The sequence below is a fragment of the Wolbachia endosymbiont (group A) of Paraperithous gnathaulax genome (assembly GCF_964028485.1).
Lineage (GTDB): Bacteria > Pseudomonadota > Alphaproteobacteria > Rickettsiales > Anaplasmataceae > Wolbachia > Wolbachia pipientis.
Window position 1 is genome coordinate 171,625 of record NZ_OZ034784.1, and the last position, 57,671, is coordinate 229,295.

Annotated in this window: 56 protein-coding genes and 6 pseudogenes (1 of these 62 running past the window's edge); 34 read left to right on the forward strand and 28 right to left on the reverse strand. The window is 34.4% G+C overall.

From position 1 onward, the window contains the following. Positions 1–632 carry the 5' portion of a hypothetical protein gene (locus ABWU74_RS00990; protein WP_353289236.1) on the reverse strand. The gene continues 451 nt to the left of window position 1, outside the view, so only the first 632 of its 1,083 coding nucleotides appear in the window; it begins with the start codon at positions 630–632; the stop codon falls past the left edge of the window. A gap of 177 nt (positions 633–809) precedes the next feature. On the opposite strand from ABWU74_RS00990, the gene ABWU74_RS00995 reads away from it, so the two are divergent. Genes ABWU74_RS00995 through ABWU74_RS01005 form a run of 3 tightly spaced genes read left to right on the forward strand, consistent with a single transcriptional unit; the run spans position 810 to position 2,532 of the window. Further along, positions 810–1,754, forward strand: a complete 945-nt coding sequence (locus ABWU74_RS00995; RefSeq protein ID WP_353289237.1) for a hypothetical protein — start codon at positions 810–812, stop codon at positions 1,752–1,754. A gap of 51 nt (positions 1,755–1,805) precedes the next feature. Continuing rightward, the gene (locus ABWU74_RS01000) at positions 1,806–2,135 is read left to right on the forward strand and encodes a helix-turn-helix domain-containing protein (RefSeq protein WP_007549995.1); all 330 of its coding nucleotides are present in this window, start codon (positions 1,806–1,808) and stop codon (positions 2,133–2,135) included. Between the two features lie 22 nt (positions 2,136–2,157). After that, positions 2,158–2,532 (forward strand): helix-turn-helix domain-containing protein, encoded by a 375-nt coding sequence (locus ABWU74_RS01005; protein WP_264375450.1) that lies wholly within the window; start codon positions 2,158–2,160, stop codon positions 2,530–2,532. 94 nt (positions 2,533–2,626) lie between these two features. On the opposite strand, the gene ABWU74_RS01010 is transcribed toward ABWU74_RS01005, so the two are convergent. Further along, positions 2,627–3,638, reverse strand: a protein-coding gene (locus ABWU74_RS01010) for an IS630 family transposase (RefSeq protein ID WP_094745768.1) whose coding sequence is annotated in 2 segments (ribosomal slippage) — positions 2,627–3,175 and positions 3,177–3,638 — 1,011 coding nt in all. Because the reading frame shifts where the segments join, the coding sequence is not laid out codon by codon here. A gap of 145 nt (positions 3,639–3,783) precedes the next feature. On the opposite strand from ABWU74_RS01010, the pseudogene ABWU74_RS01015 reads away from it, so the two are divergent. Further along, positions 3,784–4,616, forward strand: a pseudogene (locus tag ABWU74_RS01015) (IS5 family transposase). Positions 4,617–4,669: 53 nt separating this feature from the next. On the opposite strand, the gene ABWU74_RS01020 reads toward ABWU74_RS01015, so the two are convergent. Further along, entirely contained in the window at positions 4,670–4,951 is a 282-nt protein-coding gene (locus tag ABWU74_RS01020; protein ID WP_039964338.1) for a hypothetical protein, read from the reverse strand. Between ABWU74_RS01020 and secD the strand changes: the two genes are divergently transcribed. Next, positions 4,938–6,293: a protein translocase subunit SecD gene (gene secD / locus ABWU74_RS01025; protein ID WP_246165649.1), complete on the forward strand. Its 1,356-nt coding sequence runs from the start codon at positions 4,938–4,940 to the stop codon at positions 6,291–6,293. The two genes, ABWU74_RS01020 and secD, sit on opposite strands and share 14 nt — an antisense overlap. A gap of 16 nt (positions 6,294–6,309) precedes the next feature. Here secD and ABWU74_RS01030 read toward each other — a convergent pair whose 3' ends face one another. Then, a complete protein-coding gene (locus ABWU74_RS01030; RefSeq protein WP_006280349.1) occupies positions 6,310–7,095 on the reverse strand; it encodes an enoyl-ACP reductase in 786 nt (261 codons plus the stop codon). 233 nt (positions 7,096–7,328) lie between these two features. Between ABWU74_RS01030 and ABWU74_RS01035 the strand changes: the two genes are divergently transcribed. The 6 genes from ABWU74_RS01035 (at position 7,329) to ABWU74_RS01065 (ending at position 10,593) form a co-directional block, all read left to right on the forward strand. After that, entirely contained in the window at positions 7,329–8,144 is an 816-nt protein-coding gene (locus ABWU74_RS01035) for a PAS domain-containing protein (RefSeq protein ID WP_010962355.1), read from the forward strand. A gap of 62 nt (positions 8,145–8,206) precedes the next feature. Beyond that, positions 8,207–9,379, forward strand: a complete 1,173-nt coding sequence (locus tag ABWU74_RS01040) for a porin (protein ID WP_264705760.1) — start codon at positions 8,207–8,209, stop codon at positions 9,377–9,379. A gap of 170 nt (positions 9,380–9,549) precedes the next feature. After that, positions 9,550–9,852, forward strand: coding sequence for a transposase (locus tag ABWU74_RS01045; protein ID WP_209472831.1), 303 nt, complete (start codon positions 9,550–9,552; stop codon positions 9,850–9,852). A 122-nt stretch (positions 9,853–9,974) separates the two neighbouring features. Beyond that, a complete protein-coding gene (locus ABWU74_RS01055) occupies positions 9,975–10,271 on the forward strand; it encodes an IS3 family transposase (protein WP_094189604.1) in 297 nt (98 codons plus the stop codon). 3 nt (positions 10,272–10,274) lie between these two features. Further along, positions 10,275–10,436: a DDE-type integrase/transposase/recombinase gene (locus ABWU74_RS01060; RefSeq protein ID WP_010082071.1), complete on the forward strand. Its 162-nt coding sequence runs from the start codon at positions 10,275–10,277 to the stop codon at positions 10,434–10,436. Continuing rightward, positions 10,429–10,593, forward strand: a complete 165-nt coding sequence (locus ABWU74_RS01065; RefSeq protein WP_084741697.1) for an IS3 family transposase — start codon at positions 10,429–10,431, stop codon at positions 10,591–10,593. The genes ABWU74_RS01060 and ABWU74_RS01065 overlap by 8 nt, the downstream gene beginning before the upstream one ends. Positions 10,594–11,099: 506 nt before the next feature. Here ABWU74_RS01065 and ABWU74_RS01070 read toward each other — a convergent pair. The 10 genes from ABWU74_RS01070 to ABWU74_RS01115 form a co-directional block, all read right to left on the reverse strand. Further along, positions 11,100–11,504, reverse strand: a complete 405-nt coding sequence (locus ABWU74_RS01070; protein WP_274979027.1) for a hypothetical protein — start codon at positions 11,502–11,504, stop codon at positions 11,100–11,102. Beyond that, positions 11,482–11,880, reverse strand: a complete 399-nt coding sequence (locus tag ABWU74_RS01075) for a hypothetical protein (protein WP_274979026.1) — start codon at positions 11,878–11,880, stop codon at positions 11,482–11,484. The genes ABWU74_RS01070 and ABWU74_RS01075 overlap by 23 nt, the downstream gene beginning before the upstream one ends. Positions 11,881–11,945: 65 nt before the next feature. After that, positions 11,946–12,335, reverse strand: a complete 390-nt coding sequence (locus ABWU74_RS01080) for a phage tail tube protein (RefSeq protein ID WP_353289336.1) — start codon at positions 12,333–12,335, stop codon at positions 11,946–11,948. Further along, positions 12,310–12,720: a DUF3168 domain-containing protein gene (locus ABWU74_RS01085; protein WP_209473187.1), complete on the reverse strand. Its 411-nt coding sequence runs from the start codon at positions 12,718–12,720 to the stop codon at positions 12,310–12,312. Before ABWU74_RS01085 ends, ABWU74_RS01080 begins: the two co-directional genes overlap by 26 nt. Positions 12,721–12,826: 106 nt before the next feature. Beyond that, positions 12,827–13,375, reverse strand: coding sequence for a head-tail connector protein (locus ABWU74_RS01090; RefSeq protein ID WP_095742630.1), 549 nt, complete (start codon positions 13,373–13,375; stop codon positions 12,827–12,829). 136 nt (positions 13,376–13,511) lie between these two features. Continuing rightward, positions 13,512–13,823, reverse strand: coding sequence for a hypothetical protein (locus tag ABWU74_RS01095; RefSeq protein WP_015588824.1), 312 nt, complete (start codon positions 13,821–13,823; stop codon positions 13,512–13,514). A gap of 148 nt (positions 13,824–13,971) precedes the next feature. Beyond that, a complete protein-coding gene (locus tag ABWU74_RS01100; protein WP_138265074.1) occupies positions 13,972–16,374 on the reverse strand; it encodes an ankyrin repeat domain-containing protein in 2,403 nt (800 codons plus the stop codon). Between the two features lie 1,085 nt (positions 16,375–17,459). Next, positions 17,460–18,038, reverse strand: a complete 579-nt coding sequence (locus tag ABWU74_RS01105) for an RlmE family RNA methyltransferase (RefSeq protein WP_010962344.1) — start codon at positions 18,036–18,038, stop codon at positions 17,460–17,462. A gap of 76 nt (positions 18,039–18,114) precedes the next feature. Beyond that, positions 18,115–18,690 carry a PopZ family protein gene (locus ABWU74_RS01110; protein WP_010082598.1) on the reverse strand — a complete coding sequence of 192 codons (576 nt, stop codon included), beginning with the start codon at positions 18,688–18,690 and terminating at the stop codon, positions 18,115–18,117. Positions 18,691–18,709: 19 nt separating this feature from the next. Then, complete coding sequence (locus tag ABWU74_RS01115) at positions 18,710–19,933, reverse strand: TolC family protein (protein WP_010082597.1); 1,224 nt, start codon at positions 19,931–19,933, stop codon at positions 18,710–18,712. Positions 19,934–20,062: 129 nt separating this feature from the next. On the opposite strand from ABWU74_RS01115, the gene rplM reads away from it, so the two are divergent. The 3 genes from rplM to ABWU74_RS01130 all read left to right on the forward strand — a co-directional run bounded on the left by rplM (position 20,063) and on the right by ABWU74_RS01130 (position 21,445). Further along, a complete protein-coding gene (gene rplM, locus ABWU74_RS01120; protein ID WP_010082596.1) occupies positions 20,063–20,521 on the forward strand; it encodes a 50S ribosomal protein L13 in 459 nt (152 codons plus the stop codon). A 10-nt stretch (positions 20,522–20,531) separates the two neighbouring features. Further along, positions 20,532–20,987, forward strand: coding sequence for a 30S ribosomal protein S9 (gene rpsI / locus ABWU74_RS01125; protein ID WP_006279875.1), 456 nt, complete (start codon positions 20,532–20,534; stop codon positions 20,985–20,987). Positions 20,988–21,133: 146 nt separating this feature from the next. Further along, complete coding sequence (locus ABWU74_RS01130; RefSeq protein WP_010082594.1) at positions 21,134–21,445, forward strand: HU family DNA-binding protein; 312 nt, start codon at positions 21,134–21,136, stop codon at positions 21,443–21,445. Here the strand turns inward: ABWU74_RS01130 and ABWU74_RS01135 are convergent. Further along, positions 21,438–22,145: a pyridoxine 5'-phosphate synthase gene (locus ABWU74_RS01135; RefSeq protein ID WP_006279877.1), complete on the reverse strand. Its 708-nt coding sequence runs from the start codon at positions 22,143–22,145 to the stop codon at positions 21,438–21,440. The two genes, ABWU74_RS01130 and ABWU74_RS01135, sit on opposite strands and share 8 nt — an antisense overlap. A 136-nt stretch (positions 22,146–22,281) precedes the next feature. Between ABWU74_RS01135 and ABWU74_RS01140 the strand changes: the two genes are divergently transcribed. From ABWU74_RS01140 to ABWU74_RS01150, 3 genes and pseudogenes are all read left to right on the forward strand, one after another. Further along, a complete protein-coding gene (locus ABWU74_RS01140; protein ID WP_209472831.1) occupies positions 22,282–22,584 on the forward strand; it encodes a transposase in 303 nt (100 codons plus the stop codon). A gap of 122 nt (positions 22,585–22,706) precedes the next feature. Beyond that, positions 22,707–22,787, forward strand: a pseudogene (locus ABWU74_RS01145) (hypothetical protein); the annotation flags it as partial. 18 nt (positions 22,788–22,805) lie between these two features. Further along, entirely contained in the window at positions 22,806–22,991 is a 186-nt protein-coding gene (locus ABWU74_RS01150) for a hypothetical protein (RefSeq protein WP_353289337.1), read from the forward strand. Here the strand turns inward: ABWU74_RS01150 and ABWU74_RS01155 are convergent. The 3 genes and pseudogenes from ABWU74_RS01155 to ABWU74_RS01165 all read right to left on the reverse strand — a co-directional run bounded on the left by ABWU74_RS01155 (position 22,971) and on the right by ABWU74_RS01165 (position 25,649). Further along, positions 22,971–23,803, reverse strand: a protein-coding gene (locus ABWU74_RS01155; protein ID WP_209472412.1) for an IS5-like element ISWpi1 family transposase whose coding sequence is annotated in 2 segments (ribosomal slippage) — positions 22,971–23,434 and positions 23,434–23,803 — 834 coding nt in all. Because the reading frame shifts where the segments join, the coding sequence is not laid out codon by codon here. The two genes, ABWU74_RS01150 and ABWU74_RS01155, sit on opposite strands and share 21 nt — an antisense overlap. 195 nt (positions 23,804–23,998) lie before the next feature. Next, positions 23,999–24,960, reverse strand: a pseudogene (locus ABWU74_RS01160) (transposase); the annotation flags it as partial. Positions 24,961–25,256: 296 nt separating this feature from the next. After that, positions 25,257–25,649: a TraR/DksA family transcriptional regulator gene (locus ABWU74_RS01165; RefSeq protein WP_010963040.1), complete on the reverse strand. Its 393-nt coding sequence runs from the start codon at positions 25,647–25,649 to the stop codon at positions 25,257–25,259. Between the two features lie 107 nt (positions 25,650–25,756). Here ABWU74_RS01165 and ABWU74_RS01170 point away from each other — a divergent pair, with 107 nt between their 5' ends. Then, positions 25,757–26,404 carry a heme exporter protein CcmB gene (locus ABWU74_RS01170; RefSeq protein ID WP_353289338.1) on the forward strand — a complete coding sequence of 216 codons (648 nt, stop codon included), beginning with the start codon at positions 25,757–25,759 and terminating at the stop codon, positions 26,402–26,404. Between the two features lie 476 nt (positions 26,405–26,880). Here the strand turns inward: ABWU74_RS01170 and trmB are convergent. Beyond that, positions 26,881–27,547, reverse strand: a pseudogene (trmB, locus tag ABWU74_RS01175) (tRNA (guanosine(46)-N7)-methyltransferase TrmB). Positions 27,548–27,686: 139 nt separating this feature from the next. On the opposite strand from trmB, the gene ABWU74_RS01180 reads away from it, so the two are divergent. From ABWU74_RS01180 to ABWU74_RS01190, 3 genes are all read left to right on the forward strand, one after another. Next, entirely contained in the window at positions 27,687–29,339 is a 1,653-nt protein-coding gene (locus ABWU74_RS01180; RefSeq protein ID WP_209472496.1) for a 30S ribosomal protein S1, read from the forward strand. A 29-nt stretch (positions 29,340–29,368) separates the two neighbouring features. Further along, on the forward strand, positions 29,369–29,647 hold the full coding sequence (locus ABWU74_RS01185; protein ID WP_010963035.1) for an HU family DNA-binding protein: 279 nt from the start codon (positions 29,369–29,371) through the stop codon (positions 29,645–29,647). A gap of 72 nt (positions 29,648–29,719) precedes the next feature. Beyond that, positions 29,720–30,046, forward strand: coding sequence for a cell division protein ZapA (locus ABWU74_RS01190; protein ID WP_353289339.1), 327 nt, complete (start codon positions 29,720–29,722; stop codon positions 30,044–30,046). Here ABWU74_RS01190 and ABWU74_RS01195 read toward each other — a convergent pair. Beyond that, a complete protein-coding gene (locus tag ABWU74_RS01195; RefSeq protein ID WP_353289340.1) occupies positions 30,021–30,299 on the reverse strand; it encodes a succinate dehydrogenase assembly factor 2 in 279 nt (92 codons plus the stop codon). The two genes, ABWU74_RS01190 and ABWU74_RS01195, sit on opposite strands and share 26 nt — an antisense overlap. Before the next feature lie 99 nt (positions 30,300–30,398). On the opposite strand from ABWU74_RS01195, the gene rseP reads away from it, so the two are divergent. From rseP to ABWU74_RS01235, 8 genes and pseudogenes are all read left to right on the forward strand, one after another. Next, positions 30,399–31,517, forward strand: coding sequence for an RIP metalloprotease RseP (gene rseP, locus ABWU74_RS01200; RefSeq protein WP_010082085.1), 1,119 nt, complete (start codon positions 30,399–30,401; stop codon positions 31,515–31,517). A gap of 8 nt (positions 31,518–31,525) precedes the next feature. Further along, the gene (bamA, locus tag ABWU74_RS01205; protein ID WP_353289341.1) at positions 31,526–33,862 is read left to right on the forward strand and encodes an outer membrane protein assembly factor BamA; all 2,337 of its coding nucleotides are present in this window, start codon (positions 31,526–31,528) and stop codon (positions 33,860–33,862) included. Next, a complete protein-coding gene (locus ABWU74_RS01210; RefSeq protein ID WP_209472492.1) occupies positions 33,863–34,414 on the forward strand; it encodes an OmpH family outer membrane protein in 552 nt (183 codons plus the stop codon). A 4-nt stretch (positions 34,415–34,418) separates the two neighbouring features. Next, on the forward strand, positions 34,419–34,850 hold the full coding sequence (gene fabZ, locus ABWU74_RS01215) for a 3-hydroxyacyl-ACP dehydratase FabZ (RefSeq protein WP_010082082.1): 432 nt from the start codon (positions 34,419–34,421) through the stop codon (positions 34,848–34,850). Between the two features lie 45 nt (positions 34,851–34,895). Beyond that, positions 34,896–37,778: an FAD-dependent oxidoreductase gene (locus ABWU74_RS01220; protein ID WP_353289342.1), complete on the forward strand. Its 2,883-nt coding sequence runs from the start codon at positions 34,896–34,898 to the stop codon at positions 37,776–37,778. Between the two features lie 303 nt (positions 37,779–38,081). Then, complete coding sequence (locus tag ABWU74_RS01225; RefSeq protein ID WP_038228212.1) at positions 38,082–39,641, forward strand: proton-conducting transporter membrane subunit; 1,560 nt, start codon at positions 38,082–38,084, stop codon at positions 39,639–39,641. Next, positions 39,626–40,969, forward strand: coding sequence for a signal recognition particle protein (ffh, locus tag ABWU74_RS01230; protein WP_095742798.1), 1,344 nt, complete (start codon positions 39,626–39,628; stop codon positions 40,967–40,969). The genes ABWU74_RS01225 and ffh overlap by 16 nt, the downstream gene beginning before the upstream one ends. A 427-nt stretch (positions 40,970–41,396) precedes the next feature. Continuing rightward, positions 41,397–42,229: pseudogene (locus ABWU74_RS01235) on the forward strand (IS5 family transposase). A 26-nt stretch (positions 42,230–42,255) separates the two neighbouring features. Here ABWU74_RS01235 and ABWU74_RS01240 read toward each other — a convergent pair. From ABWU74_RS01240 to ABWU74_RS01255, 4 genes and pseudogenes are all read right to left on the reverse strand, one after another. Beyond that, positions 42,256–42,884 (reverse strand): annotated as a pseudogene (locus ABWU74_RS01240) (hypothetical protein); the annotation flags it as partial. A 73-nt stretch (positions 42,885–42,957) separates the two neighbouring features. Then, positions 42,958–43,779 carry an AAA family ATPase gene (locus tag ABWU74_RS01245; protein WP_038199127.1) on the reverse strand — a complete coding sequence of 274 codons (822 nt, stop codon included), beginning with the start codon at positions 43,777–43,779 and terminating at the stop codon, positions 42,958–42,960. Positions 43,780–43,796: 17 nt separating this feature from the next. Next, a complete protein-coding gene (locus tag ABWU74_RS01250) occupies positions 43,797–44,384 on the reverse strand; it encodes an L-threonylcarbamoyladenylate synthase (RefSeq protein ID WP_353289343.1) in 588 nt (195 codons plus the stop codon). A gap of 118 nt (positions 44,385–44,502) precedes the next feature. Then, entirely contained in the window at positions 44,503–44,973 is a 471-nt protein-coding gene (locus ABWU74_RS01255; protein WP_010082479.1) for a hypothetical protein, read from the reverse strand. A 75-nt stretch (positions 44,974–45,048) separates the two neighbouring features. On the opposite strand from ABWU74_RS01255, the gene miaA reads away from it, so the two are divergent. Further along, on the forward strand, positions 45,049–45,942 hold the full coding sequence (gene miaA, locus ABWU74_RS01260) for a tRNA (adenosine(37)-N6)-dimethylallyltransferase MiaA (protein WP_264329657.1): 894 nt from the start codon (positions 45,049–45,051) through the stop codon (positions 45,940–45,942). A 12-nt stretch (positions 45,943–45,954) separates the two neighbouring features. Here the strand turns inward: miaA and ABWU74_RS01265 are convergent, their stop codons facing one another. Further along, positions 45,955–46,752 (reverse strand): hypothetical protein, encoded by a 798-nt coding sequence (locus ABWU74_RS01265; RefSeq protein ID WP_353289438.1) that lies wholly within the window; start codon positions 46,750–46,752, stop codon positions 45,955–45,957. A gap of 296 nt (positions 46,753–47,048) precedes the next feature. On the opposite strand from ABWU74_RS01265, the gene recG reads away from it, so the two are divergent. Further along, positions 47,049–49,070 carry an ATP-dependent DNA helicase RecG gene (gene recG, locus ABWU74_RS01270; protein ID WP_209472617.1) on the forward strand — a complete coding sequence of 674 codons (2,022 nt, stop codon included), beginning with the start codon at positions 47,049–47,051 and terminating at the stop codon, positions 49,068–49,070. Positions 49,071–49,361: 291 nt separating this feature from the next. Here recG and ABWU74_RS01275 read toward each other — a convergent pair whose 3' ends face one another. Then, positions 49,362–49,538, reverse strand: a complete 177-nt coding sequence (locus ABWU74_RS01275; protein WP_179945715.1) for a hypothetical protein — start codon at positions 49,536–49,538, stop codon at positions 49,362–49,364. Between the two features lie 168 nt (positions 49,539–49,706). On the opposite strand from ABWU74_RS01275, the gene terL reads away from it, so the two are divergent. Together terL and topA are read left to right on the forward strand one after the other, a co-directional pair. Next, positions 49,707–51,149 (forward strand): phage terminase large subunit, encoded by a 1,443-nt coding sequence (gene terL, locus ABWU74_RS01280; protein WP_353289439.1) that lies wholly within the window; start codon positions 49,707–49,709, stop codon positions 51,147–51,149. Positions 51,150–51,572: 423 nt separating this feature from the next. Next, the gene (topA, locus tag ABWU74_RS01285; RefSeq protein WP_353289344.1) at positions 51,573–54,023 is read left to right on the forward strand and encodes a type I DNA topoisomerase; all 2,451 of its coding nucleotides are present in this window, start codon (positions 51,573–51,575) and stop codon (positions 54,021–54,023) included. A gap of 178 nt (positions 54,024–54,201) precedes the next feature. On the opposite strand, the gene ABWU74_RS01290 is transcribed toward topA, so the two are convergent. Then, on the reverse strand, positions 54,202–55,029 hold the full coding sequence (locus tag ABWU74_RS01290) for a rhodanese-related sulfurtransferase (protein ID WP_264705861.1): 828 nt from the start codon (positions 55,027–55,029) through the stop codon (positions 54,202–54,204). 129 nt (positions 55,030–55,158) lie between these two features. On the opposite strand from ABWU74_RS01290, the gene ABWU74_RS01295 reads away from it, so the two are divergent. Then, complete coding sequence (locus ABWU74_RS01295; RefSeq protein ID WP_353288389.1) at positions 55,159–56,757, forward strand: ABC transporter permease; 1,599 nt, start codon at positions 55,159–55,161, stop codon at positions 56,755–56,757. A gap of 10 nt (positions 56,758–56,767) precedes the next feature. Here the strand turns inward: ABWU74_RS01295 and ABWU74_RS01300 are convergent, their stop codons facing one another. Then, on the reverse strand, positions 56,768–57,661 hold the full coding sequence (locus ABWU74_RS01300; protein WP_209472536.1) for an Rpn family recombination-promoting nuclease/putative transposase: 894 nt from the start codon (positions 57,659–57,661) through the stop codon (positions 56,768–56,770). Positions 57,662–57,671: the final 10 nt, after the last annotated feature.

The following is a 57,671-nucleotide window of genomic DNA, read 5'->3' on the forward strand; positions in this document are numbered from 1 at the left end:
TTGGCAACATCAACTATGCAGCTATGTGAAAATTCCATATAGAAGGTCTTATTATCGATTTCTACATTTTCAACAGTTCCTTCTATAGTAGCGTTCTCTCCAACTTCCCTGAGTTTTGTGAGCCTACTATATATTTGTGGCTCAATTTCTTTTTGCACCTTTTGATGAATTTCAGTTATTTTCTTATCAACTTGTACATTAAAATCTGCTCCATTTAATGCTAACTTCCTGATTATATCCTCTTGTTTATTCCCTTTGAATTCATCACGATACATCTTAAACATTGTAACGTTAGCGAAGCCAAAGCCATCTTCATTGGCAGCATTTATTCTTATTCCTAAGTCCAAAGCTTCATCGATAACTTTACTTAACTCGTTTATATTTTTAGCTGCAATAGCTTTTTCCAGGAATTCATTTAGTTTCATATTTTCATACTCACTTAGTCTTGTCCTGCATAAAGCTGATCGAAATGGATTGAGCTCCTCAGGATATGTTAAGACAGGTAATTTACTAATCTTTTTATTCGCTGTTGGAGCAGCTTTTATAAAATTAGGTAATAACCCTTCTTTTGCTATTCGCTCTACCGCTTTTAACATTTTACTAGGCAATTTTTTACCATTTATTTTTTTCATTGTAACCCTCACTTAATTTCATTACTATTCGATCATATCGTGATAAATATTATTTAATTGTTAATATTGCACGACTTATTAATTTACTATATATTATAATAACAAGTTTTACGGGCATTTACACTAGAAAAACACATCTTGTAAAAATTATTTCAATTTCAATCAAAGTTGGGTATTGTGATTGTAAAACTGAAAGAAATGGATCTCTTGTCTTACTCCACTGAAAAGTTGAAGAAGCATTGTCAGCTACTTGATAATGAAGAAAAAATAATTCTATATGAGCAGCTGCTAGACAAGGCTAAAGACATACTTGAAAATTCAAGAGATAATATTTCTGAACTGAAAAAGATCAGTAAAGCTGCTGTAGCAATAGAGGAAACCACCGATAAGCAGTTACTAGAAAAGTTTAATGATGACTACCCGCTAAGAGAAGTGGACATTTTAATCTACTCTCCTCAAGGAAATACTGAATATCTATTCAGCATAGATAACTCGTCAGAGCTTTATGATTTAAAAGAAGATAAGGATAAAGCTCTTTATAATGCAGTAAAATCAAATGATGTTGAGCTTGTAAAAAAGCTGCTAATGATCCTTTTACCTACAGAAGTAGGTAATTTTGATGTAGAATACTTGGAAGAATTGAAAATATTGCTGTCAGGAATTCACAAAGAATTGCAATTATCACAAGATATGAAAAATTATCTTGTGAAGACGATAAAGTTCTATAGTTTTTTATGTAGTAATTTTAGCTTATTAGTTGCAAATCCTACTGATGTAAAAGCTATGATCAATCTATTTGCTACTCAACCAAATATTGATTACCAAATAGATAAGCTTCTGCTTTCTTTTATTGTGAGAGATGTTGAGGAAAAAAAGCTAAATTCTGAAATCAAACACATGATAGAGCTTCTTGAGCAGCATGAAAGATTTGCTGAGCTCGAATATAAGGTTAGAAGATTAAGATCAGAGTTTGCATGTGGCAAAAGCAGATACTCGGCTGAAGTAATACGAAATAGCATTGCAGAACGAGAAAAAGAGATGAGGGAAATTGAGAAAAAATACGTAAGGCCAAACGATTTAATTAGCGAGAGGCAGAAATTATTAAAGCAATTACTTTGCTAGCTTTTTTTCCACTTCATAAAATTTGTTGTAAATTTGAATAAGAGGTGAAAAGTGCAATTAGGTAAAAAAATAAAACAACTTAGGTTAGATCGTGCTTTGACACAGACCGAATTGGGAAAGAGAATAGGTGTTTCGTATAGACAGATACAAAAGTACGAAAATGGTTCAAATTGTGTTTTGGCCAGTAGATTATATGATTTAGCAAAAGCACTATCGATAGATGTTGCTAACTTTTTTACTGATATGCACACTGACTCACATGAAGCTTATGATGAAGAAATACTAAAGTTAGTCAAAGGATATAACGAAATTAAGAGCAAAAGGTTACGTAGTGCAGTTTATATATTGGTAAAATCTTTTTCTCAAAGTGACAATACATAGTTAATATTACCTGATACGTAAAATGACTATACAACATCCTATCGATAAACAAATAGGGGAAAGAATAAGGAAAAGAAGGCTAATGTGTGGTTTTAGTCAAAGAGACTTAGGAAAAAAGCTTGAAATTTCATTTCAGCATGTACAAGGATATGAAAGCGGAGAGATTAGGCTTGTAGTTGATAGGTTATATAAATTAGCAGAAGTACTATCGGTTGATATGTCGTATTTTTTTACCAAAGCCTCTGAAGACTTACATGATAAGGCCTTCCATAGCGATGTAGGCAGCGAAGAAATATCAAAGCTAGTGAGGGAATATAGAAAAATTGAGGATGAAACTCTGCGTGACATTGTTCATTTAGTGATTAAGGCTCTTGCTAATACAGGCTTTAAAGCATAAATTCTCTCCTTGAGTCGTTGAAGAAAACTTAAACTTTCATTTTCTTCATCATTTTGCTTTTCTTTCACTTTGATGCGTGTAGTCATACCAACTCTCATTGTTGGCCAGTCAAATAGGAGACATTGCAGAGTTGTTTAATTGTGGAGCTGGCAAGAGAAGTAATAAATTTGCACAAAGCACCCTCAAGCAGAGCAATTGTATCGTATATTTTATTGCGCAAAATGTTCTGTTTTATATATAACCAAAGCCTCTCAACAGGATTTAGCTCAGGTGAGTACGGAGGTAGGTATATAATATCGATATTTTTAGGTACCTTTAAATTTTTTGACCTATGCCAACTAGCACAATCCATAACAAGAAAAGCCTCTCGTGTTTCTAGATATTGCGACATCTGCTCAAGAAATATGTTCATGCAATCAGTGTTGACATTTGGTGCAAATAAGCTAGAACTCTCTCCATTTCTAGGATTAACCGCACTATAGAGATAGAAATTTTGCCTACCTAATTTTGTTTTAACCTGTGTTCTAATCCCCTTTTTAAACCACCCATGTCCAACCTTTGAATGTGTGCCAAACCGTGATTCATCAAAGAAAAATAGCTCTTTTTCTGGATACTTGCTAATAGCTCCATTGAGATTTTTTTTTGAATTCCTCTTGTTTGCTTTTATCTTGTCCATTATGAACTGGTCTTGGTGTAATATATGAGAATTTCATCTTTTGCATATAGCGGTGTACTGTAGATTTGCTGATATTTAATCTGAACTTTTCCTGGATTCTTATTCTCATTTCTTTAATGGTAATATTAGGATTTTCTTCTATCCACTCTTCAATTTGCTGTAGTTGAACCTGATTTAATTTAGTTTTTCTACGGCGTTGTGGAGGAGCAAACAGTTTTTCTTCTCTGCCAAATTTCAAGAGTTTTACCCACGAAGTTAGTGCGCTTCTTGAAATGCAATATATTTTTGCTACAGCCGTTATACTGTACTTTTTTGCTGCAATTACAGCATTTAGTTTTTTTGAAACATATGCATTATTCCTTACTTTCTTCAGCATTTCTTTTGCTGATTCTACTACTTTTTCATCCAATAATTTTGATCTTAATGCCATTTATACCTCAACTATTTTACTTACTTCATTATGGCTTTTCTTCCATCTTTGTCCATCTGTTTGCCGTGTAATGGGAATTGGTATTAGAGGTTGTCCGGAAACAAGTAAAAGGCTATAATATCTGAAATTTTAGTACGGGGTAAAGATGAGAAAAAAGTATCCAACAGATCTAAGCGAAAGGGAATGGGCAAGAATAGAAAAACACTTCAGAGTATCATACAAGAAAGGAGGAAGGCCGCCAAAGTATAGCAAAAAAGAAATATTAGAAGCAATTTTCTATGTATTGCGTACAGGGTGTCAATGGCGGTATTTACCAAATGATTTTCCGCTATGGAAGACTGTGTATGAGCAGTTCAGGCAATGGAAGAAGCAGGGAATTTTTGAGAAAATGAATTATGAAATTACAAAATATAGTAGAAGAAAAATAGGAAGGAATGAGCAGCCGAGTGCCTGTATAGTAGATAGTCAATCTGTAAAGACTACAGAAAAGGGGGGATCAAAGGCTATGATGGAAGTAAAAAAGTAAAGGGTAGAAAAAGGCATATAATTACAGACACTCAGGGTTTTATACTAGGTTGTTACGTAGGCGCTGCTAACGAAAATGATAGAGATGGTATTAAAATAGCATTAAACAATATGAGAACAAAATATACTAAAGTTAAAAAAATGTGGGCTGACATGGGATACCAAGGAAGAAATTTAAAGAATCACATAAAGGAAGAATATGACATAGATATTGAAATTGTTAAAAGGCCTCCATGTAGATTTTGGGTGCACAAAGATACGCCACCTGAGCTACTACCAACAAGAGAACAAGGGTTTAAAGTACAGCCAAGAAGATGGGTTGTAGAAAGGACTTTTGCTTGGGTTAATAGGAATAGAAGGCTATCGAAGGAGTATGATTTACTCACAACATCCACTGAGAATTTCATATACCTAGCTATGAGTAGGGTTATGTTAAAGAGGGAATATGCTTGAATTTACTAGTTTCCGGACAACCTCTAACTATTGCATTCCTGCACAATTTATTCTCATGATAAAAACGTCTTAACTTTCTCTCTACTTTTTCTGGGTAAGGTCAAATAGAGAATTTTACAAAAATCTATTTTTAACTTACAATCAATTATTACAATTTTAAACCTACAACTTATGTATAACAGACTTATAGTCAAATCTTTTTCAGTATTATGCATCTGTTTATTTGCTTTATACATAACACTGCCAAATTTCTTTGATAATAAGCTTTTTATTTCGAAAAAAAGAATAAACTTAGGCCTTGACCTGAAAGGAGGGGCATCTTTGCTTTTAAACATAGACTTAGACTTCTATTTTAAGGAAAAGCTAAGCATGCTAGCTAACGAAATAAAAGAGACATTGCTAACAAAAAATATTGAATCTAACGTACAAAATAGCGTTATAACTTTAAATAATATTGATGATTATAAAAAAGCATCTGTGTTGATTAATGCGATAAATCCAAATTTAGAGCTAAATAGAAAAGATTCTTCGATTCTCATTTCGTATAAACCCCATTATAAAAATTCTTTGATCAGTGAAGTAGCTGCAGAATCAATAAACAATGTCCAGCGCCGTTTGGACAAACTTGGCACAAAGGAAGTCAGCGTTCAAAAACAAGGGCAGAATAAAATATTAGTGCAGGTGCCTGGAGTAGAAGATACCAAGCAGATAAAATCTCTGCTTGGCAAAACTGCTAAGCTAGCTTTTCATTTGGCAAACACTAACATAGCCAAGGTGCAGGATATAGACCATGAAACCACTGTCATGCTCAAGGATTCTTTAGGTAATTCTTATCCAATATTCCGCAAAACTGAAATAGGTGGTGATTCGCTGGTTAACGCATCAGTTAGATTCGGCAATTTAGGTAAACCGACAGTGCATTTTAAATTTGACAGTATAGCGAGTAAAAGATTCGCGAAAATCACTAAAGAAAATGTAGGAAAGCCTTTTGCAATTGTTCTGGATAACACAGTTTTAACAGTACCTACAATACGTGAGCCAATTTTAAATGGAGAGGGAGAAATTAGCGGTAATTTCACTGAAAAACAAGCAAGCGAACTTGCAATACTTTTAAAATCTGGAGCACTGCCAGCACCACTTAAAATAATTGAAGAAAAAAACATTGGCCCAAGTCTTGGAGAAGAATCAATAAAGGCAGGGGAAATGGCAGCAACAATCTCTATTATAGCCGTGGCTTTATTTATAATCATCACTTACGGCAAATTAGGTGTATTGGCCTCTGTTGCACTTTTTTCTAATGTAGTTCTTATATTATCAATTCTCACTCTGCTTGAAGCAACTCTAACTTTACCTGGAATTGCCGGTATTGCACTTACTGTTGGTATGGCGGTGGATGCAAATGTTTTAATATTTGAGCGAATTCGTGAGGAAATCAAATCTGGCAAGAGAGTGGAACGTGCTATTGAAGAAGGGTTTAAAAACGCTATAAAGACAATACTGGATTCAAATATCACTACATTAATTGCTGCAGGAATAATGTTCATTATTGGCAGTGGAGCAATAAGAGGCTTTTCTGTCACTCTATCAATAGGAATTTTATGTTCGATGTTTTCTGCAATCACAGTCACAAAACTCCTGATAGAGTTGTGTATGAACCCGAAGGAACTAGCGCTTTGAATTAAGGATTTAGATCTCAGTCAACCACCTTCATTCCCACAACGTTATATCCTGAATCAACGTGCAAAATTTCTCCAGTAGTGCCACTACTTAAGTCGCTTAATAAGTATAACGCTGCCTTGCCAACATCCTCTATTGTAACATTGCGTCTGAGCGGAGAGTTATTTCTATTCCATTCTGATATGGAGTGAAAATCGCTTATTCCAGAAGATGCTAAAGTTCTGATTGGACCAGCGGAAATTGCATTTACTCTGATATTTTGTGGCCCGAGATCACATGCTATATATTTTACACTTGCTTCAAGTGCCGCTTTACATAAACCCATAACGTTATAATTTGGCATAACTTTTTCAGCGCCATAATAAGATAAAGTAAGTAAACTACCACCATTTGACATCATTTTTTCAGCCCTTTGCGCTAAAGCAGTAAAAGAATAGCACGATATATGCATTGCATTGAGGAAGTTATCCAGTGAAGTATTGACATATTTACCATCTAACTCATTTTTATCGGAGAATGCTATTGCATGCACCAAAAAGTCAAGAGTACCCCATTTTTTCTCTATTATTTCGAAAGCGTTATCTATGATTTTTTCATTTGAAACGTCGCAGTGTAATATTAGCTCCACATTTAGTTCATCTGCTATTGGTGATAGTTTTTCTTTTATTATTTCATTCTGGTAGGTGATTGCAAGTTCTGCTCCGTGCTCTGAGAGAGTTTTTGCTATACCGTATGCTATTGATCTCTTATTTATTATTCCGGTTATTAATCCCTTTTTGCCTTGTAATAGACTTGTCGTCATAGAACTATCTGTTTTTTTATAATTTGGAATATTAACTAGGTAAAGTCAAGATATCACTATGTTTTAAAATATTTTTTGCAGTAACTTGAAGTCTATAAACAGTAATCTTGATTCTTCTACAACAAAGCCATTCCATATGACATTCTGCCTATACCCAATTAAGCATATTAATAAGTAAGTAAATCTTAATATAATCTTATTATACTTATAAATACGCTGTATAGAATGAAAGTATGGATGATTTCATAACTGCAAGAAGAAAAGATGATGCTGTGGTATCTGTTTGTCAGGATAATAAGAAAAAAAACGTGTTAATTTTAGGGCTCAATCAAGTTGCAAGGGATTTGTTAAAATATGAAGAGAAGAATTTGCTTAATAAGCCATTAATTAATATCTTAAGCACAAGAGCAGCTGACAACGTGAAGAATTATTTAGAGTATACCGAAAATGGACACGATTTACTTGATATACTACCTAAAGTGATAGATTTTTCCTTAATTGATGCTAAGGGAGAAGATATCAGGACAAAAGTAAAAGTTTTCCGCACTGCACAATTTGCCAGTAATAAAATAAATTATGAGCTATTAATACGTGATATCAGTTTGTCCCATAAACTAGGAATCTTTAGAGATAAATATCTAATGGGTAAAAAATATAAAAACCATGACTTATTCGATATACCGGGCAATGAGTCCACTATTCTAGAGTTATACGTTATATTAAATTTTGCCTTTCAACATCAAATTAATGCAGCTATAGGAGTGATTGGCTTAAATAGTAGCTGTAGTGAGACAAATAATGCACTGAAAGTTATCATAGAACATTTTTATAAAAATTGCCGTAGTGATGATTTTCTAGGGTATATTGATGAGAATAAAGTGCTTTTTGTTTTGATTAACTGCGATGTAAAAAGTATATCTAAAATAATTAATCGTATACATTCTGCCATTAATAAGCAGTTATTAAAGCGAAAATTACCAAGTGTATCAATAATTTATGGGAATATAGCTCAAAAACAGGCAGCAAAATCTACCAGCGGTGCCTTCTGAAAAGTTGTTTTTTATTTATATTGAGTTTAAACTTAAATTTTTATAAAGATTTAAGTTTATTTATGAAGTTAAAGTACTACCTGGTAGCACTGCTTTCATCATTGTTTTTGCAGAATAGTGCTAGCTCTAAAACAATTTTGGATAAGGAAATATTTTATGCAGAACTAGACGGAAAAATAGATTTGAGATTCGGCTACGCCTTCAACAGAGATTCTTTCAATGCTAAGCCTAAGGATAAAACTTCAAGTTATTCATACTTGCGCTTTCTTTATTTACAGCAAGTTTATCCAAATACTCAAATGGGGGTTAATGTTAAGGCAGGGGTTTCTGGTATTGCAAACCTAAAAGCGTTAGACATAGAAAAGTTAGACATGGAGGAATGGTATTTTATCATAAAAAACCAGGAACTTGGATCAATTGAATATGGTAAAAGAAGTTTAGTTGGTCAGAGCATGTTAATTAACACTTCAAAAATTTATGCAGCTGCTGGAGGAGTAAATGGTCATTGGACAAACTATGCAAATTTGCGCGGTGATCATAAAAAAGATGGTGACCCTGGATATGATCAAGACAAGGTGTTCTGGGTCAAGCCCAATATTTATAGCGATTATAATGAACTCGAACTAGGGTTAAAACAATCATCAATTAACTACATCTCCCCTGAAATCTATAACTTTCAACTCGGATTCAGTTATGTTCCAGGAAAAAATAACTTACAGTACAGCAATTTAATTGCTGCTGGCCTTTCCTATAAAAACAGCTTGTCAGATGATATAGGTTTTACTACTGCCTTAACTGGTGAATTTGCAAGAGAAAATTTAACTGATTGCTCAGATGGAACTTCTAAAAATTATGAATGCCGTAATCAATTACTGCACTGGAATTTTGGTTTGAAGCTAAAATTGTTCGATCTTGATTGCATTTTTTCGTATGGTAATGGTGGTAAATCTGGTGAGAAGCGTAATCCTGAAATAAATAATACGTATTATATGAATGCAGGTATCGCTTACCATTCTGATTCTTACAAATCAAGCTTAACATATTTTAGTAGTGGTAGGGATATTGCAGGCGAAGGTACAAACGAGTTAACATCATATGCTTTAAGCCTTGAAAATTCTCTTTTTTTAGGTACTTCATACTATTTCGATATTGTAAAGTTTAGTACAAAAGAGCCTAAAATAGAAAATAACAACTCTGGTTATGTGTTCTTGGCTGGACTGAAATTAAGTTTTTAATATTGCCTCCTTCCAACACTCTTTTCTGTTATCCAAGGTAAACGTTCACAGATTTCCACTTAATTTTTCAATCTCACTCATGGAGAGGCCAGTAAACTGACCTTACCCAGAAAAAGTGGAGAGAAAGAAAAGAGTTTTTTCGGGTAAAATAAAATTTTGGAGGATTAGAAATGGTAAGAGAATATACGGCAGAATTCAAATTGGAAGCTGTTAAACTGGCAAATGAACAAAGAAAGGCAGGTCAAACAATTACAAAAATAGCAAGAGATTTAGGAATAAAGGGTGGTTTATTAGGAAAATGGATGAAGAAATATAACGAAAAAAAGTCAGCGGCAAATGCATTTCCAGGTAGAGGTAACATGGCTCCTTACGACAAAGAGAGGTTTGATTTACAAAGCAAGAGTAACAAGGGAAAGAGACATTTAAAAAAAAGCCCTGGCCAGTCAAAAAGAGTAAAATATTTTTTTATATAGTAACTGCTATAAAGTACAGGAATTATGTAGGATTTTCTGCTAGTGGCTACTATAAGTGGACCACAAGAAAAATAAGCAGTAGAGAATCAGCAAATAAAGAGCTACTCGAAGCTATTCAAAAAATATATCAAGTTTCTAAATGTAGATATGGAGCTCCTAAAATTCATGCTGAATTGAAGGCTTTGGGTAAAAGTTGCAATTTGAAAACGGTGCAAAGTATTATGCAGAAAAATGACATCAGGGCTATACTGAGAAGAAAGTTTAAAATTAAAAAACAACAAACAGATAATAGAGCTGTAGCTCCCAATATACTAGATCAAAACTTTATTGTTGATCAACCAAATAAAGTATGGGATTACTTACATCAAAACCAAGGAGGGATGGCTATATTTGGCAGCAATAATTCTCACGTATGGTAGTTAATGAGTAGTGCAATAAATAAACAATTGGTTATGAACTCTTTATTAATGGCCATTAATAGGCGTAAACCTGTTAAAAATCTACTGCTGCACAGTGACCAAGGTTCACAATATACTGCGCAAGGGTATCAATATCTCTTAGCTGTAAAGAATATAGATGAGTAATAAAGGCTGTTGTTACGACAATTCTGTTGCAGAAAGCTTCTTTAGCTCATTGAAAAGAGAAATACTTATTGATACTTCACAACACTCTGCTCAACACACTAGAACTGCAATATTTGAATACATAGAAATTTTTTATAACAAACAACGTCACTATTAACTATTGCATTCCAGAACAATTTGATGCATCATTCTTTTTGTAAAAAACATTCCACACTTTCTCTCCACTTTTTCTGGGTAAGGTCAATTTTCATTGCACCCTATATTGTCCATTCCATTAGCTTTACTACGCTCGTTACCTCACGCAGCATAATGGTCTGTTCTAGGCTGTTGGCTAGACTTTGCCTAAGTTGGATTTTCACCAACTGTATTCTAAACGCTTACTTGGCGCACCCATAACAAAAATGCCTGAAAAACGTTAATAATTATATACTATTATTAATAATTATTCAACCATATTTTAAGCTTACAATTTTGAGCTTAACTGACGCTTATGGATAGGGGCAACTCTATCACCCTGTGTTATGTTTATTTTCTAACGGACGCTGATTTTTGTATCGTAATTTCTTGCTATAAATTGGTTATATAAGAGCTGGCTTCTAAAATTTTATAACCCTAATTTGAATTAACAGACAGTAGAATCGAAAGATTATTACAAGGAGAAATCTACACAGATCGACCCTTTTGTGAATCTGCGTTTCTGCTTTCTTCAACTTGTTTTGCAAAAGATGTTTCCGGTTTCTGAAGTGGCTTAGCAATTTCACGCACAACGGCAATAACTGCTGTTAAAAACGTTTTTAACAATGCACCTAAAGCTCCACCAACTGCTTCCCTGCCATATATATGAGCTTGCTTTTCGTTACCGTCAGCAGTTTCCCCTGCCCTCCTTCTTGGATCCATCCTATGAGCAATCACCGAAAACAACACTCCCCTGATTGAAGACTTCACTTTTTCCTTTGCTTCGTGGACATCCCCATCTTTTGCTGTTTCATGTCCATGACTTAAGTGTTTAGCGTTCATTAGCTCCTTTTGTTGCTGGGCAAACATGCTACTTAATACTTCTTCTATCACTTGCTTTCTTCTCTCTAACTCTTTTCATAGATTCTGATTTATCGCGAGTGTGTTTGGTAGTTTCAAATTCTGCATCAATATCTTCGGACGCAGCCTGACTATATAAAGTCTCTATGAGCCTGTCTATGCTTCGCTTTATTTGCATAGTCCTTTCGTAACTATCCGAATTATCAATTCCTTCGTCGATCTGATTTAGAATATCCTCAAAAACTTTCAAATAGTCTTGAATATACTGTATTATGTATTGCTTATCTTCCTCTTTGTGTTGTTCTTCTTGATTTTGCTGATTTTCATTTTCTAAACTTCTCTCTCTTTTATCATCGTTATTTTCTTCAATATTATCACCGTCTTCCTCGAAAAGGTTTTCGTCATTCATGATTTTTTTTAATTTAGTTAAAATTCTCACCAGTTATTATTGTATATGAAAAAATTAAATTAACATTAATGAAAAGCGTTTACAACTTCAGCACTAGTTAAAACTACAGTAAAGCCGTCAAAAGTAACAGGATCATAATACCTCTCATACAATTCAACTGAACACCTAAGCCTTATCTTTTCCTTAGCATTAAAACTAATTTCATAATCATTATTAGAGTTTAGCATAGCAGAATTACGTAATAATTCATCAGCTAATACAGAGTCTAAAATTCCATTAATTTTTATCGTAATGTGTCTGCTTCCAGCACAATCGAGCACTTTCCTCCAGCCAAAAGAAGAAATATCTTTCACCTCTTCTCTGTTATTACGCAAAGTAAACCTTAGGTTTCTTATATTATTTAACACAATAAAATTATTGTCATGATCTTTAATTTTTAGCTGTAATTTGCTCATTATCACCTCCTTTTATTAAAATATCAAAATTAATTGTTGAATGTAAAATTTCATCGTGCTGATCCATAGCACAATTACTTTCTAAAATGGCCTCATTATTAAAACCTTCAATGCTCTTAAGTATCAAGTGAATATGCCTTATAATGGCAAACATACTGTCTATATGATAAGTATATATGTCGCATGAAAATCTTGCCTTTGTAGCAAAATTGGACAGCATATGCAGGTTATTATAATTCACTACACGCAATCTCAGGTAAGGAATGGTGACCTGTTTAGGTAAGTAGTCATAAATGTTAGTAACATATTTCCTTAAATCAGAGTTTGCTTTTAGTGCTTCATAAATGCTACTGTACAACTCGTTTATAGCTTGAATTTTTTTCATAATTAACCCTCGAAAGATATATAGAAACTCGTCATCCCGCTGCTTGTTAGCGGGATCTATCCGTAACGGTATGACGTAGTAGCCCAGTTTGAATGACCAGAAAGAGCTACAAAACAACCTTTGGTTCGCGAAATGGAGAATATACCTTCTTCACTTCAGATAAATGGCTACTTACCTCCGATTCACGATTTTTGTAAAGAGCAGAAACATGCCGCATAATACCTAGTTTTATCTGCTCAGGAACATTGTCATAACCAGCTTCGTATACAACATCAACTCTTATTGCATTCAAACAATTGAAAAACTCAACGTAGCCCCCTACATCACTAAAATAATACTTAAGTGTACTCTTCTCTTGATTTTTAGACATCATTGCAGTAGCCAATACTATCTTACTCACAGGGCCATAGCTTAAATAGATCCTACGAGGTACATAATCTTCATATGAAACTTGCCATGTTTGTTTCACCAGTGACTTTTCCATATGCCATTCAGCGTAATCAGTTGCCATAAAAATTAGATCTGAAATCAACTTATCATCCTGGTCGTTCTCAATGCGTAAAAAAGATTTAACCTCTTCTAAAGTAACTGGAAAAGATTCAGGCTTAGATTTACGTTGCACAGATATTCTTGGTGAAGTAGATCTTATTGACATAATAACCCTCCTTTTTGATATAGCTAGAATAAGTAAGGTTTACCTCGTGACAGCGTGGGGCAAATCTTACTTACTTTAGCTATGCAGCTTGCATGCAACATTAAGTTAAATTGGCGCAGCAACAACTCTGAGTGCTTTATCGTATGAATATATTAAGAAGAGAACGTATTAAAGCTGTTTCTCCTTTTTTGTTGATAAAATTTGAACTTATAGCATATTCAACTAGGCTGGATTTTAGTAGATTGACATTTTGAGAATGAATATTATTGAAGGTGGAGTTTAACTCTTTAGCAAGCAGACTGCGAAATTTTTGCACACTGTCATATGCGATATTTTCAAGTTCATGTGCAAATTTATCTTGAGCTATAGTTGTTATATCTTCAATTTCCTTATTAAACTCCTCTAGCTTTTTTTCGTTATTTTTAAAATTTTTCGTAAAAGTTTTCATATCAATTAAACTCAACTATTATTATGATTATAATGACAATGAAAAACTACCGAAGTAAAAAATTCACACTACTGTGTAACTTACAAATACTTTTTACTACATTCCAGCGTCACGCGCTGGAATCTATAGCAAGTGTACAAATTAAATTTTACAAACACCGTTGTGCTGAATCTTGAATATTCACTTCTTTCAATTCAGTGGTAGGTTTTGGTTCAGCGATGGGTTTTGATATTGTGTATGTAATGCCACCAGCTATCAGTGCAGATACCACAGAAGCTGCAACTATTAATAGAGCAGACAATCCGGAAGCAATACTAAGAGCAGCACCTACTGCTAACATAGCTGCAAGGCTCGCATAGGCAACTTTTGGGGAAAATTGTCTTTTTCCTACTTTTTCTAGTGACACTTCATTTGTTTTAGTTTTGCCCAGTTCACCATCAAGTGGTGTGTTTTCATTCTCCAGACTTCTTATTTTTTGTGTTAGTGATTCATTCTCTTTATTGAATTCTTTCAACTTAGTCTCATGTCCAACTATGCAACTTTTTGATTCTGCTAGTTCCTTTTGCGCTTTTTCTAACAACACTTTTGTTTTAGAATGCTTATTTTCGTTTTCTTCTAATTCGCTATTAAGTGTTGTATTTTTACTTTCTAGATCTTGTATTTTTTGTTCTAGTGATTCATTCTCTTCATTGAGTTTCTCCAGTACTTCCAATTTAGTCTCATGTTCAGTGACACAATTTCTCAATTCTGTTAGTTCCTTTTGCGCTTTTTCTAATGGTACTTCGTTTTTTTTAGTTTTTGTTTTTTCTAATTCACCCTTAAGTGTTGTGTTTTCATTTTTTAGATTTTTTATTTCTTGTCTTAGTGATTCATTCTCTTCATTGAGTTTCTCCAGTGTGTCCAGCCTAGCTCCATGTCCAGTGATATAACTTTTCAATTCTGTTAGTTCCTTTTGCGCTTTTTCTAATGGTACTTCGTCTGTTTTAGTTTTTGTTTTTTCTAATTCACTATTAAGCGTTGTGTTTTTACTTTCTAGATCTTGTATTTTTTGTTTTAGCAATTCATTCTTTTTCTGCTCATCCTTTAGCTGAGTACGTAATTCTTTTAACTTAGCTTTACGTTTTTCAACCTTTTCTGCTTTTTCTGGAGTTTCCGTTGCGTTGTGTGTTTTGGAATGAGAAAAGGTACTAGGTACAACCTCAGATGGCTGATCACACATACTGTTTAGTCTATCTATTAGGTCTTCATCCTTTATCAATGAGCGATCTGCTCCATGCTTTATCAAAAGCTTTGCTAATTTTTTATTGTCATTTGCAAGAGCATAATATAAGGGAGTATGCTCAACTTTATCTTGTGCATTAACATTTGCTCCACCTTCTACTAGATATTCTGCAATCTCTACACAACCATATGCAGCAGCATAATGTAAAGGGGTCAGTCCATCTTTATCCTGTACATCAACTTTTGCTCCACATTTTACCAAAAGTTCCACTGATTCTTTATTGTTATCTGCAATAGCCCAATGTAAATGGGTCACGCCATCTTTATCTTGTGCATTAATATCTTCTCCATTTTCTAATATAGATTGGCCTAAAGCTTCAGATTCATCTGCATCAAAATATATTCCACTATCGCCACTATTACTTTTATTTAAAAAGGTCTGTTCCCCATTATATGTAGTATACTGCTCTGGATGTTGACTGTGCAAGTCATTATGTTCTATGCGCTTCTGATTATTGGCAAGTCTTTGTTCTGCCTCTTGCAACTTTTGCGCCATAGCATCTCTTTCTCTTATAGCCTGTTCTTTTTCTAATGTATCATCTACTTTGTCTGTATTGTTTTCATTAACGATTGAGTTTGAAGAAGTCTGTTCATCCTCATCTTGTACATAGACTTTTTTGTTGTTTGGTGTAATTCTACTATTCTCTTCCTGATGTTTTGCACCCCATGCTTGTACTGCAGCAGTTACGTTATTTCCGTTCAAAGCTAAATTTCCTGGAGTTTTATTATTAGGCTGCAGTAAAGTGCCTTGTCTATAAGGTTGTCTTCTCGTAGCTCTTGTCTCAGCATAACGTTGTTCTCCTTCCTCTAACATTTTTATTATAGCCTTTTTACCTTCTACATCGCCGACAATATCCCTTGGAGTTCGGCCTTGACTATCTTTTAGTAAAGGATTTGCGTCATTATTCAATAAAAGCTGAACTATCTCTTGATGACCATGCAAAGCAGCAATGTGCAAAGCAGTTAGCTTAGACTTAGCTTCATCAAGTTCATATATTGGTTCATTAACTTTTGCTTCCTTTGCTAGTAGGAGTTTTACTATTGGTACACTGTTACATTCCACAGCAAGATGTACCAACATATAATTTACAATTTTGTCTGAATCTAATATACTGAACATCTTATCTATCTTCAAATTGTTATAAGTGCTATATACTATTGAGTCTGCATCTTTTAGCTTATTCCCTATTCTTTCAAGTAAATTATTCTCATTTAAACCTTCACTCTTGCTTACCTCATTTATTATTTCAAAAAACTTTTTCTTTTCCATTGCCGTAACCTTTCCTCTCAATTTATTTATTATTGCTGAACCATCTCACAAAAAAGTTAAGTTTGTCGAAATTCCATGTTTGATCTAAAAATTAGTCATAAACATTTTCTATGCAAGTAGCTGACACTGGTTCATTCTATAATGGTGTCACAGCAGTCCTACATCATGCCACCGCGAACCGTCATACCACGATTCATTCGCGGTATCTCATCCGCTAACTGTTCTCCCTCATCATACCGTCACGGTATCTCCAGATCCCGCTAACAAGTAGCGGGATGACGATTGTCAGGGTGTCATCCCAGCGCCCCTATGATGTCATCCGAGTAGCCGACACTGGTTCCTTTATGATGGCAGTGCCCCTATGGTGTCATTCCAGTGCTTGACACTGGAATCCAGCCTTTCCATAATCATCAAAACATTGTATTTTAACGTAAAACAGCTATTTTTATGCTCACCAACTTAATAAAATTCCTGGATCCCAGTGTCAAGCACTGGGATGACAAGATATAAACCTTATCGTCATGCCGTCGCGAACCGTCATACCGCCGCGGTATCTCCAGATCCCGCTGGGATGACGATTGTCGTTTAGCTATAAATATTTAAGAAATTTACCAAACGAAAAAAAAAGGCAAAAGAAGCCCTGGGGTTATTATCTGCTTTAAAATATTGGCGTTTTTTATGTTTTAAACGCTTGACAAGCAAGATTTAGCTGCTTTTAATTGCAACTAACCTATGCTGCAAATGTTTAAGAAATTTACTAAGCAGAAAAAAAGACAAAGAATCCCCGAGTTAGCTAGTCCTTTACTATCTCTGTCGAGTATTGGCATTTTTTGATGTCTTGTAACGCTTTATAAGCGCGTTCAGCTTATTTAGATAAAAATCTAGATGTAGATGAAGTTTTGTAAAGACATACAGTATCTATATACTGCAAAAAATTAAACATAAGACGCCGATACATTAAGTAATCCTTACCTTTTAATCTGCAGATTGGCGAAAGCAAATACAATAGCTTCAGTTTCATGATAAGGGGGCTGGCGAGGTTTGTCAAGCAAGTTTTTTGTTTCTGCGGACTACCTAGATTAATATTATATAGAAGGTTTGCTGCCAATAAAGCCTAAACTTACCAAATACATTTCTGTAGATTCAGATCTACTTGACTTTGGTTTAAAGTATTTTACTGTTTTAAACATTTTTTTTAGCTCGTTACAAAAATCTTTGTCAGATTCTCCTTGGAAAATTTTTACTACAAACGTGCCACCATGACTCAAGAAATGCTTTGCAAAATTGAGCGCTGCTTCGCATAAAAGCATAATTCTGATATGATCCAACGATTTTAAACCACAAGATTCGGGCGCCATGTCAGATAAAATTACATCAAATTTTTGATCCTTGAATTTTTCTCTTAAAATTTCAAACTCATTGATAATATCACATTGTATAAACTCTACTCCATTAATTGCGTTCATTGGTTTTATGTCAAGAGCAACCACATTTGCACCTTTCTGAGATGCAACTTGTGACCATCCACCAGGAGAAGCACCAAGATCAATAATTTTTTGCCCTTCTTGGAATAATTTAAATTTGTTATCCATTTCTACCAGCTTATATGCTGAGCGTGACCTATAACCATCCTTGCTAGTTTTTTGCACATACTGATCATTCAAATGACGATGTAGCCACCTTGTTGAAGATAGTTTTCTGCCTCTAGCCGTCTTTACTCTAGTTTTTATTGCTAATACCCTACTTATTATTGATTATATCTTTAAGCTCTTTTTCAACTACTTCTTTTACCAGTGCATGTAGATATTTATTCAGCCATTCTGAGAGCTGAGGTTTTAAAAGAGATGTAACTAATTCTTCAACAGTAAGGTTCGCTTTTTTTTGTTGTTTATGCTGTAATTCGTTTTGCATTTTTCCAAGCAACGCTTTGATCTCTTCCATATTCTCTTTTAAAATTAGATGATCGTTATTTTGCGCTTGTAAGCCGCTATTACTCGCTTTGTTATTACTCATTTGGATATTATCGTACAAATAAATATCTTTTTTTTCTTCTGAATTGTAGCTATGGCCATTAAATTGGTTATTGTTGCAAGCCATTTCCTCACTTTGGTCATCATTATCAATGTCCTCTTTTTCATTATTTTCTTTTTTGCCATCTTCTTCTATTTCTTCTGGATACTCTTCCTCAAGGTATAGCACATCATCATTTTCATCCTTTATTTCTGCTTTATCGTTACTCGCGTTTTTACCCGATATAGCTTTTTTTATATCTTCTAGGATATCTTTTACAGATTGATTACCTTGTTCATCATGCATAGTGCTAATACCATTAAATTTAGAGGTTTATACTATTTATCATAAAAAGCAAGTTGTAAACACTAATCACATAATTGCTTTTTGCTTCAACTAAGTCTGAACGTGCTTTAAATAATGCATCTTCAGTGTCCAAAAGGTCAGATGTACTCTTTAAATTTAAGTTTACTTCTTGCTCAACTCCTTCCAATGCTAGAGCTGCTGCTTTTTCCGCTTCTTGACTTGCTTTGATAATGGCCTTTGCTGTCAACACATTATTCCAAGCATTTACAACTGCTTGTTCTATATTTTTTACCGTTTCATAATAATCGTAGGTAGATTTTTTTGCATCCATTTTAGCTTTACTGACACCAAAAGCATTAACTCCTCTCTTAAAGATTGGAACATCAAGAGTAAAAACTACATGAACATTTTCTAATAGTTTGTCTACCTTCATACCATCCTCCCCAAAATTTTTGCTTGCACTTAGATTTAAAGAAGGAAGCCACTTAGAGCTTTCAGCAATCACTTCCATTCCGGCTGCTCTTTTTTGATAAACTGCTGCTTTTAGAGATAAATTATTGGTTTTTGCTAACTGTAAACATTCATTTAGCTCTGGAACAGAAGGTAGTTTATCATTAGCTTCAGAAAGGTCATCAGCATCTTCGCCAATCAAATGATAATAAGCAATATTTACCAACTTTAATTTACCTTCAGCATCAACTCTTTCGGATATAGAAGACGAAAATTTTGCTTTTGCTAACAAAACTTCAGCATTGGTTACCTCTCCAAGGGAAAAGCGTTTTTTCATAGCTGACAAATGTTCCAAAGAAACGCGTTCTTTATGTTCTCTGAGCTTTAATATTTCTGTCTTTTGTAAAACATTAACATATGCTTTCACAGCATTAAGTGCAAGCTCTTGTTTTAATTGCTGAAATCGCATCTTTTCTGCTTTGAGAAGATGGCTTGATCGACTGAATGTGGCAAAGGTACCACCGCCATCGATTAATTTCTGGCGCAATGTAAGTTTTTTTTCAGATGTATCAAGATTAAAGTTACTATCGAAATTGTATTGCAAATTAATGTCAGGTAAAAATCCAGCTAACCCAGAAGATTTATAGTGTTTTTCTGCGCTTTTATATTGGTAAAATTGAGACTTTATTTTTGAGCTATTTTTGATGGCTTTGCTTATCACTTCTCCCACATCGGTTGCATAGCAACTTATAGTATTAAAAATGATCGCAAGTGTGATAATCAATCGAAACATTCTAATTCCTATGCATATTGGTTGCGCAGCTCAATTACTAACATAAATTACTTTAATAATCAATAACTAATATTGTTGACACTATTGAGAAATTAAGTATATCATAGCTTACTATTGTTGGATCAAATAATGAAGACTTTTTTCTTAAAGGAGAAACAAATCAATAAAAAGTGGTTTGTCATAGATGCAGAAGGATTAGTGGTAGGGAGGCTTGCAGCATTTGTAGCGACACTATTACGTGGAAAGCATAAACCTGAGTATACACCTCATATGGATTGTGGCGATAATGTAATTATTATCAACGCAGAAAAGGTGCATTTCACCGGAAAGAAGCTTAAAGATAAAATTTACTATAAGCATACAGGTTATTCTGGTGGTTTGAAGAAAACTACTCCAGATAATATTTTAAATGGCAAATTTCCTGAGCGTGTAATAGAAATGGCAGTGAAAAGGATGCTTGATGATGGGCCTATGGCACGTAGACGCTTTGAAAATTTGTATGTTTATTCTGGTTCAGAGCATAAGCATCAAGGACAGCAACCTGAAAAGATAGATTTTGCCTCTTTGAATCGTAAAAATAAAAAGTAATGGAGTAAAAATGAAGAGTTCTACAATAAATAACAATGATTGGTCAGAAAAGACAATTAAATCAGCAGTTGATTCGCTTGGTCGTTTATATGCTACAGGCCGAAGAAAAGAATCTGTAGCAAGAGTATGGATAAAGCCGGGGAGTGGAAAATTTAGTGTTAACAAAAAAGGCGATCTAATTTCTTATTTTAAAAGAGAGTCAGTGTGCCAAATAGTAAAAATGCCATTTGTTGCAACTTCCACATTGGATAAATACGATGTATTTGCAACTGTAAAAGGTGGAGGGCTATCTGGTCAAGCAGGTGCTCTAGCTCATGGAATAAGCAGAGCTTTAAGTAGTGTAAGCCAAGATTTGCATTCTATACTACGTAATGGTGAGTTCTTAACTAGAGATTCACGTGTTGTTGAACGTAAGAAATATGGTCAACATAAAGCTCGGAAAAAGTGTCAATTTTCTAAGAGATAGTTATTTTATAGGGGTGTTTTTTTGTAAGTATTATACAAATATTTGCAAAAATGTATGATATCCTCTATTTTTGTGATGAATTTAGTTGACTATCGGTGTCAACATAATATGCTATTTATGTGATTTTTTCAATATTAAGGTAATTTATGAGTAAAGAAGATATAATAAAACAATTAAAGGAAGATTGTTCTAGTCAGAATATAGATATAACAAAATCTGATTTGAGCAAGATTCATGATGCGTTTATTAAAATAATAAAGAATGAGCTGCATGGGAAAGGTGAAATACGTTTGCATGGAATAGGAACATTTTCTACTGCTATCAGTCAGGAAAAACAATGTCGTAACCCCCAAAGTGGTCAGATCATGACTGTTCCTAAAAAGACAAGGGTAAAATTTAAAGCAAGCCAAACTCTTTTAAGTATTTTAAATGAGAAGGAAAAAGCAGCAGTTAGTTAGACATTGTCATTTTCATTGTTTTTACTACGCTGTGTAAGCCGTAAAATACAGCTTCGCTAATTAAATAGTGGCCTATGTTAAGAGCTGAGATGTGAGGTATTCTTGTCATCTTCTTAGCGTGTTTATAAGTTATGCCATGTCCTGCGTGGCATTCTATTCCTAATTTATTGACGTACTCTGCAGCATTAGTAATTAACTGTAACTTTTTTTCTGATGGATTATCACAGTAATCCCCTGTGTGAATTTCTATTATGTCAGGTTTTGTCCCTAGCTTTTCAAGATATTTTAGTTGATCAATATTTGGATCGATAAACAGTGAGACTTTTATGCTAGAGCTATGCATTTCCTCTATTATACTAGAAAGTTTACTGTGCATATTCACGATATCCAGGCCACCTTCGGTTGTTAATTCTTCTCTTTTTTCTGGTACTATACTAATCGAATAGGGTTTTACCTTTTTTGCTATTTCAAGCATTTCTTCCGTGGCTGCAATTTCAAGATTTAGCTCAGTGCTAATGCTTTTTTTTAGGTTAAATACGTCTTCATCTCTAATATGCCTTCTATCTTCTCGTAAGTGTACAGTAATAAAGTCTGCTCCAGCGTCAATGGCTATTTCTGCTGCTTTCAATGGATCTGGATAAGAAGTTCCGCGTGCGTTGCGGAGGGTTGCAACGTGATCGATATTAACACCTAGTTTCACAATCTACCTCAGAAATTATTTATAGATTATACATGTTATTAGGTTTTTTGCATAGTCATTGTTTGACCTTACCCAGAAAAAGTGGAGAGAAAGAAAAGAGTTTTTTTGGGTAAAATAAAATTTTGGAGGATTAGAAATGGTAAGAGAATATACGGCAGAATTCAAATTGGAAGCTGTTAAACTGGCAAATGAACAAAGAAAGGCAGGTCAAACAATTACAAAAATAGCAAGAGATTTAGGAATAAAGGGTGGTTTATTAGGAAAATGGATGAAGAAATATAACGAAAAAAAGTCAGCGGCAAATGCATTTCCAGGTAGAGGTAACATGGCTCCTTACGACAAAGAGAGGTTTGATTTACAAAGCAAGAGTAACAAGGGAAAGAGACATTTAAAAAAAAGCCCTGGCCAGTCAAAAAGAGTAAAATATTTTTTTATATAGTAACTGCTATAAAGTACAGGAATTATGTAGGATTTTCTGCTAGTGGCTACTATAAGTGGACCACAAGAAAAATAAGCAGTAGAGAATCAGCAAATAAAGAGCTACTCGAAGCTATTCAAAAAATATATCAAGTTTCTAAATGTAGATATGGAGCTCCTAAAATTCATGCTGAATTGAAGGCTTTGGGTAAAAGTTGCAATTTGAAAACGGTGCAAAGTATTATGCAGAAAAATGACATCAGGGCTATACTGAGAAGAAAGTTTAAAATTAAAAAACAACAAACAGATAATAGAGCTGTAGCTCCCAATATACTAGATCAAAACTTTATTGTTGATCAACCAAATAAAGTATGGGATTACTTAGAGGTTGTCCGGAAACTAGTAAATTCAAGCATATTCCCTCTTTAACATAACCCTACTCATAGCTAGGTATATGAAATTCTCAGTGGATGTTGTGAGTAAATCATACTCCTTCGATAGCCTTCTATTCCTATTAACCCAAGCAAAAGTCCTTTCTACAACCCATCTTCTTGGCTGTACTTTAAACCCTTGTTCTCTTGTTGGTAGTAGCTCAGGTGGCGTATCTTTGTGCACCCAAAATCTACATGGAGGCCTTTTAACAATTTCAATATCTATGTCATATTCTTCCTTTATGTGATTCTTTAAATTTCTTCCTTGGTATCCCATGTCAGCCCACATTTTTTTAACTTTAGTATATTTTGTTCTCATATTGTTTAATGCTATTTTAATACCATCTCTATCATTTTCGTTAGCAGCGCCTACGTAACAACCTAGTATAAAACCCTGAGTGTCTGTAATTATATGCCTTTTTCTACCCTTTACTTTTTTACTTCCATCATAGCCTTTGATCCCCCCTTTTCTGTAGTCTTTACAGATTGACTATCTACTATACAGGCACTCGGCTGCTCATTCCTTCCTATTTTTCTTCTACTATATTTTGTAATTTCATAATTCATTTTCTCAAAAATTCCCTGCTTCTTCCATTGCCTGAACTGCTCATACACAGTCTTCCATAGCGGAAAATCATTTGGTAAATACCGCCATTGACACCCTGTACGCAATACATAGAAAATTGCTTCTAATATTTCTTTTTTGCTATACTTTGGCGGCCTTCCTCCTTTCTTGTATGATACTCTGAAGTGTTTTTCTATTCTTGCCCATTCCCTTTCGCTTAGATCTGTTGGATACTTTTTTCTCATCTTTACCCCGTACTAAAATTTCAGATATTATAGCCTTTTACTTGTTTCCGGACAACCTCTAATACCAATTCTCATTATTAGTGAATCAAATAGGCGATATTGTAGAGTTATTTAATTGTGGAGTGAGAAAGAAAGGCAATAGTATGGCTTTTTTTCCATTGTTATCTATCCGTTTATTGTGCAGTGGGAATTGGTATCAGTAATTTGATCTGGGTTCCAAGGCCCTTGTGCATCACATATATGAAGCGATAATATATTGCACATGACCAAGTTTGCCCAAAATTCTTGTAATACAGCCTCTCCAGAAAAATTCTCTAACTCTGCTCCTACTTTGAGTCGTTTATAGCACTCCTCTATGTGCCACCTTAACACATAAGCTTTGCTCCAAAGTCTCGGTCAAAAACTCTGTTTCTCAGTTGGCTAATGTCAGCACTATAACTCTTACTTTCTGTCCTTTCATTTTATTTTTTAGCTTTTCATTTTCTAATATAAAATCAAAATCTAATTCGCCAGCGTTCCCATAGCTTACTATAATTTCTTTTTTGCAAGCGAAAAATAAAATCTACTTCCAAATTATAATGCTGCTGAATGAATTTTACTGAAGACGATCATAGATAAATAATAATTTCTCTTGATTTAATAAACGCATTTGAGTGATAACTTCGGGTAATTGCTCTGCCGCCAACGTTTGTTCACCTATATTCCAAGCTGCAAGACGAGCACTGCAAATCAATGAAGTACACAAATCAACAAACAAATTGCCAATGGTGCCTGTTGTTCCATTTGGTTCAAACTCGGATACAATTTCCCCAGAGCTGGGTAATCTCATACCAGAACCATCTGCTGCAATAAGTCTATAGCCTCTCCAACTCAGGTTCATCCTGATAGGCTGTTTGGATGCTTAAATTCTTGAAAGCCTGTATGGCAAATCTTATACCTTGCTTTAGAAAAAGCTTGCTTTGAGGGTACATGTCAATGGCTCCATAAGTTCACATTCTATTCCCAAACTTTTTTTAACTAACTTTAAAATCATAGAAAATACTGTCGAAAAAGGAAGTTTTCTTGTTCGTGTAAAACTCAACACAATGGATTTTCTGAAAAGTTTTCGAGTATATTGCATTTTTAATTTGTAAGATAAGATCTTTTCCTTTTTGCATGCCTCACCTAAAAAAGACACATTTTAAACTTTTTTGTTGCAATAAAATAGAAACAAAAGTGCTGTCCCTTGCACTCTTTGGATAATTTAATGATAAAAAATTTGGAGAGAAATTTTATACACTATCGCTGATATTTTTCCTTAAGTTGACGCCATTGCCTGAACGGATACAACTTAATTTTTAATCTGCAGGAGTCAAGTTGAGAATGTCCAATTTTCCACTTTCTTTATAGCATAACATACTTCAGCGCCTCTTGCTCCTCTTGAAGTCCAATGGGCTCACCACTTATGTGTAAATTAATCGTTAATGTTGTACACGTTCTTTTCTTTTTCTACTCTCTCTTGCTCTTCAATACAATATATAGCAAGCGGATTAGCTTTAAGTCTTTCGACTCCTATTTCTTCTCCTGTTCCATCGCAGTAACCATAAGTGCCTAATTTTATTTTTTCTAACGCCTCCTTAATTTTTTCTTTTCTATCTTTTCGACGCTTGATTAATTCCTCGTTTCCACTATCTTCATCAGAATAGTATGTATCAATACTATTATCTTCTAGTTCTTGTTTCTCTAACTCAGCGAGTATTGATTGTAACTTTAAGCTGAAGTATTCCAGTTGTTTTACGCTCATATATTCTTCATCTTCTGAAGGAGTGTAATCTTCTGGTGACTTTATTTTTGGTAACTTTTCCATAATTGCATTATCAAAAAAAATAATAAAACCTATATAATTTATGAACAAAAAATTATACTACCTCAAAGTAAACACTATAATTTATAATAAACATTTAAAAGCCTAGTATGATCGACTCAGTAAAAAAAATAGTAATAGATGATAAGAACTTTACCTATATAGTATGTATTTTTATCATAATGTTAAGTTTATCTTCATTTACACTTAAAAACAACAATAAACAAGAAGTTATGTTAACATTAACATGGATATGTGCTACATTTGTTTTGCAGATTTCTACAAATAATTTGTTTACATCTGATTATCATGATGGAATATTAGAGCAAATCTTTGTACAGCCACTCTCTTCTAGGCTTATAGTTGCTTATAAAATTTTCGCTCACTGGTTATTATTTGGGTTACCGATTTCAGTAATTTCTTCCATATTCAGCTTTGCAATTCTAGGCAATAGTATTGAACACTCAATAGCAGTTGGAGTGTCTTTATTATTTAATACGCTGATAATCACTAATATTTCAGCTACTGGAAATGCATTGATGATTGGTCAAAACAACTTAGCATCAGGAGTATCGCAAATTCTTGTTTTGCCAATGATAATGCCAACCTTTGTGTATTTTAAAATGCTAACTCAATTTGAAAATTTATCCTTGAATATTTATACACTACTAATCACCATCTTAGTTTTTGTTATTTTGATTGTTAACAGCACCATAACTACTCACATGGCACTAAAATTTGCTGTGGAACAGGATTGAAAAATCTTACTGTTATTCAGTAGACTTCTTGCATAACCTAGAAAAAAGGCAAATAGTTATTATAGATTTAGGTTTATCGACAATTTGAAAAACCTTCATTCCAGCATCCTTCCCTGTCATCCAAGTAGCCCTTCGTTGTCATCCCAGTGTCAAAAACTGGGATAACAGCTAACCTGACAACCGTCATCCCGCTACTTGTTAGCGGCTAAGAGATACCGTGACGGTATGACGGTTCGCGGTGGCATGACGATAAGCCTCATCATCCCGCTACGTGTTAGCGCCGCGGCGGTATGACGATTCGCAGCGGCATGACGAGAAAGGGGCTACTTGGATGATACCTTTTTTCTACTTAGTTTGGGTTATGCAAGAAGTCTATTCCTTCATAAGGAGAAGTAGTTAAAGGAATTTACTCTATTTCTCCCTCTTTTTTTATTATTTTTAATCTATAGTTAACGTAAAAGAGATATGCAAAAACTCTATTGATCCATAGTCTGCAAATTATTAATAACACTTACTTTAAAGAACCTCACTTTACGCTGATCTTTGAGCGCTCTTCTGTGGTATTTTGTAAGAGTATAACTTGTGAAATCGTCTTCCCTATAGATTAAAGAGTTACACTGCTTTATATGTGATGCTATCCACTCTGCATAGTCCTGATGATCGGTTGCAATGAATATTTCCCCTGTTATAAGTATTTTTTTTTGCTAATAAATTTAAAAATTCCGTATTAATTAATCGTCTTTTATTGTGACTTCTTTTTGGCCATGGATCTGGAAAGAGAATAAAGAATCTTTCAACACTGTTATCAGGAAAATTTGCAATCAATTCTCTTGCATCTTCTGTCCACATTAAAATATTTTTTATGTTCTGTATTTCTATGTTTGTTAGCAAGCGAGAAACCCCCTTTAAGTAGGGCTCACATCCTATAAATAATAGATCAGGTTCATTGAGCACCTGGTAAAGCATATTTTCACCGTTGCCAAAGCCTATTTCTACCCATATTCTTTTTTGTGAATTTACAATTTTCTCTATAGATTCCTTGCTGTTTTGAATAGAATATTTTTCCAATATTTCATCAACATCAGGTTTTAGCCTGGACCTTCTGGAGAACGATCTAATCCACTTGCTATTCTTAAATAGCATATTCTTGATACATATATAATTTTCTCACTATATTTTATATAGCTTAAACAATTCTCGAAATGAGTTAATGAAAAATTACTTGTCAATAATTGTTAATATTATATAATATATGAGTTCTAATAAAGTTTAAGTTAAAGGTATGAATAATAATAATCCAGTCGTAAATCTACCGGTTACTATCAGAAAGCTATCATCAAACAAATTTATAGAAGAGATATGTCAAGGCCAATTTGAGGATCAAGATAATACCTTGTTTGAAGATTCTTTTGTTAACAAAATTAAAGAAGGAGATGTGGTAGAAGGTGTAATTACAAGAATAAACCCTAACGACGTTGTGGTTGATATTGGTTTAAAATCTGACGGGAGAATTCTGATCAAGGAACTCGGTTGTAATGATGAGGTCATTATTGGCTCGAAAATCAGAGTTTATGTGGAAAGAATTGAAGATTATCATGGTAATGTTGTTCTTAGTCGTGAAAAAGCAATTAGGGACGAAAAATGGAATAAGTTGGAAGAAGATACAGTTACAAGGGCTGAAGTAAGCGGAGTTATTAAACGCTCAATTAAATGTGGCTTTATTGTTGATCTTGGTGACGGAATAAGCGCTTTTTTACCGCTGAGTCATGTGGATTTGAAGCAAGCAAAAGATGCGAAGCACCTTATTGAAACTGAACAAAAGTTCATCGTGCTTAAAATGGATAAGAAGCAGGGCAATATTGTAGTATCAAGAAAGCTGGTGTTAGAAAAATTGCACGCTGGTGAAAAAATTAAATTTTTAGAATCTTTAAATGAAGGCGATATAATAGAAGGGAAAATAAAAAGTATCACTCATTACGGTGTATTTGTCGGTATTCATGAATCAGATGTAGTGGGAGTTATAGATGGATTGTTACATATTACAGATATCTCTTGGAGTAGGGTAAGTCATCCGTCTGCAGTTTTTACTTGTGGTCAGACTATAAAAGTTAAAATTATAAAAATAGATAAGGAAAATGCTAAAATTTCCTTGGGTGTGAAGCAGCTAGAAGATAGCCCTTGGCAAGATGCAGAGTCAAAATATCCAGTTGATAGTGTGCATAAGGGTTATGTAACAAGCATAGAAGATTATGGATTATTTGTTGAGCTTAGACCTGGAATTGAAGGTTTAGTGCACTCGTCAGAAATAACTTGGGTTAAGAGTAATTTACCAGTTAGTAGTCTCGTAACAAGGGGACAAGAAGTATATGTAAAAATTCTCAGTATTGACATTGCTAAGAGTAGGATGAGTTTAAGCATGAAAAGGTGTGTAGACAACCCTTGGCAAGTATTTATCAATAAATATCCTCCTGGTTCTATTGTTTCTGGTGAAGTGAAGAATAATACCGGCTCATATGTATCTGTTGCTTTCGGTGATTCTGAAATAGATGAGAACGTAGAAGGGACAATATATGTGAAAGATTTTAGTTGGTCTAAAAATGGTTCAGATGAGATAAAGAAGTATAATGTAGGTGATAAAATAGAAGCAAAAGTAATAAGGGCTAACGTGAATCGGGCAAGAATTTATCTTGGAATAAAACAAATAGAGTATGATCCTCTTGAAGAACTGATAAAGAAAGTTAAGGTAGGTGATAAAATACAGGTTATTGTAGGTAAGAGAGAAGATAATGGACTAGTCGTTGAAGTTGAGAACGATGTAACCCTTCTAATAGATCAAGAGCATTTACCAGAGAATAAAAAATTCTCTATATCAGAAAAAATAGAAGTTGAAGTATTGGGTGTTGAAGAATATAACATAGCATTATCTGCTAAGTGATAAGGTTTACTTATTTTGGCTTCATATAAATGGCAACAAAGTCTGATATAATAGCGAGGGTAGCAAAAAGACATCCTTTTTTAGATAAGATTGTTATAGCAGCTATAGTTGATAGATTTTTTGGGATACTTTCAAGCACATTGAAACATCATAATAGAGTTGAAATTAGGGGGTTTGGTTCTTTTTCAGTTAGAAGTTATAACTTGAAAGAAACAAGCCATTTAATGTTACAGAAGTTTACAAAGAATCAATACTTTAAAACATATTTTCGTAGCAGTAAAAAATTATCTGATTTGATAAATGAATAAAAATTTATACCATAAATAAGATGAAAGTAGGGGTTTGAGTTTATACTGTACGATAGAAATTTTTAGCACCATATGCAAGTAGTAGAAATAGTTATACGTAATAACACATATAAAATATCTTGCGAAAGTGGGAAGGGGAATCATTTATTACGCCTTGCTAATAGTTTTGACAAGTTAGTTAGTTCTGTATCTCAAAAAACTGGAGGTAAGGGTTCGGATGCATTAAATTTCTTACTTGCAGCACTAATTCTTGAGGATAAAATTTTAGAATTAACAAAGCGATTAGATGAAGTAAATCAAGAGCGCGAAAAGTATAGAAACGAGAAAAGAATAGAATATACTGAGGTACTAGATAAGGTAAATAAGATTATCACTAATCTTGAGTGCGTAAAGGATTAGCTTCAATAAAGCAAGCAATTAAATTGACTATCTGACTATTCAAGCCAGGAGGGAGGTTTGTCTTACGAGTTATGTAACAATATAATTCGTAATCATCAAGATCAACTATTTTTTCGTATTCGATTAGTTCGCTTAAGGAAAATTTATCAAGATATTTCAATGCGAAATGCCCTAAAAGTATATCGGTTTCTTTGCAACCCCTATGCCAGCTTCTATATATTAATTTTCTTCTGAGTAGTGAGGTATCTGTCATTACAATTAAACTTTTTTTAATTTAAAAGTTAAACTAAATACTTGTCAAGCGAGGCGCATTTTAATATACTTAACATTTTGTTAAGATCTAAATATACAGGTGGAATTAATTTCTAATCTTATCCATCAATTTAGCGATGGAATATATTATTTTTTATCATTTTCTTTAATAATTTCTGTCATAGTATTCGTGCATGAATATGGGCATTATGTTGTTGCCAAAGCATGCAAAGTTAAAGTTGAATCTTTTTCCATAGGTTTTGGTCCTGAAATTTTTGGTTTTAACGATAAGTCTGGAACTAGATGGAAATTAAGCGTTGTTCCATTGGGTGGTTATGTTAAAATGCTAGGAGATACTAATGCAGCGAGTGTCCCAGCTGATCAACAAGAATTAACGGAAGAAGAAAAATTGTATTCATTTCATACAAAACCGCGTCATAAAAAAGCAGCAGTAGTTTTTGCAGGGCCTTTTGCAAACATGGTATTTGCTGTTATAGCTTTTACAATATTTTTTAGCATAGCAGGTTATTATCGCACTCCACCGGTGATTGAAAATGTAATCGAAGGTAGTGCAGCTAAGCAAGCTGGTTTGTTGCCAGGTGACACTATTACACAAATCAATGAGCATAAAATAAAATACTTTGAAGATATTTCACGTGTGATAATGTCGAATCCTAAAACAAGAATGGAGATTGAGTATAGCAGAAATAATGAGAAGCACAGGACCAGTTTAACTCCATTAATAATCAAGGACAAAGACGTTTTTGGCAACACAATAGAAAGAGAAACTATAGGGATTATTTCAGTCAATACATTAAAGCAGTCGTCTTTTCTTGGGGCTGTGAGCTTATCAGTAAGTGAAACTTACCACACTATGTGCTTAACGATTAAAGCTATCTTTCAAATTATTGTTGGTAAGAGGAGTGCAAGTGAAATAGGTGGACCAATAAAAATCGCAAAATATTCAGGACAATCAGCTAAAAAGGGATTTATTATGGTTCTATATTTTATGGCAATCATTTCAGCTAATTTAGCTGCAATTAACTTGCTGCCAATACCACTGCTAGATGGTGGGCATTTATTTCATTATATCATAGAAGCGGTTATACGTAGGGATTTAAGCTTGAAATGTCAAAAATATGCAGCTATTTTTGGTGCTTTAGTGTTGTTTTTGCTTATGGCAACTGGAATGTCAAATGATATTAGGGATCTTTTTTGAAATAAAATATGAAAAAGCTATTTTATATACTGGTAGTGGTTTTTATTTCTTTTCCTGCCCTGCTTGTTGCTTTAGGAACTGCGGAAAAAGTGCAGGTGAAAGATGTCAAATGTATTGGTAATGAGAGGGTAAGCAACCAGACAATAGGGTTCTATATAAAACTAAAATCTGGTGATTATATAAACGACGATGATATAGACTCAATTATAAAAGATCTATATAAAACAAAGTTATTTGCTAGTGTTAATGCTTACATAGATGATAAAAAAAATTTAGTAATAAAAATTCAAGAAAATCCACTGATTAACAAGGTAGTGTTAAAAGGCAATAAGTTATTTAACAGCAAAGAGCTGCTAAGTAATGTGATTCAATCAAAGTCGCTAACTATTTTAACTGAAACAAAATTGCAAAACGATTTAGTGAATTTAGTCACTACTTATAGAAATAACGGTAAGATTGGTGTTAAAATTGAATATGACCTGAATAAGCTTGATGGCAATAGAGTCAATCTAATTTTTAAAATAAAAGAAGGCAAAACCTCTAAAATTAAGGATATAAGATTTATAGGCAACAAAAACTTTTCTGAAAATGAGCTAGAGCAAGTTATCAAAAGACATAGTAATGACATATTTAGTAAGTTATTTAGAGCTATTTTTAAAGGCGGAAATCATTATTCACCGCAATATCTATTGATTAACACAGAATTGCTCGATCATTTTTATTCATCTAAAGGATATATTCAAAATAATATTCAACCAATTGTTGAGGTTGATAATAACAATCAAACAGAGTTAACTTTTTTGATTGACGAAGGACAGCAGTATTTATTTGGAAATAATGAGGTTAATATTGAAACTGAAATTCAGGATTTGAGCCTAAAAGAAGAAATATTGGATTTTATAACAGAGGAAAACGATAAGATATTTAATAGAGTTAAAATTAATAATACAGTAGAAAAAATAAACAAATATTTAAATGAGAAAGGATATATATTTGCAAAAGTTAATCCAGAGTATGCACAACGTGACAATGTTGTAGATGTAACCTACAGAGTGCTGCCGGGTAAAAAGATTTATATAAATCAAATTACAATTGATGGTAACGATCGCACTTTAGATAAAGTGATCAGAAGTAAGCTAAGTGTAGCAGAAGGTGATGCGTACAATATATCTGAGATTCAAAAGTCACGTAAAAAACTAATGAGTAGTGATTTTTTTGAAACAGTGAAAGTAAATAGTTATGCAGTTAATGATAATACAGTAAATCTTGACTTAAGTGTTAAAGAAAAAAACACTACTTCGTTGTATTTGGGAGGAGGTGTGTCTCTTCCTGGTGGAGCATTGATTAAAATTGACCTCAAAGACCGTAATTTATTTGGTACTGGAAAAGAGCTCTCTTTTGCTCTTGAAAAAAGTCAATACGTATTTTCTACTGATTTAGAGTTTGTTGAAAATAATTTTAACGATTCTGATACGTCACTAGGCATGGGTGTATTTTATGAAAAACAAGATAAACCAAACACTACTTTTGATAGTTGCGATATGGGATTTTTTACAAAGTTATCATATAAAGTCACAGAGAACTTAACTAATTCCCTTCGCTATTCTTATAAGTATAATCATATACACATGGATAATAAGGGTGGACAAGACAGCGATATCTCTGAAATAATACTGGACCGAAAAGGTAAACATCAGATTTCATCAGTGGGATACACGTTGGCATATAATAAACTGGATAACCTCTATACTCCAAAAGAAGGGTATTTACTGCGCTTAAGTCAGGATATTTCAGGATTGGGAGGAAACGTGAATTTCCTGAAATCTGAATTCTTATCTTTTTATACGCACCCTATATTAAGCAAAATTGACGATGATATAACGCTACGCTTTAAGATGGCGGCAGGTCATATTTTTTCTTATACTGATGAAAATCTAAACATTGGCCAGCACTTTTTTAAAGGGGGTAATGAGATTAGAGGGTTTGACCTTTCCGGTATTGGACCAAGAGCAGAAGACAAAAATAAAAGCTCATTAGGAGGCAAAACTTATTTTAATCTAACACAGCAAGTGGATTTTCCTCTACCAAAACTATATGACTATGCTGGTATCAAAGGCTCACTATTTGTTGACTATGCAACACTTTTTGGCTTAGATGATAAAAATAAGAAGTATGAAGGGAAATACTATGATAGCAAGCTTGTGAGAGTGTCACCAGGTTTTGGCTTTTCAATGCTTTCTCCTTTTGGTAGACTTAGATTGGATTTCGGGTTTCCTTTAGTAAAGGAATCTTATGATATAATACCATCACCAAATGTTAAATTTTCTATTGAAGCGGGGATTTGAATGAAATATATACAGTTATTTATATCAGTTATTGCCTTAATTATTTCCTTATTTGTGGGGTATAAGTTTGTAGGATATCAACCTCAGAACACAAAGGCTGCAATTATCGATAGTGACAAAGTCATCAATGAATCTCTTGCTCTGCAAAATATACAACAACAAATAAAGGAGCAGAATTCTAGATTACAACAAGAATTTGAAAATGAGTTAGAAAAACTTAAGCCATCAAAAGAAGAATTTGACCTTTTGTCAGAAGAAGCAAAAAAGGAAAAGACAGGACAATTTAATAAGCACACTGTAAATGTTAGAGATAATTATGCTAAAAAAATGTTACATTTAGAAGAAAGCTATAGAGAAGCAGTAGAGAGTGTTTTTAACAAGATAAAAGAAGTCGCTAAAAAAACGGCAGAAAAAAACAACATAGATTTGGTACTATTTATTTCAAAAAAGAACCAAGTTTTATACTCCATGGATGAAGTTGATTTATCAGATGTGGTATTAAACAATATAAACAAGGAAATACCTGAATTTGCTTTAAAAGGCATTGAATAGACTTATGCAATTTAATATCAGTGATATTATAAAAACACTACCACATTCTTATCCGTTTCTCTTAGTAGATAGAGTTATAGAGTGTGATCCTGGTAAAAGTATAAAAGCAATCAAAAATGTGACTTTCAATGAGCCATTTTTTATTGGCCACTTCCCTGGTCATCCGATAATGCCAGGAGTCTTGATAATTGAATCTCTAGCTCAGGCATCTGCTATATGTGTTCTAGGTAAAGAAACAATAGAAAATAAAGTTGTTTACTTGAGATCCATTGAAAATGCAAAATTCAGAAAGCTAGTTACTCCAGGGGACACATTGATTCTTCAAGCTAACATTCAAAGTGTGTGTTTAGGTGTATACAAATTTAGGTGTATTGCATCTGTTAGCGAAGAAAAAGTTGCAGAAGCAACAATCTCAGCAGTATTGCAAAATAAATAAAATCTTCATCTGTAAGAAACAGCATGTACACTTTATAGTATAGCAATGAAGCTGAATTTCAAAATCTCATTTTCGAATCTATATACTCGCAATGGATTAACAAAATTAGATGAGACATTTTTGAATTATATTAAATCATGTGATGAGAGCTTGCTTTGTTCATTAATTGAAGCAAGAGAAAAAGCAGCTTCTTCTTCGATGTCATCCCAGTGTCACCTCCCATCATCCCAGTGTCACCCCCCGTCATCCCAGTGCTTGACACTGGGATCTAGAAAACAAGAAGAACGGTCAGCTACTTGGATGACAGATAGCCAGCTCATTATAGACCTTTCGTACTTACTTGATGGATTTATTGCAAAACTTTTCAATATTGAAAAAGAAATAGAGGAGCTAAAGAAAAAGCACAACGACTTTGCTGTAATATATAAATGCAAAAGGTTATTTGTCCAACGCTATGCATTGAAGAAATACACTAATGTGGCGAATATAAATATTACTAACAAACTAAGTCCTTTTCTCACTTTGCCAACAACAGAAAAAAATTTCGCTGAGCAGGTGATGCATTGGTTTGAAGATAAAGAAAATCACAAAGAGGAAATAGAACTTGCGGCACAATATGCAGCGTGGAGAGTGAAAAATAAACAGAGCATATTATTTAGCATACATAAAAAAATTGACCACGAAAACCTCATACCATTTTCTAAAAAAGAAGTAGACAAAGTTGAAGTGCTGTATTCAAATGAAGTAAAAAGACGATACGGTTTTGACCTAACAAGTGAAAAGGCTAGTTTAGATAAAGCATTGGATAATGCTCACTACTGCATATTTTGTCATAAGCAAAGTAAGGATAGCTGCTCAAAGGGGCTAATTAATGATGACAATACTTTCAAAAAGTCTCCACTTAGAGTTGAACTGCACGGCTGCCCACTAGAGCAGAAAATATCAGAAATGAATCTGGTGAAAAGCGAAGGGTACAGCATAGCAAGTCTTGCAATTGTGATGATAGATAACCCATTATGCGCGGCTACTGGACACAGAATATGCAATGACTGCATGAATTCGTGCATATATCAAAAACAAGAACCCGTAAATGTGCCAGCAATTGAAACAAGGATTCTGGATGATGTGCTCAGTTTACCGTACGGATTTGAAATATATTCTCTGCTCAGCCGTTGGAATCCTTTAAATTTTCAGCGTTCATTGCCAAGAGGAAACACTGGAAAAAACGTTCTAGTTGTAGGCCTTGGTCCTGCTGGTTTTAATTTAGCTCATCATTTGTTGAATGATGGGCATAACGTTATTGCCATTGATGGACTAAAAATTGAGCCTTTGATCGATAATTTCCAGCTAATTAAAGATTTCAAACACGAAAAATTGAGTGAACGCACGGCAGGAGGGTTTGGTGGGGTGGCAGAATATGGCATTACTTCTCGGTGGGATAAGAATTACTTAAAGATTATTAGATTACTGCTGGAAAGACGTGAGAATTTCGTACTTTATGGAGGCATTCGTTTTGGTGGCACGATTAATGCTGATGACGCGTTCAACTTGGGTTTTGATCACATCGCCCTAGCACTTGGCTCTGGTAAGCCACGAATGATCAAAATAAAAAACATACTAGCTCGTGGAGTACGCATGGCATCTGATTTTCTGATGTCGTTACAACTGACTGGCGCTCTTAAATTTGATTCTATAGCAAATCTGCAAGTTCGTATGCCGATAGTTGTCATAGGGGCGGGGCTTACTGCGATTGACACTGCCACTGAAGCTTTAGCGTATTATCCAATTCAAGTAGAAAAATTTCTTCTTCGTTATGAGATATTAGTTGATAAGTATGGAAAGGACTGTGTTGAAAAAGATTGGACAGAAGAAGAGCGCGAAATTGCGAATGAGTTTATATCGCACGCACAATTGATCCGAGAAAAGCAAAAGTTAACAAAAAAAGAGAATAGAGAAATAAAAATATTAGAGTTAATGCAGAGCCTCGGGGGAGTGAAAGTTATATATAGAAAAGAGCTAAAAGATTCACCGAGTTATCGATTAAATAGCGAAGAGGTGCAAAATGCACTGTCAGAAGGAATTTACTTTATTGAAAACTTAGAGCCAGTTGAAGTTGTGACGGATAAATATAACCATGCTGAGTCAATAAAACTGATAGACACAAAATCCGGCGAAATCAAACGTATAAAAGCACGTTCTATTTTTATAGCAGCAGGTACTGAGCCAAATACAGTTATTGCAACAGAAGATAAAAAGCATTTTAAATTAAGTAATGGGTATTTTACTCATTTGAATTCATCAGGAAAAGAAATAGACCCAATATTTTCTCCTAAAATGCAAAATAAAGATAGAATATTAGTGTATAAGCAAGGCAATAAAACAATCAGCTTTTTTGGTGATCTTCACCCTTCGTATAGTGGCAGCGTCGTGAAAGCTATGGCAAGTGCTAAAAACGGCTACCCTATTATTTCTCAGCTTTTGAGTGGAGTTAATAGCTTCGTTTCTGTCATTCCAGTGTGTGATGTTGTGGGCCAGAAAAAAAATGCGTGGTCAAGTGTTGAAGACCTGGCTAATAAAGAATTATTTAATAGAATCAAAGAGCAATTCACTGCAAAGGTTATAAAAGTTCAATATTTAACAGACAAAGTTGTGGAAATAGTGATCAAAGCACCACTTGCGGCAAAGAATTTTAAGCCTGGGCAATTCTTTAGATTGCAAAATTTTGAAACCAATGGCAGAAAAGCCAATAATACAAACCTTGCTATGGAAGGTATAGCCGTAACCGGCACTGAAGTAGACAAAAAAAAAGGAATTATTTCCACTATTGTGCTGGAAATCGGCGGCTCCACTAATTTATGCAGACACTTAAGAGAAGGCGAGCAAATAATTCTTATGGGCCCAACTGGCAGACCTACTGAGGTTTACTAAGTCTCAATATTAAAGTGATGCCAAATTTTATTTCAAAAAGTAAATAATTTACTAACGCTCGTGCACAAATTAAAAATAAATTATGCACGAGTGTAGCGTTATGAATTAGGAGTGCTATATTAAAGCTTACCTCACTATTAAAGCTATCGGTCAGATTAGATTAAAAACCTAATCTGACCGGTTTCTCTATAACCCTCTAAACTCTGATATAATTATATGATAATTAGTTTAATTAGTGGTTAATATGCAAATTGATTTTATTCATATATTGAGATAGCATAAACCATATTGGTTTTAATTATTGTGCAACTTTATAAATCGTCACTGTTACTTCTACTGACTGTATTAATAGTTATAGTCCTAAAATTACCTGAAAATTTGAGCATTGCAGTAAATTGGTCTCTCCCAATTCTAGATTTTGATTTATCTTTTCGTACCATACTAATATCTTTTTTATCAGTTGCATTTTTAGCTGTTCTACCAGCACAAAATTTGACTTTTTCAGAGATGCTATCTTTTGCTGCTTACACTATTAGTTCACTTTATGCAGTTTTATCTGAACATATGATATTGGTTATAATATTCTGTGAATTAATGACCATCAGTGCATTTTTTATTATCGCAGCTAGCTGTAGAGATAGTGGACCTGCAATAAGGTACGCTTGTGTACACTTTTTCGTTGGAGTTATATTAATAGCAGGATTGGCACTTCAAAGCACTAACCTGATAATTTTGGGTTTATTGATAAACTGCGCTTGTTTTCCTTTTTCATTTTGGGTTGTTGATGCATATCCTGCTGCATCGCTACATGGCACCACATATCTCTCTTTATTTACCACTAAAGTCTCTTTTTTAGTGATGCTTTTACACACTTATAACCTATGGCAAGATTGTACTGAAATATTAGCGCTTGTAGGCGCCATCACTGCAATTTACAGCATTATATTTGCTTCTCTTGAGCAAAATATTCGCAGATTTTTATGCTATAACGTTGTAGGACAAATGGGCTTGCTGATTATTGCAGGAAGTTTGCTCAGTCCTTCGGAAAAAGCAATACCAATTTTGATACTGCATATAATCTTCTCTCTTGTTTATCAATCATTATTGTTTGTGGTCAGTAATTCGATTATTTCACAAACAAAAACAATTAGTTTTAATGGAGTGGGTAAACTGATGTCAGTGGAAGGCATGTGTGCTATAATCGCAATACTTACAATGGCTGCATTTCCTGGAACCGTTGGATTTATCAGTAAATCATATATCACAGCTGAAATTGAAATGAACACTGTTGCCTTAAAAGGGTATAAAAATTTATATAAGCTTCTAAATTTGCTGCTTCATTTAAGCGTGGGGCTAAAGTTTCTTTATTACTTATTTATTGCAAAAAGTAAGTCAAAACCTTTAGCAGAGAGAGGAAGCAAAATGACTATGATTATTTTAGCATTTATATGCGTAATCGCTGGCAATCCTTACTTACCTATTTACAATAAACCTTCGATTTTCGATTTTGTGTACAACACAAAAAATATTTGGTCGCAATTTAATTTATTACTATGTACCACTTTATTGTTTATTCCTTTACGCAAGTTATTTTACCCGAGAGTAAATTTTAAAATGGATGTTGATTGGATTTTTAGAGCTTTCATACCCTATATTATCTTGCTGTTCAATCAGTTAGTCTCTAAAACTAGAGAAATGTTTGCCAGCGTAGTGCAAAACTTGACTAATCCACTTGTTGGTTTATACTTTAATAATATTACTAAACTTAAAGAAGTGCTGAGTTATAACTCAGTGAGTTTTGTTTCAGCTTCTTCTCTCTTTTTAATGAGTATTCTACTAATGCTATTATGTTTAAATCGTTAACTGAAAGTTTAAATTCTGTATTTAGTAAACTGAGAGGAAAGTCAATCATTTCTGAAGATGATTTTAATCTTGCCATGCGTGAAATACGCATAGCCTTAATTGAAGCTGACGTTTCACTTGAAGTTGCAAAAAAATTCATCAACGACATTAAAGATAAAGTGATTGGGGAAAAAGTCATAAAAAGTGTTTCTCCAGCACAAATGATAATTAAAATTGTACAGGATAATTTAGTTGCAGTTCTCGGATCAGAGAAAAGTGACTTAAATCTAGCAGTTAAACCCCCTGCTGTGATTATGATGGTGGGCTTACAAGGTGCAGGTAAAACAACTACCTCAGGAAAGCTTGCTTTAAAACTAAAAAAGCAAAAGAAAAAAGTGATGCTTGCCTCTTTAGACATTTATAGGCCTGCTGCCCAGAAACAACTTGAAGTGCTAGGTAAACAAATAGATGTGCAAACTTTACCTGTAGTAATAGATGAGAAGCCCATTACAATTACAAAAAGGGCAATAGCAATAGCAAAGAACGATAATTATGATGTATTAATACTAGACACTGCAGGCAGGCTTCATATTGACAATAATATGATGAATGAGTTGAAAGCCGTAAAGGAAATAGCTTCACCTGCAGAAGTTATTTTAGTAGCCGACGCAATGATAGGCCAGGATGCGGTCAACATTGCCAAATCATTCAATGAGGTAATAGGTGTAACCGGCATTATTCTCACCCGTGTTGATGGTGATGCACGTGGTGGTGCTGCTCTTTCTATGAAAATGATCGCCGATTGTCCAATTAAATTTATTGCTTGTGGTGAAAAATTAAGTGACCTCGATGATTTTTATCCCGATAGAATTGCAAAAAGGATACTTAGCATGGGTGATGTTGTCTCATTGGTTGAAAAAGCTGCTGAGATTGTTGGTCAGGAAGAAATTGATAAGTTACAAAAGAAAGTGAAAAAAGGTAAATTCGACCTAAACGACCTAGTGGGAATGTTAAAAACTCTGAGTAAAATGGATGGCATTAGCAACATAATGAAATTCATTCCTAGTTCATTTACAAAAAAGCTAAGTAGCAGTGTGCCAGATGACAATAAAGTGAAAAAATATATAGCCATCATAAACTCAATGACTGAAAAAGAAAGGCAAAATCCAGATATTTTAAATGGCAAAAGAAGACTTAGAATTTCTAAGGGGTCCGGAACAACTGTAACTGACATTAATCTTCTAATTAAGCAGTATAATCAAATGAGCTCTATGGTAAATAAGTTCAGTAAAGTTGACCATAGTAAACTCAAAGAATCTGATTTGATGGATATGCTAAGCAGAAAGTAAGTCAGCAGGTAGTGGAATGAGACAAATCATCAGTAAACCTTTAGCTATATCAAAAGCGGCTTAGGTCTCGCAAAAAAATTTACAGCTTCTTGCTAGCCAAGAAATTTATTATTAATTTTAAGAAATACTATAGCTGACCCAAGCAACACGTCATACCGCCGCGGTATCTCTAGATCCCGCTAACACGTAGCGGGATGACGAGGCTTACCTTATCGGATTGTTTCAACACGTCATACCGCAATTCATTCGCGGTATCTCATCCGCTAACAAGCAGCGGGATACTATCTACACCGTCATACCGCGATTCATTCGCGGTATCTCATCCGCTAACAAGAGATCCCGCTAACAAGCAGCTGGATGACGAGTTAGAGGTTGTCCGGAAACAAGTAAAAGGCTATAATATCTGAAATTTTAGTACGGGGTAAAGATGAGAAAAAAGTATCCAACAGATCTAAGCGAAAGGGAATGGGCAAGAATAGAAAAACACTTCAGAGTATCATACAAGAAAGGAGGAAGGCCGCCAAAGTATAGCAAAAAAGAAATATTAGAAGCAATTTTCTATGTATTGCGTACAGGGTGTCAATGGCGGTATTTACCAAATGATTTTCCGCTATGGAAGACTGTGTATGAGCAGTTCAGGCAATGGAAGAAGCAGGGAATTTTTGAGAAAATGAATTATGAAATTACAAAATATAGTAGAAGAAAAATAGGAAGGAATGAGCAGCCGAGTGCCTGTATAGTAGATAGTCAATCTGTAAAGACTACAGAAAAGGGGGGATCAAAGGCTATGATGGAAGTAAAAAAGTAAAGGGTAGAAAAAGGCATATAATTACAGACACTCAGGGTTTTATACTAGGTTGTTACGTAGGCGCTGCTAACGAAAATGATAGAGATGGTATTAAAATAGCATTAAACAATATGAGAACAAAATATACTAAAGTTAAAAAAATGTGGGCTGACATGGGATACCAAGGAAGAAATTTAAAGAATCACATAAAGGAAGAATATGACATAGATATTGAAATTGTTAAAAGGCCTCCATGTAGATTTTGGGTGCACAAAGATACGCCACCTGAGCTACTACCAACAAGAGAACAAGGGTTTAAAGTACAGCCAAGAAGATGGGTTGTAGAAAGGACTTTTGCTTGGGTTAATAGGAATAGAAGGCTATCGAAGGAGTATGATTTACTCACAACATCCACTGAGAATTTCATATACCTAGCTATGAGTAGGGTTATGTTAAAGAGGGAATATGCTTGAATTTACTAGTTTCCGGACAACCTCTAATGTAATTTATTTTGATCATCAAAATAACCAAATTCATCAGCAAAGGTTCCCACTTTTCTACCTTTACCACTTTTGACTAGCTCAAATAGATCAATTACATGGTTTTGGGATCCAGGCTCAATAGGCCCTTCTGCAGCAAAAAATTTAGGTGCATGACCAATGTATTCCTTAAATTTTAGATTATGAGTCTTTTTTACACTACCAAAATCCACAAATTTATATTCATCTGAAATACCAGAATATTGTGGATCATACTTTTTATATTCAAAAAACTCATTACCTAAAAAATTACAAAACGTTAATTTATAATTATCATGATCGGATTTTACGACTTTAAGGTAATGAAAATCTCCAGGAATCTTTACTTCCTCTTCCGTAATATGATTACGTACAACAAGCTCACCATTTAGCATATGATAGCCAATTTTTGGCAAGTAGCTATATTGATTGTCTTGTTTAGCTTAAAATTTGCTTCATAAATGCCACTTAACAACTCCTTTCCTTTTTCTAGGGTTATGTCTTGATCTGAAGCTATATTCTTAATTAAGCTTAATTTTTTCTGCATGTTCAATATGGCTTTCGTCAAAACTTCTATTGATTGCCATACAGTTAATTTATTATCAGTCAAATTATATACTTCGAGTATTAAATTAACAGAATTTTATCATGAATTTATGTTAAAAGTATTATACTTTGTAAACTTATGTCATGATATTAACTACATTAGCTAAAACATGCTTTTTATCTAAGTGGAGTTGCTTTGCGGCAACGAAAAGTTCATCTATTTTTTTCCACTGACTTAGCAGAATTTCAACACCATTTACCTCTCTCTTTATGCTTTCTAAAATGAAGGCCTGAATTATATATGATGCTAGTTCTAGTTCGATTTCGCTATTAATTACTTTATTAATCATATTGGGATTCTTTAAATCATGAAGAAATTTATAAAAGCATTTGTATGCTTCATAAGCATCACTACTTATTGTATTTATTATCATTCCTGGCATTCCAGGAAATAAAGTAATCATTTCGTCAAACGTTTGATTATCAAATTTACATTGAGATGAAGCAACTTGCTTTGTTTCATCATAAGTTAATGGGAGTAAATTTAGCTGAAAGCACCTACACCGGATAGTGGTTTGTATATCATATGGCTTATGGCTAATTATAAATATCTTAGAATTTTTTGGCGGCTCTTCTAATATTTTCAATATTGCGTTTTTAGCGTTATTAGTCATTGCCTCTAAGCTATCTATTATAGCTATTTTGTGTTCTGATTGAATGGGACTTAAGTGTAGAAAGTTTTTCATTTCTCTGACTTTTTCTATTCCGATAGTATCACCTTCAACAATGTGTAAGTCCAATGCTACTTCATTATAGTTTTTTATGAGTAACCAATTGGAGAAGGATTTTGCAAGTGTTGCTTTTCCTATACCTTTTTTACCACAGATCAGCCAAGACTGAACAGATAAGTTGTTCATTATTTTTTTTTTGGCTTGGTTGTGGCCTATTACTTTTTTCATTCTTTCTCCTATAGATTTTAGTTTGAAAATGCGTTGTTTACTGTTTGTAATGAAATTGCACCTTCCCTTAAAACCTTAATCTTATCTTCGGTTAAGTCAATAATAGTAGATTCTATACCAGAAACTAGTTCGTCATCTTCAATCACTACAGATAAATGTTGCTTAATGGATTGTGGTATATCGTTTGCCTTACATACACTTTCTTTTCCTGAAATATTTGTACTAGTTGCAACTATTGGAACTTTCAGTTTGTTTAGTATTGAAATTGCAATAGGATGCTCAGGAATTCTGATACTTATACTATCTTTAAAGAATTCGTTTGGCAATATGTTGTTGTTTTTAAGTGGTAAAATATAGGTAATTGGTCCAGGAGAAAAGTGGTTTATTAAATCAATATATCTTTCCTTTACCTTTGCTATTTTTGTCAAATTGTAAATATCACTAACAAATATAGACAGTGGTTTATTTTGAGAGCGTTTCTTTATCTGATATATTTTTCCTATAGATTCATTATCTAGTGCATTACAAGCAAGAGCATACACTGTTTCTGTTGGAAAACACACTAATAAATTGTTCTGTATTGCATTTATTATTTTAGATACCATATAGCTAAAAACTTATTCATAACAACTAGATCAGTTTTGTTGCACTGTATCTTATATAGTAACTGCTAGTTTTTGTAAACGTAATGCAACGCAGCTTACCATTTGTTATGCAGATTTGCTACAACCCAAACTCTTCATTGACTTTATCAATTATTGCCTGTGGTGGATCCTCTCCCCATCCTGAATACAAAATCTCTCCATAGTCTGCAACATCTATAGAGCCAGTTCTGCTTTTTGCTAGAAACATTTCTCTTTTCTCTTTATCAACTAATACATAATGCCACGCTGATTTTCCACGATCTTTACCACGGACTAAGTATATAAGATCTGACCTACTTCTTTTTGTTGCATCAGCAAAAGATCTTTCATTGACAGTTCTGCTTTTACTTTTTATGCCGCCACTTTCAGAAAAAGCTTCCTTGGATTCGGTTTTTTTGCCTGCTAATTCAGAAATTTTCCCTTTTTCCCCTAATGCCCGTTCTTTGGTGTTTTGAGACGAATACTTACTGGAAAAACCTTCCCCTGTACCGCCAGGAGTCCTGTTTGTGAAACGCTTAGTAAATGAATTATTGTCGTTGTTTTCTGCCATAAAAATCTCCAAACTTTAGATTGTAGAATCCAAACTTTTACTACACTTTATCATATGTTAATTAAATTAATATAAATGAAAAATAATATAGTAATTATTACAGGAATTACGGCCTCAGGTAAATCAGAATTATGCGATAACCTGAGAGAAAAATATGGAAATATTAGTATAATAAATTGTGATTCAAAGCAGGTATACAAAGAAATTCCCATAATTACTGCTCAACCACTAAAGCAAGAAGAATTTTATAAATTATATGGTTATGTTTCAGCAAAAGAAAATTATTCCGTGGGTCTATGGTTAGAGGATTTAGAAAAAGAAGTTAATCACGCATTAGAAAATGCTCAAATACCTATCATCACTGGAGGAAGCGGACTTTACATCAGCAGTTTAATCAAAGGCTTATCATCAATGCCACAAATAAGTCAGAAAGTAAGGAAAAATGTAAGCGAATTAAGGAAAAATTTAAGTAAAGAGGAGTTTTACAAATTAGTGCTAAGCAAAGATCCAAGGATTCAAGGTAAAGTATTCATGAATGACTCGCACCGCCTTTCAAGGGCACTTGAAGTTATCACTGAAACTGGCAAGTCGATTTTCGTATGGCAGAAAAATCGACAGCCTCCTTTATTCAATAATTTTAAGATATATACAATTTTGCCTAAACGTGAGGATGTATACCAAAAAATAAATTCTCGTTTTATCAAAATGATTGAAAATGGAGCAATTGATGAAGTAAAAAAGCTACTTAACATGAACCTAGCCCCACATTTGCCAGCTATGAAAGCACACGGAGTGCCAGAAATTATAAAGTACTTGAAAGGTGAGATTACTTTAGACGAAGCGATACAGATTGCTCAAACCAATACAAGACACTACGCGAAACGTCAGTATACTTGGTTTAAAAATCAATTTCCGAGTTCTAAAGTAATTGATTGTGCAAATAAGCTTACAGAGATTGAGATATCTTAATCATTATCAAGGCTAAGTCCTACCCTTATCGTGGGTAAGTGACTCTACACTGTTCACTTTCAGTTGCTTATCCAAGTCATGCTCTATTTTCAACTTAAATCCTAGCTTCTCGCAGAATTCGTAAAAATACTCCTTAATGACATCAAATAAATTTCTGCCATCAATTTTGTAATCTCTCAATTTTCGAGGAACAGTGAGCGACAATTTACCATCTTCATATGTTACATCTTTGTCACCTTGAGACTTAAGTGTGAATTCTAGCGAGCTATCCAATTTACATAATTCTTCTTCCAGTTCTGCAAAAGTGCGAACTGCAATTTTTTCTTCAATTCTGATTGCCGCATGACTTGGATCACTACAATTAATATGTGTTACATGATTAGACTGAAACAATAACCCATATGTTTCAGCTAAATGAAGGATAGGTCCTCCTTTACCATACAATGCACCCACATAAGCAGCCTGGTTACAATTAGTGATTAGTTCTTCTAGAATAGAATCATTTGGAACTTCTGCTTCAGCATATTCAAATAGCTCTGTAAAAACTTGTTTTACAAATTGGCGGTACTTATTTTTGTCATTTGAAATGAGGTTGGTATGTTTATTATATAATTCATCAACAAGCTCTTTTGTTATAACTTTGTTCTGAGTAACAAGTTTCATTCTTGGAAGATCTACGTACATAGTTGCACCAGAATTCGCTTCAGCATTATCTTTACCAGCCCTCAACCTGCTAAAACCAAACTTTTCTGCTTGAGCTCTTAGTGTAACTATTGGATTTTCCTTTTCTTTTGGTGTAGAGCTGTTCATCATTAATACCTTGATATAGACTGCTAATGGTATAATAATACATAAAAATGATTAATAAGTTAATAAAATACCTACTATAAGCCCTATGATAGCAAATATAGTTAGAGGTAACTTAGGCTTACCGACGATTTTAAAAACAACAAATTCGTCATTCCGTTACGTGTTAGCGGCTGAGATACCGCGAATGAATCGCGGTATAACGTTAGAGAGCTGTGCTAGCTATAGTGCATACCTGACCATAAGGTGACAAGATTTTAAAAAGGCTCTATAACAGTTTTACACATGTATGAATCTCAATGAGCAATCAGATTTTTCTAAATAGCAGGCTGGAGAATATACCTAAATTTCATTCCGCAATATTACCTAAACTTTGTGGTGGGGACAAGGTGGTGGATCTGCTGTTTTATAAGCCACTTAGTTATGTGGATAGAAGCAAGTTACTATCTGATGCTCGAGTTGGAGAATTTACAACTTTCATTGCAAAAGTTTATGAACATCAGTCGCCCACTTTTAGAGGTAGACCATATAAAATAGTCGTTGAAAGTGAGAGTCAGTATATATTCATAGTCTTTTTTAATTACTCAGTTAAGTATTTATATAAACTATTTCCAATTGGAGCGAATGTGATCATCAGTGGCAAACTCGAAAAATTTGCTGAACATTGGCAAATTACTCATCCAGATTACGTGTCGCTTGACATCAACCAATTTAAAGAAATAGCTTGCATAGAGCCAGTTTACCAATTATGCCGTGGCATTACCAATAAGCGCATTGGGAACATAATAAGCTCTAATCTAAAGGAATTGCCTGATTTACCAGAGTGGATAGATGATACATTAATCAAGCAAAAAAAATGGTTAAGTTGGAGGGAAAGCATCATAAAGTTGCACAGACCAAGCTCATTGGCGGAAGCTGAGGTTTGTAGAAAAAGGCTTGCTTATGATGAATTGTTTGCGTATCAGCTAGCGCTGAAACTTGCAAGAAAAAATCATGTGAAAGAAAGGGGAAGAGAATTTATAATATTGAGTAAATACAAAGAGCAAGTTTTAAATGAATTGTCGTTTCAATTAACAAATGATCAAACTCGTGCAATAGATGAGATCTCAGAGAGACAAAAATCCAAGTATCGCATGATAAGCTTGCTGCAAGGTGATGTTGGTAGTGGCAAAACCGTAGTTGCACTTTTTGCAATGATAAATGTGGTAGAAAACAACATGCAGGCAGCTCTAATGGCACCGACTACTATCTTGGCGGAGCAACATTATAATTGGATTGAGGAAGTTTTATCCTGTACCGATATAAAAGTTGCGCTGCTTACTGGTAAAACTTCGCGCAAGGAAAGAAAGATTATCATGAACGAACTTGCAAGTGGTGTTTTAAATATAGTGATTGGCACTCATGCACTATTTCAAGCTAACGTTACATTTAAAAATTTAGGGCTTGCAGTCATAGACGAGCAACAGCGATTTGGAGTGATGCAGAGAAATCGCTTGGTAGGAAAAGGAGAAAATGCCGATATACTTTTCGTTACTGCAACTCCCATTCCAAGAACCTTGCAGCAAGCTATGTATGGTGATGTTGAATGTTCAATTTTGAAAGAAAAACCAAAATCCAGATTGCCAATAAAAACTGTAACTATGAACATTAGTAGGGTGCCAGATGTTATTGAAAAGCTAAAAGGTGCTATAAACAGGGGCGAAAAAGCATATTGGATTTGTCCATATATAGAAGAAAACGAAGAGACCAATATTGCTGCAGCAGAGATGCGTTTTCAGGAATTACAAAAAACATTTCTTGATAAAGTCGGGATAATACACGGAAAATTGACTCAGGAGCAGAAAGATCAAGTTATGTTTTCCTTCAAAAGGAATGAATTTTCTCTGCTTGTTGCAACCACTGTGATAGAAGTTGGTATAGATGTGCCAGATGCAACCATCATGATTATAGAAAATGCAGAGCAATTTGGGTTATCACAATTGCATCAGTTAAGAGGCAGAGTAGGGCGAGGAAACAAGCCATCTTTTTGTGTATTATTATACGATAATTTAAGTAAAAGCTCATCTTCAAAGTTAAAGATCATGTGTGAGTCACAAGATGGATTTTACATTGCTGAAAGGGATATGATGCTAAGAGGCAGTGGAGATATTTTAGGCACAAAACAATCAGGATGTATGGAATTTAAATTTGCTGATTTATATCAGGACAAAGAGCTGCTCAATCTCGCGTATAATAACGCAAAAGGCGCAATGGCTGATTTTGAATTACTGCTTGATATATTTGAATATAGGAGTAGATTACATTTTTCAAAATTTCAGTAGAAAAACCAGGTAGCCCGCAGAAACAAAAAAACTTACTTGACACCCTTCGCCAGCGCCCTTATCATGATAGTGAAGCTATTGTATTTGCTTTCGCCAATCTGCAGATTAAAAGGTAAGGATTACTTAATGTATCGGCGTCTTATGTTCAATTTTTTGCAGTATATAGATACTGTATGTCTTTACAAAACTTCATCTACATCTAGATTTTTATCTAAATAAGCTGAACGCGCTTACAAAGCGTTACAAGACATCAAAAAATGCCAATACTCGACAGAGATAGTAAAAGACTAGCTAACTCGGGGATTCTTTGTCTTTTTTTCTGCTTAGTAAATTTCTTAAACGTTTGCAGCGTAAGTTAGTTGCAATTAAAAGCAGCTGAATTTCGCTTGTCAAGCGTTTAAAACATAAAAAACGCCAATATTTTAAAGCGGATAATAACCACGGGGCTTCTTTTGCCTTTTTTTTCATTTGGTAAATTTCTTAATGTTTGTGGCTAAACAACAACCGTCATCCCGCTACGTGTTAGCGGGATCTATGTTAAGAGATACCGCGGCGGTATGACGGTTAAGTAGGGTGTCATCCCAGTGCTCCTTTTTTTGTCATCCCAGCGTCACGCGCTGGTTTCAACATTATATCATGAACTTTCTAAAATTCATTGAGTTATGCTTTCAAACGGTAGTGCCGGGGTGTGAGTATAATGATTATCAGTATATAAAAGTCATATCAGACAGACTTGAAGCGGCAAATGTTGGCAAAATGAGGCGAATAATATTCAATATGCCTCCGCGCTCGATGAAGTCCATGTGCATAAGCGTTGCGTGGCCCGCATGGATACTGGGAAACCAACCAACTGCGAGAATAATAGTTGCAAGTTATTCTCAGCGGCTCAGCGAAAAGCACTCGCTCGACACCAGGTGCGTGATGCAGTCTAGTTGGTATAGAGCGCTATTTCCAGAGATAGAACTATCCAAAGACCAGAATACCAAATATAAATTTCAAACAGTGCAGAGAGGATACAGAATCGCAACATCAGTTGGTGGAACACTAACTGGTGAAGGTGGTGATTTTATCATTGTGGACGATCCGCTCAGTTCTGCTCAAGCTTTGAGTGAAACGCTTAGAAAGCGTGCCACAAACTGGTTTGATCAGACTTTAGTAACCAGGCTGAACGATAGAAAAAAAGGAGTCATCGTTCTTGTAATGCACAGGCTACACCAGGAGGACTTAACCGGACACCTTCTCTCCAAGCCAAAAAATATATGGCATCATATTTGCTTACCGATGATTTCTGAAAATAAGAAGATTATCTATTCAATCAAAAAGCCAGCGCATCCTGTTTCTGTCATCCAAGTAACTACAACCAGTAATAAAACAGCATCGCGTGCTAGACCTGCAAAGATGTTATACTCAAGAGAAGAAGGCCAGCTATTATATCCCCTCTATGGAGGAAAAAAAGAAGTTAAGATGATAAAAGTCGAACTTGGGAGTTACGCTTTTGCTGCACAATATCAACAGAACCCTCTGCCACTTTCAAGTGGTATAATTAAACGAGAGTGGCTAAAGCGCTATAAAAATGTTCCTGATAATCTCTCGCATGTAACACAAAGTTGGGATACTGCGGTTTCAACAAGCGACATGAGCAACTTTAGTGTCTGCACCACCTGGGCAAAAATAGATAATAAATTCTATTTACTTGATGTATATCGCGCAAAGCTTGAGTATCCAAAGCTTAAAGAACAGGTTTTGTCACTAGCTGCAAGATGGTCACCACACGCAATTTTGATTGAAGCAAAAACGAGTGGTCAGCAATTGGTGCAAGAGCTAAAGACAAACAGTGATTTACCGATTATTGAAATAGTGCCACATGATGACAAGCTCACTCGATTTCATCAAATTGTTCCGATTATAGAGTCTGGCAAGGTTTTTCTGCCGCACCAAGCAGTATGGCTGAACGATTTTGAGTATGAGATTTTAATGTTTCCTGAAACTCGACACGATGATCAAGTGGATAGTACCGTGCAATATTTGCAGTGGGTGAGAAACAGTACCTCCAGGGTTGCAGCTATACGAGCATTGTGATTTGAATCCACTAGGGATGACACCCTCTTGGATGGAGACCAGTGTCAGCTACTTTCATGACACCCTGACAACCGTCATCCCGCTACGTGTTAGCGGGATCTATGCTAAAAGATACCACGGCGGTATGACGTAGAACTGCTGCTTGTTAGCTGATGAGATACCGCGAATGAATCGCGGTATGACGGTTCGCGGCAGCATGACGGTAAGCTCGTCATCCCACTACTTGTTAGCGGGATCTCTTGTTAGCGGATGAGATACCGCGAATGAATCGCGGTATGACGTAGGACTGCTGTCATTCCAGTGTCAGCTACTTTCATGACACCGTCTACTTTGTAAAATTTACAAGAACCATTAAAATATTTTTTTACTTTTCATTGTATATTTCTCAACATATTATCTTTAAGTACTAAAATAATTAACAATATGGCATTATTAATAGTTGAATCACCTGCGAAAGCAAAGACAATAGGTAAATATTTGAGTAAAGAGTTCAAAGTAGCTGCATCCTTTGGACATGTGAGGGATCTTCCAGCAAAAAACGGTTCTGTCGATCCGGATAATGATTTTGCTATAAAGTATGAAACCATTGAAAAAGCAGAAAAGTATATAAAAGAGCTAGTAAAAGCCGCAAGCAAAACATCAGATATATATCTTGCAACAGACCCAGACAGAGAAGGGGAAGCAATCGCTTGGCATGTGATAGAGACATTAAAAGAAAAGAAAGCAATCAGTAATGAAAACAACATTTATAGAGTAGTCTTTAATGAGATAACAAAAAGAGCAGTACAAGAAGCAATAAAAAATCCACGTGAAATTAATATGGATTTAGTGCGTGCACAACAAGCACGTAGAGCTTTGGATTATCTAGTTGGATTTAGTTTGTCACCACTGCTGTGGACAAAATTGTCGGGAAGCAAGTCTGCAGGGCGAGTGCAGTCTGTTGCATTAAAGATTATATGCGAACGAGAAGATGAAATTAGTAAATTTATAACACAGGAGTATTGGAGCATAAAAGCAGAAATGCAAAATAGCAAAGATGAGGCTTTTTTTGCTATGCTAAGCCACTATGACAATAAAAAGCTAGAAAAATTTGATATTAAGAATGAAGAAGAAGCAAAGAACTTAGTCAGGGAGATTGAATCAAGGCAATATGCTGTAAGCACAGTAGAACGCAAGCAAGTTAAGAGAAACCCGCTTCCTCCGTTTATTACTTCAAGTCTTCAGCAAGATGCAGTGAATAAACTGTATTTTAATGTGAAAAGTGTTATGCGCATAGCGCAAAATTTATATGAAGGTATCGATATTGGTGGTGAAACTGTAGGGTTGATAACTTACATGCGTACAGATGGGTTTCATATTGCAGATGAGGCTATAAACTCAATTAGAGGGTCAATTAAGTCATTATATGGTGATAAATATTTACCCCAGTCTCCTCGTAAATATGTAAAAAAGGTCAAAAATGCTCAAGAAGCACATGAAGCAATTCGTCCAACTGATATCAATAGAACGCCGGGTAGTATTAAGGATTACTTAACGCCAGAGCAATTTAAATTGTATGATTTAATCTGGAAAAGGACCATTGCAAGTCAAATGGAGTCGGCGATTCTTGATCAAGTGGTAGTCGAAATTAGTTCTACTGACCAGAAAGTAATTCTGCGAGCAAGTGGATCAAGTATATTCTTTGATGGTTTTTATAGAGTCTACCAAGATAACATAGAAGCCGAAAATGAAGGCCTGCTACCTGCCATGAAGGAAGGGGAAGCGTGTAAGCTGATTTCAGTTGAGCCAAAACAACATTTCACTCAACCGCCACCTCGTTATAGTGAAGCAAGTATCGTAAAAAAAATGGAAGAAATCGGTATAGGTCGACCATCAACTTATGCAACAATTATTTCGGTATTACAAGATCGTGAGTACGTTTCATTGGATAGCAAAAGGTTTATTCCAAGCAGCCGCGGTAAAATCGTTACTATATTTTTAGAAACTTTTTTTCAGCGTTGTGTAGAGTATGATTTCACAGCACAAATGGAAGAGAAGCTTGATTTAATTTCAAATGGACATGCAGATTGGAAAAAAGAATTAGGCCACTTTTGGGTGCCATTTTTTGGTCATGTAAACTCTGTCAAGCAAATGACGCATGATGAAGTTTTCAGCGGCATTCACGATTTGGTAATCGATTGGTTTTGTTCAGAAGAAGGAAGAAAAGAGGTGAATACGAAATGCCCTGCTTGCTTAGGTGGCATATTGAAATTGAACTTTGGAAAAGCCGGGGTGTTCCTTGGATGTTCTAACTATCCTGAATGCAACCATACAAAAGAAATTACAGGTAGTAACGACAATTCAGAATATCCAAAAAGTTTAGGTATAGATGATATAACAAACCAAGAAGTGATGATCAAAAAGGGTCCTTTTGGACTTTATCTGGAGTTTAATAACGAGTTAAAAAAGAAAAAAACGGTTTCCATACCAAAAGATATAAATGTTAATGAGATTGATCTGAGCACCGCTACTCAGTTACTTTCCTTGCCAAAAGTAATCGGAGAACACCCTGAAACCGGAAAGGAAGTAAAAATAGGCCTTGGACGATTTGGGTACTATATTTTCTATGATGGTAAATACTTTTCTCTTAAGAAAAGCTCCAAAGAGGTGCTGAATACAGAATTGAGCGAAGTTGTACAAATTATTGCAAACAGTCCACGCAAAGAGTTAAAATCTCTCGGGGTTAATGAAAAGGGAAAAGAAGTTTTTATCTGCAACGGTAGGTACGGATTCTATATAAAATGCGGTAAAACAAACGTTGCTTTGGGCAAGAGTGCAGATATTGAGAGTATAGATCTGGAGAAGGCTTTAGAGTTGATTAAGGGTAAGAAGTAGACTTCTTGCATAACCATTATCTACGTTAAAAATCAGCTTTTTTGTCATTCCAGCGTGTGACGCTGGAATCTAGAAAAAAAGAACCTGGATGCCAGTGTCTGGGCACTGGCATGACACTCTTTCTGGTAGAGGTTGCTCTCAAATCACAACGTGCATACAACTGCAGCAGTATGATGTTTTATTTATTATAGCTATAACACTGAAGTTTACAATCAGAACAAACCACTTGGCCACGTGGAACTGATTTCAGTTTATCAGTTGAAACTTGATTTGAGCAGAATATGCATTTTATTGTGTTGCTTGGAGTAAGTGAGTTATCAACAGCAATTCTATCATCAAAAACAAAACATTCTCCTTTCCAATTACCATTTTTATTATAAGTTTTTTCAAGGTAAGAAAGAATGCCGCCTTTAAGATGGTAAACATCACTAAATCCAAGGCTTTTCATATATGCTGTAGATTTTTCGCATCTAATCCCACCAGTGCAGTACATAGCCACTTTCAGGTCTTTACTCTCAGAAAATGACTCTGTCCACTGAGGAAACTCACGGAAACATTGTGTGTGTGGATTAATTGCATCCTTAAACTTGCCTAATTTCACTTCATACTCGTTTCGTGTATCTATTACTAAAACGTCAGGTTGAGAAGTAAAATCATCCCAATGCTCTGGATCAACATATTTACCCTTAAGGGAAATATCAAGATTGCTTACACCAAGATTCACAATCTCTCTTTTTAATTTTACCTTCATCTTGCTAAATGGTTGATATTCTGCTGCACTCTCTTTCCATGTAAGGTCCCTTAGCCTATAATCAGAACGTAGAAAATCGAATATTTTATCAATTGCGTTTCTTTCACCAGATATTGTTGCATTAACACCCTCTTCTGCAAGGAGTATAGTGCCCTTTAACTCAACGTTGTTGCATGCAGCTTTTATTTCGTCTTTCATGTCATAATAATTAGAGAGTTCTACAAAGTGATAGAAAGTTGCAATGACGAAGCTCATGATTATTCACTTATCAACTAAAAACATGATATACAAAATTATAAAGATATTCAATAGTACGGCTGTTAATTACTGGATATCTTCAGTTTTTACATATAACATTTTAATATAAAATATAGATTCAAATTAATGTTTTTAAGAGTATTTAAAAATATATTCTTATTTTTAGTAAGTATATTATTCGTCTGTCCTATACTATCGTTAATATCAATCTTATTTACAGATTCAGCGAATTCCGAATGGGTAATCAGTACACTTTTTCCTGAATATATACTGAGTACGTTAATTTTGATGGTAGGAGTAGGGGGAATATCTTTCATATTTGGAGTAATTCCAGCTTGGCTCACCACATTTTTTTCATTTCCTGGAAGTAAAATTTTTGAGATTGCTTTATTCTTTCCAATATCGATTCCTGGATATATAGTAGCGTTCGTCTATGTAAATACACTAGAGTTTTCAGGTCCGGTGCAGAGCTCATTAAGAGACATTTTAGAGTGGAGCAAAGGTGACTATTGGTTTCCTGAAATAAAATCCCTAGGTGGTGGAATATTAGTAATGGGATTCAGCCTATATCCATACGTTTATATGTTAGTCCGCTCAAGTCTAAAGAATGTTAGTAACTCAGTCACTATTGCGTCAACACTTGGGTTCTCCTCATTGAAGAGCCTGTTTTCTGTCATCATACCCTCCATACGCCCATCAATTATAGCTGGGTTGTCTTTGGTACTAATGGAAGTAATTACAGATTTCGGCACACCACAGTTTCTTGCTATCGATACTTTCACAACAGGAATATATCGCACCTGGTTTTTACTGCATGACAAATATTCAACTACTGTTTTAGCAGTTGCAGAGTTGATTTTCGTTGCAACACTAATAGCTATCGAAAAAAAACTACAAAAAAAAGGAATATCCTACTCTTCAATCAATACCAATTCAGATTATCACAACAAACGGAGTATAAGTGGCACTATACCATTGATCTTTGCTTATCTTATGTGTGTATTGCCGATATTAATAGGTTTTATTTTGCCAATGATTCCGCTCATATATTGGAGCATAGAGAAGGGGTTTTTCATATATGAAGCAAGATTCTATAACATAATAGCAAATAGCGTTAGTTTATCATTCATCACTGCACTAATCTCAATTAGCATTGCAATAATTATTGGATATACGGCGCGTAAAAATAAGGTAATCAATAATGTAGCACGTCTCATTTCTTTAGGCTACGCAATTCCAAATGCAATTATCGCAATTAGCATAATAATATTTTTAAGCAGAATATCCTCTTTCATTACTCAATATATTGTGGAAATTAGCTTGGTAGGAACTATTGGCGCATTAGTTTACTCATATTTATTTCGTTTTTTTGCTATATCTTTCAAGGCGGTAGAGTTAGGGCTCAAAAAAACACCAAATGAAATTGAGTGGACTGCATATACTATGGGTCATGGACCTATTTCCACATGTTTGAATGTTCATATCCCTCTCATCAAGAAGAGTATATTATCGGGATTTTTGCTCGTATTTATGGATACTATCAAAGAGCTCACAGCAACACTTATTATAAGACCATTTAATTTTGAAACTATATCAACTAGAATATATGAACTTGTAAGCGATGAGCGCTATAGAGAAGCTGCCCCATTTTCGTTAATAATAGTTATAATAGGCTTAATCTCTACAATAACCTTATTTACACTTGATGATAAGGATAAAAAATAAACGTAACCGTTCACAGATTTCCACTTAATTCTTCAATCTCACTAATAGAAAGGCCAGTAAACTTGACAATAGTGTTGACATCAACATTATTAGCCAGCATTGCTTTTGCGACTTCAATTTTCCCTTCAATTTTCCCTTCCTCTTTACCAATTTTTTTGCCTTTTTCAGTAGCAAGATCAAGTCTGTATTCAAGAATGGCTTCTTCTTTGCGTAGATCCATTATCCTTTCTTCATAGGCTACTAAATCTTTTTCGTTCCAACGAAACTTGTCTAACTCATCATACGCCAGCTTTATTATTGGTGCTTTTTCTGCTATCTCTTTTAAGTCCTCTTCTGTTGTTTCTTCTGCATATTTAAAAAAGAAACACCACCTTTCTATTGTACTTTCTAGCTGCTCTACTTTACTTTTTGAAAATTTGGGCAATTCTATAAAGATAAATTGAAAATCTTTTAAGTAATGGCCGTTAGTTTTTATATCACGTATATTGTGAGTAGAAATATAATCAACTTCTTCAGGAAGTAAGTTACAATTTGATATAGCAATAAAGAAGACTTTCTTTAAATCAATGTAGTTGCCAGATTTATCTAATTGTCTTGAGTAGGCTTTAGCGGCATATAATTGAGCGCGTTTTTCGAAGCCCTTGTCTCTAGCGAGCTGCATTTCTGCTATATATCTATTTCCGTGAGAATCCTTGCAGAGAACATCAACAATACTTTGTTTATCAGAGGCAACTTCGGGATCCATAATAGTGCTAAGAAACTCAACTTCTTGTATTGCATTTATCTCAGTAAACCCTAAAATATCGTTCAAAAAGTGGATCAGGATATTCTTATTTTTTTCCGTTCCAAAGATTTTTTTGAAACACAAATCATTGCGAGGATCGAGAAATTTTGAAAGAGCCATGGCAAAAATG

Coding starts and splice junctions, on each gene's coding strand:
- ABWU74_RS01005 (WP_264375450.1), top strand. CDS start 2,158: ATGACTATACAACATCCTATCGATAAACAAATAGGGGAAAGAATAAGG.
- ABWU74_RS01020 (WP_039964338.1), bottom strand. CDS start 4,951: ATGTTTAAAAGCAAAGATGCCCCTCCTTTCAGGTCAAGGCCTAAGTTT.
- ABWU74_RS01030 (WP_006280349.1), bottom strand. CDS start 7,095: ATGACGACAAGTCTATTACAAGGCAAAAAGGGATTAATAACCGGAATA.
- ABWU74_RS01035 (WP_010962355.1), top strand. CDS start 7,329: ATGGATGATTTCATAACTGCAAGAAGAAAAGATGATGCTGTGGTATCT.
- ABWU74_RS01040 (WP_264705760.1), top strand. CDS start 8,207: ATGAAGTTAAAGTACTACCTGGTAGCACTGCTTTCATCATTGTTTTTG.
- ABWU74_RS01045 (WP_209472831.1), top strand. CDS start 9,550: ATGGTAAGAGAATATACGGCAGAATTCAAATTGGAAGCTGTTAAACTG.
- ABWU74_RS01060 (WP_010082071.1), top strand. CDS start 10,275: ATGAGTAGTGCAATAAATAAACAATTGGTTATGAACTCTTTATTAATG.
- ABWU74_RS01065 (WP_084741697.1), top strand. CDS start 10,429: ATGAGTAATAAAGGCTGTTGTTACGACAATTCTGTTGCAGAAAGCTTC.
- ABWU74_RS01075 (WP_274979026.1), bottom strand. CDS start 11,880: ATGAATGACGAAAACCTTTTCGAGGAAGACGGTGATAATATTGAAGAA.
- ABWU74_RS01080 (WP_353289336.1), bottom strand. CDS start 12,335: ATGAGCAAATTACAGCTAAAAATTAAAGATCATGACAATAATTTTATT.
- ABWU74_RS01085 (WP_209473187.1), bottom strand. CDS start 12,720: ATGAAAAAAATTCAAGCTATAAACGAGTTGTACAGTAGCATTTATGAA.
- ABWU74_RS01090 (WP_095742630.1), bottom strand. CDS start 13,375: ATGTCAATAAGATCTACTTCACCAAGAATATCTGTGCAACGTAAATCT.
- ABWU74_RS01095 (WP_015588824.1), bottom strand. CDS start 13,823: ATGAAAACTTTTACGAAAAATTTTAAAAATAACGAAAAAAAGCTAGAG.
- ABWU74_RS01100 (WP_138265074.1), bottom strand. CDS start 16,374: ATGGAAAAGAAAAAGTTTTTTGAAATAATAAATGAGGTAAGCAAGAGT.
- ABWU74_RS01110 (WP_010082598.1), bottom strand. CDS start 18,690: ATGCATGATGAACAAGGTAATCAATCTGTAAAAGATATCCTAGAAGAT.
- ABWU74_RS01115 (WP_010082597.1), bottom strand. CDS start 19,933: ATGTTTCGATTGATTATCACACTTGCGATCATTTTTAATACTATAAGT.
- rplM (WP_010082596.1), top strand. CDS start 20,063: ATGAAGACTTTTTTCTTAAAGGAGAAACAAATCAATAAAAAGTGGTTT.
- rpsI (WP_006279875.1), top strand. CDS start 20,532: ATGAAGAGTTCTACAATAAATAACAATGATTGGTCAGAAAAGACAATT.
- ABWU74_RS01130 (WP_010082594.1), top strand. CDS start 21,134: ATGAGTAAAGAAGATATAATAAAACAATTAAAGGAAGATTGTTCTAGT.
- ABWU74_RS01140 (WP_209472831.1), top strand. CDS start 22,282: ATGGTAAGAGAATATACGGCAGAATTCAAATTGGAAGCTGTTAAACTG.
- ABWU74_RS01150 (WP_353289337.1), top strand. CDS start 22,806: ATGCAGAAAAATGACATCAGGGCTATACTGAGAAGAAAGTTTAAAATT.
- ABWU74_RS01165 (WP_010963040.1), bottom strand. CDS start 25,649: ATGGAAAAGTTACCAAAAATAAAGTCACCAGAAGATTACACTCCTTCA.
- ABWU74_RS01170 (WP_353289338.1), top strand. CDS start 25,757: ATGATCGACTCAGTAAAAAAAATAGTAATAGATGATAAGAACTTTACC.
- ABWU74_RS01180 (WP_209472496.1), top strand. CDS start 27,687: ATGAATAATAATAATCCAGTCGTAAATCTACCGGTTACTATCAGAAAG.
- ABWU74_RS01185 (WP_010963035.1), top strand. CDS start 29,369: ATGGCAACAAAGTCTGATATAATAGCGAGGGTAGCAAAAAGACATCCT.
- ABWU74_RS01190 (WP_353289339.1), top strand. CDS start 29,720: ATGCAAGTAGTAGAAATAGTTATACGTAATAACACATATAAAATATCT.
- ABWU74_RS01195 (WP_353289340.1), bottom strand. CDS start 30,299: ATGACAGATACCTCACTACTCAGAAGAAAATTAATATATAGAAGCTGG.
- bamA (WP_353289341.1), top strand. CDS start 31,526: ATGAAAAAGCTATTTTATATACTGGTAGTGGTTTTTATTTCTTTTCCT.
- ABWU74_RS01210 (WP_209472492.1), top strand. CDS start 33,863: ATGAAATATATACAGTTATTTATATCAGTTATTGCCTTAATTATTTCC.
- fabZ (WP_010082082.1), top strand. CDS start 34,419: ATGCAATTTAATATCAGTGATATTATAAAAACACTACCACATTCTTAT.
- ABWU74_RS01220 (WP_353289342.1), top strand. CDS start 34,896: ATGAAGCTGAATTTCAAAATCTCATTTTCGAATCTATATACTCGCAAT.
- ffh (WP_095742798.1), top strand. CDS start 39,626: ATGTTTAAATCGTTAACTGAAAGTTTAAATTCTGTATTTAGTAAACTG.
- ABWU74_RS01245 (WP_038199127.1), bottom strand. CDS start 43,779: ATGAAAAAAGTAATAGGCCACAACCAAGCCAAAAAAAAAATAATGAAC.
- ABWU74_RS01250 (WP_353289343.1), bottom strand. CDS start 44,384: ATGGTATCTAAAATAATAAATGCAATACAGAACAATTTATTAGTGTGT.
- ABWU74_RS01255 (WP_010082479.1), bottom strand. CDS start 44,973: ATGGCAGAAAACAACGACAATAATTCATTTACTAAGCGTTTCACAAAC.
- miaA (WP_264329657.1), top strand. CDS start 45,049: ATGAAAAATAATATAGTAATTATTACAGGAATTACGGCCTCAGGTAAA.
- ABWU74_RS01265 (WP_353289438.1), bottom strand. CDS start 46,752: ATGAACAGCTCTACACCAAAAGAAAAGGAAAATCCAATAGTTACACTA.
- recG (WP_209472617.1), top strand. CDS start 47,049: ATGAGCAATCAGATTTTTCTAAATAGCAGGCTGGAGAATATACCTAAA.
- ABWU74_RS01275 (WP_179945715.1), bottom strand. CDS start 49,538: ATGAAAAAAAAGGCAAAAGAAGCCCCGTGGTTATTATCCGCTTTAAAA.
- terL (WP_353289439.1), top strand. CDS start 49,707: ATGAACTTTCTAAAATTCATTGAGTTATGCTTTCAAACGGTAGTGCCG.
- topA (WP_353289344.1), top strand. CDS start 51,573: ATGGCATTATTAATAGTTGAATCACCTGCGAAAGCAAAGACAATAGGT.
- ABWU74_RS01290 (WP_264705861.1), bottom strand. CDS start 55,029: ATGAGCTTCGTCATTGCAACTTTCTATCACTTTGTAGAACTCTCTAAT.
- ABWU74_RS01295 (WP_353288389.1), top strand. CDS start 55,159: ATGTTTTTAAGAGTATTTAAAAATATATTCTTATTTTTAGTAAGTATA.
- ABWU74_RS01300 (WP_209472536.1), bottom strand. CDS start 57,661: ATGGCTCTTTCAAAATTTCTCGATCCTCGCAATGATTTGTGTTTCAAA.